Origin of the sequence: Mycobacterium sp. PSTR-4-N (assembly GCF_022348085.1) — a bacterium.
In the GTDB taxonomy this organism is placed as follows: Bacteria; Actinomycetota; Actinomycetes; order Mycobacteriales; family Mycobacteriaceae; genus Mycobacterium.
The window spans coordinates 57081-111472 of the sequence record NZ_JAKRFN010000017.1 but is presented as its reverse complement, the minus strand read 5'-3'; the positions used below and the strand labels follow the sequence as shown (position 1 = coordinate 111472).

61 protein-coding genes and 1 pseudogene (2 of these 62 cut by a window edge) are annotated in these 54392 nt (G+C 69.2%); 29 read left to right on the top strand and 33 right to left on the bottom strand.

What is annotated here, in order from left to right:
- Nucleotides 1-443, top strand: the 3' portion of a protein-coding gene (locus tag MHN84_RS21055) for a L,D-transpeptidase family protein (RefSeq protein WP_374238400.1). It extends 307 nt beyond the left edge of the window; the window shows 443 of its 750 coding nt (coding positions 308-750); its start codon lies off the left edge, out of view; it ends in the stop codon at nucleotides 441-443.
- A gap of 75 nt (nucleotides 444-518) precedes the next feature.
- A complete protein-coding gene (locus tag MHN84_RS21050) occupies nucleotides 519-683 on the top strand; it encodes a hypothetical protein (RefSeq protein WP_241206445.1) in 165 nt (54 codons plus the stop codon).
- Here the strand turns inward: MHN84_RS21050 and MHN84_RS21045 are convergent.
- The gene (locus MHN84_RS21045; protein WP_241206444.1) at nucleotides 668-1093 is read right to left on the bottom strand and encodes a lipoprotein LpqH; all 426 of its coding nucleotides are present in this window, start codon (nucleotides 1091-1093) and stop codon (nucleotides 668-670) included. The two genes, MHN84_RS21050 and MHN84_RS21045, sit on opposite strands and share 16 nt — an antisense overlap.
- A gap of 81 nt (nucleotides 1094-1174) precedes the next feature.
- Nucleotides 1175-1939 (bottom strand): helix-turn-helix transcriptional regulator, encoded by a 765-nt coding sequence (locus tag MHN84_RS21040; protein WP_241206480.1) that lies wholly within the window; start codon nucleotides 1937-1939, stop codon nucleotides 1175-1177.
- Nucleotides 1940-2039: 100 nt separating this feature from the next.
- Here MHN84_RS21040 and MHN84_RS21035 point away from each other — a divergent pair, with 100 nt between their 5' ends.
- Complete coding sequence (locus MHN84_RS21035) at nucleotides 2040-2327, top strand: hypothetical protein (protein ID WP_241206443.1); 288 nt, start codon at nucleotides 2040-2042, stop codon at nucleotides 2325-2327.
- A gap of 12 nt (nucleotides 2328-2339) precedes the next feature.
- On the opposite strand, the gene MHN84_RS21030 is transcribed toward MHN84_RS21035, so the two are convergent.
- Nucleotides 2340-3596: a cytochrome P450 gene (locus tag MHN84_RS21030; protein ID WP_241206442.1), complete on the bottom strand. Its 1257-nt coding sequence runs from the start codon at nucleotides 3594-3596 to the stop codon at nucleotides 2340-2342.
- Nucleotides 3597-3783: 187 nt separating this feature from the next.
- On the opposite strand from MHN84_RS21030, the gene MHN84_RS21025 reads away from it, so the two are divergent.
- Nucleotides 3784-4260, top strand: a complete 477-nt coding sequence (locus MHN84_RS21025; protein WP_255730726.1) for a hypothetical protein — start codon at nucleotides 3784-3786, stop codon at nucleotides 4258-4260.
- Here MHN84_RS21025 and MHN84_RS21020 read toward each other — a convergent pair.
- From MHN84_RS21020 to MHN84_RS21005, 4 genes are all read right to left on the bottom strand, one after another.
- The gene (locus tag MHN84_RS21020; protein WP_241206440.1) at nucleotides 4257-6512 is read right to left on the bottom strand and encodes a molybdopterin-dependent oxidoreductase; all 2256 of its coding nucleotides are present in this window, start codon (nucleotides 6510-6512) and stop codon (nucleotides 4257-4259) included. The two genes, MHN84_RS21025 and MHN84_RS21020, sit on opposite strands and share 4 nt — an antisense overlap.
- Complete coding sequence (locus tag MHN84_RS21015) at nucleotides 6509-7102, bottom strand: TetR/AcrR family transcriptional regulator (protein ID WP_241206439.1); 594 nt, start codon at nucleotides 7100-7102, stop codon at nucleotides 6509-6511. Before MHN84_RS21015 ends, MHN84_RS21020 begins: the two co-directional genes overlap by 4 nt.
- A gap of 89 nt (nucleotides 7103-7191) precedes the next feature.
- Nucleotides 7192-8325 carry a nitronate monooxygenase gene (locus MHN84_RS21010; protein ID WP_241206438.1) on the bottom strand — a complete coding sequence of 378 codons (1134 nt, stop codon included), beginning with the start codon at nucleotides 8323-8325 and terminating at the stop codon, nucleotides 7192-7194.
- Between the two features lie 53 nt (nucleotides 8326-8378).
- Nucleotides 8379-9134, bottom strand: a complete 756-nt coding sequence (locus tag MHN84_RS21005; protein ID WP_241206437.1) for an HAD family phosphatase — start codon at nucleotides 9132-9134, stop codon at nucleotides 8379-8381.
- Nucleotides 9135-9335: 201 nt separating this feature from the next.
- Here MHN84_RS21005 and MHN84_RS21000 point away from each other — a divergent pair, with 201 nt between their 5' ends.
- Nucleotides 9336-9722: an STAS domain-containing protein gene (locus tag MHN84_RS21000; RefSeq protein WP_241206436.1), complete on the top strand. Its 387-nt coding sequence runs from the start codon at nucleotides 9336-9338 to the stop codon at nucleotides 9720-9722.
- A gap of 45 nt (nucleotides 9723-9767) precedes the next feature.
- On the top strand, nucleotides 9768-10214 hold the full coding sequence (locus MHN84_RS20995; RefSeq protein WP_241206435.1) for an ATP-binding protein: 447 nt from the start codon (nucleotides 9768-9770) through the stop codon (nucleotides 10212-10214).
- Between the two features lie 4 nt (nucleotides 10215-10218).
- Here MHN84_RS20995 and MHN84_RS20990 read toward each other — a convergent pair whose 3' ends face one another.
- On the bottom strand, nucleotides 10219-11286 hold the full coding sequence (locus MHN84_RS20990; protein WP_241206434.1) for a diacylglycerol kinase: 1068 nt from the start codon (nucleotides 11284-11286) through the stop codon (nucleotides 10219-10221).
- Nucleotides 11287-11366: 80 nt separating this feature from the next.
- Here MHN84_RS20990 and MHN84_RS20985 point away from each other — a divergent pair, with 80 nt between their 5' ends.
- From MHN84_RS20985 to MHN84_RS20970, 4 genes are read left to right on the top strand one after another with little or no spacing between them, the layout of a single operon-like run.
- Nucleotides 11367-12113, top strand: coding sequence for a glucose 1-dehydrogenase (locus MHN84_RS20985; protein ID WP_241206433.1), 747 nt, complete (start codon nucleotides 11367-11369; stop codon nucleotides 12111-12113).
- Nucleotides 12114-12143: 30 nt separating this feature from the next.
- On the top strand, nucleotides 12144-14927 hold the full coding sequence (locus MHN84_RS20980) for a glycoside hydrolase (RefSeq protein ID WP_308192972.1): 2784 nt from the start codon (nucleotides 12144-12146) through the stop codon (nucleotides 14925-14927).
- 22 nt (nucleotides 14928-14949) lie between these two features.
- Nucleotides 14950-16218, top strand: a complete 1269-nt coding sequence (locus tag MHN84_RS20975; RefSeq protein WP_241206432.1) for a competence/damage-inducible protein A — start codon at nucleotides 14950-14952, stop codon at nucleotides 16216-16218.
- A gap of 10 nt (nucleotides 16219-16228) precedes the next feature.
- Nucleotides 16229-16453 carry a hypothetical protein gene (locus MHN84_RS20970; RefSeq protein ID WP_241206431.1) on the top strand — a complete coding sequence of 75 codons (225 nt, stop codon included), beginning with the start codon at nucleotides 16229-16231 and terminating at the stop codon, nucleotides 16451-16453.
- Here the strand turns inward: MHN84_RS20970 and MHN84_RS20965 are convergent, their stop codons facing one another.
- The 4 genes from MHN84_RS20965 to MHN84_RS20950 are packed head-to-tail and all read right to left on the bottom strand — an operon-like array spanning nucleotide 16454 to nucleotide 19477.
- Nucleotides 16454-17389 (bottom strand): alpha/beta fold hydrolase, encoded by a 936-nt coding sequence (locus tag MHN84_RS20965; protein WP_241206430.1) that lies wholly within the window; start codon nucleotides 17387-17389, stop codon nucleotides 16454-16456.
- 31 nt (nucleotides 17390-17420) lie between these two features.
- A complete protein-coding gene (locus tag MHN84_RS20960; RefSeq protein WP_241206429.1) occupies nucleotides 17421-18887 on the bottom strand; it encodes an amidase in 1467 nt (488 codons plus the stop codon).
- Between the two features lie 45 nt (nucleotides 18888-18932).
- A complete protein-coding gene (locus MHN84_RS20955) occupies nucleotides 18933-19271 on the bottom strand; it encodes a hypothetical protein (RefSeq protein ID WP_241206428.1) in 339 nt (112 codons plus the stop codon).
- Nucleotides 19268-19477, bottom strand: coding sequence for a hypothetical protein (locus MHN84_RS20950; RefSeq protein ID WP_241206427.1), 210 nt, complete (start codon nucleotides 19475-19477; stop codon nucleotides 19268-19270). Before MHN84_RS20950 ends, MHN84_RS20955 begins: the two co-directional genes overlap by 4 nt.
- Nucleotides 19478-19593: 116 nt before the next feature.
- Between MHN84_RS20950 and MHN84_RS20945 the strand changes: the two genes are divergently transcribed.
- Entirely contained in the window at nucleotides 19594-20091 is a 498-nt protein-coding gene (locus MHN84_RS20945; RefSeq protein ID WP_241206426.1) for a hypothetical protein, read from the top strand.
- Nucleotides 20092-20098: 7 nt separating this feature from the next.
- On the opposite strand, the gene yaaA is transcribed toward MHN84_RS20945, so the two are convergent.
- The 6 genes from yaaA to MHN84_RS20915 form a co-directional block, all read right to left on the bottom strand.
- Nucleotides 20099-20845, bottom strand: coding sequence for a peroxide stress protein YaaA (gene yaaA / locus MHN84_RS20940; RefSeq protein ID WP_241206425.1), 747 nt, complete (start codon nucleotides 20843-20845; stop codon nucleotides 20099-20101).
- 24 nt (nucleotides 20846-20869) lie between these two features.
- The gene (locus MHN84_RS20935; protein WP_241206424.1) at nucleotides 20870-21406 is read right to left on the bottom strand and encodes a C40 family peptidase; all 537 of its coding nucleotides are present in this window, start codon (nucleotides 21404-21406) and stop codon (nucleotides 20870-20872) included.
- A 161-nt stretch (nucleotides 21407-21567) separates the two neighbouring features.
- Nucleotides 21568-22713: an alkaline phosphatase family protein gene (locus tag MHN84_RS20930; RefSeq protein WP_241206423.1), complete on the bottom strand. Its 1146-nt coding sequence runs from the start codon at nucleotides 22711-22713 to the stop codon at nucleotides 21568-21570.
- A gap of 2 nt (nucleotides 22714-22715) precedes the next feature.
- Entirely contained in the window at nucleotides 22716-23156 is a 441-nt protein-coding gene (locus tag MHN84_RS20925) for a response regulator (RefSeq protein ID WP_046364196.1), read from the bottom strand.
- The gene (locus tag MHN84_RS20920) at nucleotides 23153-24778 is read right to left on the bottom strand and encodes a CHASE3 domain-containing protein (RefSeq protein ID WP_241206422.1); all 1626 of its coding nucleotides are present in this window, start codon (nucleotides 24776-24778) and stop codon (nucleotides 23153-23155) included. Before MHN84_RS20920 ends, MHN84_RS20925 begins: the two co-directional genes overlap by 4 nt.
- A complete protein-coding gene (locus MHN84_RS20915; protein ID WP_241206478.1) occupies nucleotides 24775-25959 on the bottom strand; it encodes a PP2C family protein-serine/threonine phosphatase in 1185 nt (394 codons plus the stop codon). Before MHN84_RS20915 ends, MHN84_RS20920 begins: the two co-directional genes overlap by 4 nt.
- 261 nt (nucleotides 25960-26220) lie before the next feature.
- Here MHN84_RS20915 and MHN84_RS20910 point away from each other — a divergent pair, with 261 nt between their 5' ends.
- The 3 genes from MHN84_RS20910 (at nucleotide 26221) to MHN84_RS20900 (ending at nucleotide 28498) form a co-directional block, all read left to right on the top strand.
- Nucleotides 26221-27435, top strand: a complete 1215-nt coding sequence (locus tag MHN84_RS20910; RefSeq protein ID WP_241206421.1) for an acyltransferase — start codon at nucleotides 26221-26223, stop codon at nucleotides 27433-27435.
- A gap of 63 nt (nucleotides 27436-27498) precedes the next feature.
- Nucleotides 27499-28188, top strand: a complete 690-nt coding sequence (locus MHN84_RS20905; protein ID WP_241206420.1) for an Rv0518 family GDSL lipase — start codon at nucleotides 27499-27501, stop codon at nucleotides 28186-28188.
- A 19-nt stretch (nucleotides 28189-28207) separates the two neighbouring features.
- Nucleotides 28208-28498, top strand: coding sequence for a Dabb family protein (locus tag MHN84_RS20900; protein ID WP_241206419.1), 291 nt, complete (start codon nucleotides 28208-28210; stop codon nucleotides 28496-28498).
- Here the strand turns inward: MHN84_RS20900 and MHN84_RS20895 are convergent.
- A pseudogene (locus tag MHN84_RS20895) lies at nucleotides 28495-29230 on the bottom strand (glutamine amidotransferase). The gene MHN84_RS20900 and the pseudogene MHN84_RS20895 sit on opposite strands and share 4 nt — an antisense overlap.
- A 35-nt stretch (nucleotides 29231-29265) precedes the next feature.
- Here MHN84_RS20895 and MHN84_RS20890 point away from each other — a divergent pair.
- Nucleotides 29266-30036, top strand: coding sequence for an O-succinylbenzoate-CoA synthase (locus MHN84_RS20890; protein ID WP_241206418.1), 771 nt, complete (start codon nucleotides 29266-29268; stop codon nucleotides 30034-30036).
- Nucleotides 30037-30046: 10 nt separating this feature from the next.
- Here the strand turns inward: MHN84_RS20890 and aceA are convergent, their stop codons facing one another.
- The 5 genes from aceA to tenA form a co-directional block, all read right to left on the bottom strand.
- On the bottom strand, nucleotides 30047-32335 hold the full coding sequence (aceA, locus tag MHN84_RS20885) for an isocitrate lyase ICL2 (protein ID WP_241206417.1): 2289 nt from the start codon (nucleotides 32333-32335) through the stop codon (nucleotides 30047-30049).
- Between the two features lie 36 nt (nucleotides 32336-32371).
- Nucleotides 32372-33010, bottom strand: a complete 639-nt coding sequence (gene upp / locus MHN84_RS20880) for a uracil phosphoribosyltransferase (RefSeq protein WP_241206477.1) — start codon at nucleotides 33008-33010, stop codon at nucleotides 32372-32374.
- A gap of 3 nt (nucleotides 33011-33013) precedes the next feature.
- Nucleotides 33014-34237 carry a DUF1688 family protein gene (locus tag MHN84_RS20875; RefSeq protein WP_241206416.1) on the bottom strand — a complete coding sequence of 408 codons (1224 nt, stop codon included), beginning with the start codon at nucleotides 34235-34237 and terminating at the stop codon, nucleotides 33014-33016.
- Nucleotides 34234-35469: a GTP cyclohydrolase II gene (locus MHN84_RS20870; RefSeq protein WP_241206415.1), complete on the bottom strand. Its 1236-nt coding sequence runs from the start codon at nucleotides 35467-35469 to the stop codon at nucleotides 34234-34236. Before MHN84_RS20870 ends, MHN84_RS20875 begins: the two co-directional genes overlap by 4 nt.
- Before the next feature lie 71 nt (nucleotides 35470-35540).
- The gene (tenA, locus tag MHN84_RS20865) at nucleotides 35541-36257 is read right to left on the bottom strand and encodes a thiaminase II (RefSeq protein WP_241206414.1); all 717 of its coding nucleotides are present in this window, start codon (nucleotides 36255-36257) and stop codon (nucleotides 35541-35543) included.
- An 86-nt stretch (nucleotides 36258-36343) separates the two neighbouring features.
- Here tenA and MHN84_RS20860 point away from each other — a divergent pair, with 86 nt between their 5' ends.
- From MHN84_RS20860 to MHN84_RS20845, 4 genes are all read left to right on the top strand, one after another.
- Nucleotides 36344-37033 carry a DUF899 family protein gene (locus MHN84_RS20860; protein WP_241206413.1) on the top strand — a complete coding sequence of 230 codons (690 nt, stop codon included), beginning with the start codon at nucleotides 36344-36346 and terminating at the stop codon, nucleotides 37031-37033.
- Nucleotides 37034-37075: 42 nt separating this feature from the next.
- Nucleotides 37076-37573, top strand: coding sequence for a thiol peroxidase (gene tpx, locus MHN84_RS20855; RefSeq protein WP_241206412.1), 498 nt, complete (start codon nucleotides 37076-37078; stop codon nucleotides 37571-37573).
- Between the two features lie 195 nt (nucleotides 37574-37768).
- Nucleotides 37769-38401, top strand: coding sequence for an NlpC/P60 family peptidoglycan-binding protein RipD (ripD, locus tag MHN84_RS20850; RefSeq protein WP_241206411.1), 633 nt, complete (start codon nucleotides 37769-37771; stop codon nucleotides 38399-38401).
- Nucleotides 38402-38456: 55 nt separating this feature from the next.
- Entirely contained in the window at nucleotides 38457-40289 is a 1833-nt protein-coding gene (locus tag MHN84_RS20845; RefSeq protein ID WP_241206410.1) for a fatty acyl-AMP ligase, read from the top strand.
- On the opposite strand, the gene MHN84_RS20840 is transcribed toward MHN84_RS20845, so the two are convergent.
- Complete coding sequence (locus MHN84_RS20840) at nucleotides 40282-40812, bottom strand: YdcF family protein (RefSeq protein WP_241206476.1); 531 nt, start codon at nucleotides 40810-40812, stop codon at nucleotides 40282-40284. The two genes, MHN84_RS20845 and MHN84_RS20840, sit on opposite strands and share 8 nt — an antisense overlap.
- Nucleotides 40813-40979: 167 nt before the next feature.
- Between MHN84_RS20840 and MHN84_RS20835 the strand changes: the two genes are divergently transcribed.
- Nucleotides 40980-41471: a hypothetical protein gene (locus tag MHN84_RS20835; protein ID WP_241206409.1), complete on the top strand. Its 492-nt coding sequence runs from the start codon at nucleotides 40980-40982 to the stop codon at nucleotides 41469-41471.
- Between the two features lie 8 nt (nucleotides 41472-41479).
- Here the strand turns inward: MHN84_RS20835 and MHN84_RS20830 are convergent, their stop codons facing one another.
- Entirely contained in the window at nucleotides 41480-41911 is a 432-nt protein-coding gene (locus MHN84_RS20830) for an MOSC domain-containing protein (RefSeq protein WP_241206408.1), read from the bottom strand.
- Nucleotides 41912-42155: 244 nt separating this feature from the next.
- Between MHN84_RS20830 and MHN84_RS20825 the strand changes: the two genes are divergently transcribed.
- Nucleotides 42156-43535 carry a hypothetical protein gene (locus tag MHN84_RS20825; RefSeq protein WP_241206407.1) on the top strand — a complete coding sequence of 460 codons (1380 nt, stop codon included), beginning with the start codon at nucleotides 42156-42158 and terminating at the stop codon, nucleotides 43533-43535.
- Between the two features lie 51 nt (nucleotides 43536-43586).
- Here MHN84_RS20825 and MHN84_RS20820 read toward each other — a convergent pair whose 3' ends face one another.
- Nucleotides 43587-44339: a S9 family peptidase gene (locus MHN84_RS20820; protein ID WP_241206406.1), complete on the bottom strand. Its 753-nt coding sequence runs from the start codon at nucleotides 44337-44339 to the stop codon at nucleotides 43587-43589.
- Nucleotides 44340-44405: 66 nt separating this feature from the next.
- On the opposite strand from MHN84_RS20820, the gene MHN84_RS20815 reads away from it, so the two are divergent.
- The 3 genes from MHN84_RS20815 to MHN84_RS20805 are packed head-to-tail and all read left to right on the top strand — an operon-like array spanning nucleotide 44406 to nucleotide 46097.
- A complete protein-coding gene (locus MHN84_RS20815) occupies nucleotides 44406-45287 on the top strand; it encodes a TIGR03854 family LLM class F420-dependent oxidoreductase (protein ID WP_241206475.1) in 882 nt (293 codons plus the stop codon).
- A 55-nt stretch (nucleotides 45288-45342) separates the two neighbouring features.
- Nucleotides 45343-45711: an STAS/SEC14 domain-containing protein gene (locus tag MHN84_RS20810; protein ID WP_241206405.1), complete on the top strand. Its 369-nt coding sequence runs from the start codon at nucleotides 45343-45345 to the stop codon at nucleotides 45709-45711.
- Nucleotides 45708-46097, top strand: a complete 390-nt coding sequence (locus MHN84_RS20805) for a DUF4267 domain-containing protein (RefSeq protein ID WP_241206404.1) — start codon at nucleotides 45708-45710, stop codon at nucleotides 46095-46097. The genes MHN84_RS20810 and MHN84_RS20805 overlap by 4 nt, the downstream gene beginning before the upstream one ends.
- A gap of 1 nt (nucleotide 46098) precedes the next feature.
- Here MHN84_RS20805 and MHN84_RS20800 read toward each other — a convergent pair whose 3' ends face one another.
- Entirely contained in the window at nucleotides 46099-46644 is a 546-nt protein-coding gene (locus MHN84_RS20800) for a methyltransferase domain-containing protein (RefSeq protein WP_241206403.1), read from the bottom strand.
- Between the two features lie 4 nt (nucleotides 46645-46648).
- Nucleotides 46649-46993 carry a DUF3253 domain-containing protein gene (locus tag MHN84_RS20795; protein WP_241206402.1) on the bottom strand — a complete coding sequence of 115 codons (345 nt, stop codon included), beginning with the start codon at nucleotides 46991-46993 and terminating at the stop codon, nucleotides 46649-46651.
- A gap of 130 nt (nucleotides 46994-47123) precedes the next feature.
- Between MHN84_RS20795 and MHN84_RS20790 the strand changes: the two genes are divergently transcribed.
- A complete protein-coding gene (locus MHN84_RS20790; protein ID WP_241206401.1) occupies nucleotides 47124-47390 on the top strand; it encodes a hypothetical protein in 267 nt (88 codons plus the stop codon).
- Nucleotides 47391-47450: 60 nt separating this feature from the next.
- Entirely contained in the window at nucleotides 47451-47744 is a 294-nt protein-coding gene (locus MHN84_RS20785; RefSeq protein ID WP_241206400.1) for a hypothetical protein, read from the top strand.
- Nucleotides 47745-47790: 46 nt separating this feature from the next.
- On the opposite strand, the gene MHN84_RS20780 is transcribed toward MHN84_RS20785, so the two are convergent.
- Entirely contained in the window at nucleotides 47791-48750 is a 960-nt protein-coding gene (locus MHN84_RS20780) for an esterase family protein (RefSeq protein WP_241206399.1), read from the bottom strand.
- A gap of 188 nt (nucleotides 48751-48938) precedes the next feature.
- Here MHN84_RS20780 and MHN84_RS20775 point away from each other — a divergent pair, with 188 nt between their 5' ends.
- Complete coding sequence (locus MHN84_RS20775) at nucleotides 48939-49190, top strand: hypothetical protein (protein WP_241206398.1); 252 nt, start codon at nucleotides 48939-48941, stop codon at nucleotides 49188-49190.
- A gap of 7 nt (nucleotides 49191-49197) precedes the next feature.
- On the opposite strand, the gene MHN84_RS20770 is transcribed toward MHN84_RS20775, so the two are convergent.
- A complete protein-coding gene (locus tag MHN84_RS20770) occupies nucleotides 49198-50757 on the bottom strand; it encodes an FAD-dependent oxidoreductase (RefSeq protein ID WP_304654335.1) in 1560 nt (519 codons plus the stop codon).
- The gene (locus MHN84_RS20765) at nucleotides 50750-51574 is read right to left on the bottom strand and encodes a carotenoid biosynthesis protein (protein ID WP_241206397.1); all 825 of its coding nucleotides are present in this window, start codon (nucleotides 51572-51574) and stop codon (nucleotides 50750-50752) included. Before MHN84_RS20765 ends, MHN84_RS20770 begins: the two co-directional genes overlap by 8 nt.
- Nucleotides 51575-51662: 88 nt before the next feature.
- Between MHN84_RS20765 and MHN84_RS20760 the strand changes: the two genes are divergently transcribed.
- Complete coding sequence (locus tag MHN84_RS20760; RefSeq protein ID WP_241206396.1) at nucleotides 51663-52796, top strand: glycosyltransferase family 2 protein; 1134 nt, start codon at nucleotides 51663-51665, stop codon at nucleotides 52794-52796.
- Complete coding sequence (locus tag MHN84_RS20755; protein WP_241206395.1) at nucleotides 52793-54292, top strand: NAD(P)/FAD-dependent oxidoreductase; 1500 nt, start codon at nucleotides 52793-52795, stop codon at nucleotides 54290-54292. The genes MHN84_RS20760 and MHN84_RS20755 overlap by 4 nt, the downstream gene beginning before the upstream one ends.
- Here MHN84_RS20755 and MHN84_RS20750 read toward each other — a convergent pair.
- Nucleotides 54243-54392: the end of a CDP-alcohol phosphatidyltransferase family protein gene (locus MHN84_RS20750; RefSeq protein WP_241206394.1), read on the bottom strand. 582 nt of this gene lie beyond the right edge of the window; 150 of the gene's 732 nt are visible here — the last part of the coding sequence; the start codon falls outside the window, past its right edge — the gene reads right to left on this strand; the stop codon is at nucleotides 54243-54245. The genes MHN84_RS20755 and MHN84_RS20750 overlap by 50 nt on opposite strands.

Below are 54392 nucleotides of genomic sequence, written 5' to 3'. Positions count from 1 at the left end.
ACGCACCCATCGATGTGTCGGTCGGCGGGTTCGCCACCAGCTTCCAGACCGGATCGTCGGTCGTCGGCGTCGCCGACCTGGACGCTCACACGTTCACCGTCAGCATCGACGGCGTCGTCGCCCGGGAGATGCCCGCATCGATGGGCAAGCCGAAGCACCCCACCCCGATCGGGAGTTTCACCGCACTGGAGAAGCAGAAGTCCGTCGTCATGGACTCGCGGACCATCGGCATCCCGCTGTCCGATCCGGAGGGCTACAAGCTCACCGTCGCCGACGCCGTGCGTGTCACCTGGGGCGGTGTCTATGTGCACTCCGCACCCTGGTCGGTGGGATCGCAGGGCTACGCCAACGTCAGCCACGGCTGCATCAACCTCAGCCCGGACAACGCGGCGTGGTATTTCGACACCGTCAGCGTGGGCGATCCGATCATCGTCCAGGCCTGACCGCGGTCAGCACACCGTCATATTTGCTGTGCGCATGCGGGGTAACCGTCTGTCACTGAAGACGGAGGTGCGATCATGCACGACCACGCAGACGAGACCGCCAGCCTTGCCGACGTGTCCCAGATCGGGGATTCGCCGCTGCTGCGGGCGATGAGCGGCGAACACATCAGCATTGAGGCGCACGACGACCTCGTCGAGATCGCCTGCTATGAGGAGCGACTGGATCAGCAGTTCGCCTGAATCCGGAATTTCGCCTGCGCGGAGTCGCTCGGCGTCGCGGTGAAGTTGCCGTCGGCGGTGCCGGTGATCGTGTAGTTGCCCTGCCGACCGGTGACCTCGGCGTCGCCCATGTTGCCTTTCCAGAAGTTGCCCGAAAAGCCGGCCACATCCCGGAATTCGACGGATTCGGCAGTCGGCGGCCCGTCCATCGCCAGCACGGCGGTGAATCCCTTGTCTTTGCCCGGAGTCTGGATGTACCAGGTGAAACCCGTCTGGCGGCACGTCACCGGGAATGCGCCGCCGGCATCGTCGCCGTCGATCGAGACGGTCGCCGTGGTGCCGCCGAGAGCAGGCTCCGGCGACGAACACGCCGTCCCTGCGAGCACAACGCCGCCGACGGCCATCGCTGCGACCAGATGTCTAGTCTCCATGGCGCTCGACTCTATGCGGTCGCGACCGTGTGCCCGGGGACTTCGGCGCGCAATGTGGGTAGGCGCGTCATTGCAGGCGCGTCATTGCAGAAAGAGGGCCGTCTCAGCATCGGCAGGCAGGAACGTCTCGATGCTGAGTTCGGCGGCGGTGAGGTCGAGTGCGGTTCCGAACGTCGTCACCATCGACAGCAATCGCAGTTCGACGCCGTCGGGCGTGATCAGGTCGAGCGGGACCGCCACCGCCCCCGGATCGTCGAACCGGTCGTCTCCACCCGGGTATCCGGCGATCTCGTCGAGCAGGGCGTTCAGCTCGCCGGTGTCATCGGCCGCCGCCGCCTCCCGTCGCAATCTCCCGATTAGATGGGCGCGCCACTGACCGAGGTTGCGGATACGTGGCGCCAACCCGTCGGGGTGCAGTGCGACGCGCAGGGCATTGGGGCGCTCCAGAAGGTGCGGCGCCACCCCGGCGAGCAGCACGTCGGAGCCTGCGTTGGCGGTGACCAGATCCCACACCCGGTTCACCACGACGCAGGGGTAGGGATCGAAGGCCTCGAGCACCCGCGCCAATCCCGCCTGCACGGCCGCCATGTCGGGAGCGTCCAGCGGCCGCTCGGGGTAGGCCGGGGCGTGGCCCGCGGCCAGCAGCATGCGGTTCTGTTCGCGCCGCGGCACGTCGAGAGCGTCGGCGAGCCGCAGCACCATCGCGCGGCTGGGCGTGGCACGGCCGGTTTCGACGAAGCTGACGTGCCGCGCCGAGACGTCGGCCTCCAGCGCGAGATCGAGTTGGCTGAGTCGGCGCCGCTCGCGCCAGCGCCGCACCATCGCACCCACCGTCGTCGGTGGCATGTCCCGCACCGCCACGGCACCAGTCTGGGGTCCAGGAGTAGCGGTCACCACTACCTTCGAGGTAATTGCGGCGCTTACCTCGCGGGGGGATCGTGAGGGCATGTCCGACAGGCCCGACATCCCGCGGTGGTTACGCACGGTTCTGGTCTGCGACCGAGCAGGCTCGGCGTGGTACGTCGGCACCGGCTTCTTCTTCGCGCCCGTGCTCGCCGTGGTGTCTCCCTGGCCCGAGTTGACGGTGGCGCTGTGGGTGCTGATCGGGCTGGCCGGGTTGTGGCTCGGCCTGCTGGGCCTCGCGATGGCGACCGGGTTGGCGATGGTGCTCCGCACCGGCGGCGAGCTCGGCGAGGACTACTGGCGCTCGATCATCGACTACCCCGCGGGGTGAGTGCCGGGCGCCTCAGTGGGCGACGGGGCAGCCGGTGCCGGTGTAGTCGACCTGCCAGTGCTTGATCCCGTTCAGCCAGCCCGAGCGCAGACGTTGCGGGGTACCGATCGACTGCAGGTCGGGCATGTGGTCGGCGATGGCATTGAACATCAACTCGATGGTCATCCGGGCCAGGTTCGCGCCGATGCAGTAGTGCGCCCCGGTACCGCCGAACCCCACGTGCGGATTCGGATCGCGCAGGATGTTGAACGAGTAGGGATCGTCGAACACCTCTTCGTCGAAGTTCGCCGACCGATAGGACATCACGACGCGCTGCCCCTTCTTGATCGGGACACCGGACAGTTCGTAGTCGCACAGCGCGGTGCGCTGGAACGAGGTCACCGGGGTCGCCCAGCGCACGATCTCGTCCACTGCCGTCGTCGGGCGCCGGGCCTTGAACAACTCCCACTGATCGGGGTGTTCGGTGAACGCGATCATGCCGTGGGTGATCGAGTTGCGGGTGGTCTCGTTGCCCGCGACGGCGAGCAGCACCATGAAGAACCCGAACTCGTCGTCGGAGAGCTTGTGTCCCTCGACGTCGGCCTCGATGAGCTTGGTGACGATGTCCTCACCGGGCTGCTCGGCACGTTGGGCCGCCAGCTGCATCGCGTACATGATCAATTCCGTTGCCGCGTTGCGGTTGTCGTGATGCGCGAACTCCGGGTCGTCGTCGCTGACCATCTGGTTGGACCAATCGAAGAGCTTCTTGCGATCTTCGATCGGCACGCCCAGCAGCCCGGCTATGGCCTGCAGCGGCAGTTCGCACGACACCTGCTCGACGAAGTCACCGGCTCCTGCGGCCGCCGCGGCCTTGGCGATGTTCTGCGCACGCGCGTCGAGATCGGCGCGAAGCCGCTCGACCGCGCGCGGGGTGAAACCGCGGGAGACGATCTTGCGCAGATGGGTGTGGTGCGGCGCATCCATGTTCAGCAGCACGAACTTGCCGGTCTCGATCTGCTCGCCGGTCGAGCCTTCGGGGTAGCGCGGCAACGCTGTCTTCTCCAGGCTGGAGAACACGTCGCTGCGTTTCGAGATCTCCTTGACATCACGGTGTTTGGTGACCACCCAGAAGCCGCCGTCCCCGAAGGGGCCGGCTCCTCCGGCCGTCTGCTCGTTCCACCAGATCGGCGCACTGCGGCGCAGCGCCGCCAGTTCTTCGACCGGGAGGCGTTCGCAGTTGAGGTCCGGATCGGTGAAGTCGAAACCAGGCGGGAAGACCGGAGTCGGCATGCTGGGGGCTCCTTGCCGTCATGGGGCTCTTATCCGATACCTACACCACCTAAGGGGTCGTTGCGTCGACTTCGCGGAGATCGTCGGGGCGGGCTGTAACGAATGTGGCGCCGGGGGAGAAGCACAGGGTGACAATGATCTCCAGGCGGCCCGCTGCGTGGCCGCCCACCCGAAGGGGGCACCGGTGATGATCGGATGGCACGTCAAGACCGCCTCTGCCGTGGGCGCCGCGGCGGTCGCGGGGCTGCTGGTGTGCGCGCCGCTCGCATCCGCCGATCCCGCTCCCGCGGTTCCCCAGCCCGCCCCGCTGCCCGCGCCCGTCGCGCCGCCGCTGGATCCGGCCGCGATCCCCGGTGCCCCGGTCCAGGCTCTGGCCGGTGGGGCGGCCGACGTGGCGGCTGCGCCACCGGCCGGCGTGCCGCACCTGTCCAGCCCCGAGAACCTGCCGCCCGGCACCACCGAGACGCCGGCCCCACAGACCCGCCTGAGCTACCTGCGTGACCTCTGGCATTCCATGCAGACCCAGGAGGTGTCCGGGTCCGACGCGCTGCTGCTGCTGACGCAGCGCCCGATGACGGCGACGCCCGGCATGCAGCCGACCCCGCCGGTACCCGCCGCTCCGGCGCCGGCACCGGAGCCGGCACCCGCGCCACTGGCCCCCTAGGGCGCGGCGGCCATGTCCGCCAACGCCTCGATGCGGGCCGGCACGTGTTTGTGCCACGGCGTGCCCGCATAGGCGTCCTGCCATCCGCTCGATGTGAGCGCATTCGGCGCGACGCCGGGAACGATCGTGCGTCCGTCGGCGTCGACGAAGTCCACCCCGAACCCGTTGGGCAGTGAGGCGTGCCCGGGCAACATTGCGTCGCTGATCTCGACGACGGCGTCGGCGGTGCCCGCTGCGGTGCTGATGCGGGCCCGGCCCCCGTCGGCCAGCCCCAGCGCTGCCGCGTCCGCGGGGCTGACCCGCAGTGCCCCCTGCGCGTCCCGGATGCGCCAACTGGGGTCGCGCAGGATGTCGTTGGCGGTGAAGGCGCGGCGCTCGCCGGCCGACAGCACGATCGGGAACTCCGGCGAGGTGAGCGCCGCGGGCTCTTCGGCCAGCTTCTGTACCTCGGCGAGCATCTCCGGTATCGCGATCGCGATCCGACGGTCGGGATGGGTGATCAACGCGAAGTCGTCCTCGTATTCGTGCACGGTGAAGGTGATGCCCGACCGTCCGTCGAGGATCGCCTCGAATAGCGCGTTGCCGTCGGCGTGACCGGCGCGCCGCACCGCCTCCGGATAGGTCATCGCGGTCTTCTGCGCCAGCCCCCACAGCGCGGCGGCACCGGCCAGACCCTCGGGCAGCGTGGCACCGAGCGTCTCGTAGAGCACGAACGGGAGCACTTTCGCCAGGCCGGGATTCGCGCCGACGGCCGTCAGGAACGCCGCCGCGAATGCGTCGAGACCTTGCTCGGCGGCGGCGCGCAGCGGAACGAGCTCGGCCTCGTCGACGACACCGAGGGCCCGGGTGAGTCGGGCCCAGATCTCCGGTTCGGGGAGTGTGCCCTCCAACGGCTCCATCAGCCGGTGACGGAGATGGAAGGTGTTGCGGGGGAACTCGAGATTGAAGAAGGTGGCCTCGGCCTTCTCGAACTGGCTCGCGGCGGGCAGCACGTAGTGCGCCAACCGGGCCGTTTCCGTCATCGCCACGTCGATGACCACGAGCAGTTCCAGGCTGTCGAACGCCGCACGCACGGCGCTGGAGTCGGCGATCGAGTGCGCCGGGTTGCTGCTCTCGACGATCAGCCCGCGGAAGCGATCGGGGTGGTCGGTGAGGATCTCGTCGGCCACCACGTTGCTGGGCATCAACCCGCCGATGATCGGGGCACCCGTCACCGGCGTGCGGCCGACACCGCCGGGCCGGAACAGCGGGGCGAACGACGAATGCAGGTGCTGTGAGCCCGGTTTGGCGAAGTTGCCGGTCAGGATCCACAGCAGCTTGTTGAGGTACGAGCACAGGGTGCTGTTGACCGACTGCTGCACGCCGAGGTCCTCGAACACGGCCACGCTGGCCGCGCGGGCGATGCGCCGCGCCGCGTCCCGCAGCAGCTGTTCGGCCACTCCGCACCGCTCCGCGTAGTCGGCGACGGGTACCTGCGCGAGCACCGCGCGCACCTCGTCGGCGCCGCCCACGTGCTCGGCGAGAAAGGTGTCGTCGCAAAGGTCCTCCTGCACCAACACCGCAGCGAGCGCTGCCAGACACCAGGCGTCGGTGCCCGGCCGCACCCGCAGGTGGAAATCCGCCATCTTCGCGGTGTCGGTGACCACGGGGTCGATCACGATCATCGACCGCGCGGGGTCCTTGGCGATCTCGTTGAGCACCACGCGGGCACGCGGGAAGCTCTGCGACATCCACGGGTTCTTGCCGACGAACACCGACACCTCGGCGTGCTCGAACTCGCCCCGGGTGTGGCCGCCGTAGAAATGGGCGTCGACCCAGTGCTCGCCCGTCTTCTCCTGAGCCAGTGCGTTGGACCGGTGATACGAGCCCAGCGCCTTGAGGAAGGCGCCGCTGTAGGCGCCCCCGAGGTGGTTGCCCTGCCCACCGCCCCCGTAGTAGAGGATCTTGTCGCCGCCGTGGGTGTCGGCGATCGCCGCGAAACCCGCGGCGATCTCCGATATCGCTGTGTCCCAGTCGATCTCCTCATAGGAGCCGTCGGGGCGGCGACGCATCGGGGAGGTCAGCCGGTTGCGCTGGTTCTGGTAGTGATCCAGTCGCAACGCCTTGTTGCAGGTGTAGCCCTGCGACGCCGGGTGGTTCTTGTCGCCGCGGATGCGGGCGAGCTTGCGGTCCTCGACCTGGACGACGATGCCGCAGTTGCATTCACACAGGATGCAGGCGGTCGGCTGCCAGTCAGGGGTCGTGTCGGTCATCGGGTGGCTCGCTTTCTCGTGCCGGCGGGCAGTGCCGCGTGGATCATCTGCGCGAGTTGGGTGTGCACCCGGCGCAGCGGTTCGTCGTCGCGCTGCGCCCGCGCGATGACGATCGCCCCCTCGAATGCCGACAGCGTGAACACGGCCAGATCCTCGGCGCGCTCTCCTGCCATGCCGTCGGCACGCAATCGGGTGGCCAGCGCCGTCCGCCACCGCGCGAACGCCGCCGCGGCGCGATCGAGCACCGGCCGCTCACCCGCACCGGGGTCGCCGGCTTCGACGGCCACCGCGACCACCGGGCAGCCTGCCCGGAAGTCGCTCTCGCGCAGCTGTTGTGTCTGCCTGGCGAACAACTCGTCGAGCGCCTCGAGGCTCGACGCCGCCGCATCGAGACGACGGATCATGTGGTCGGCGGCGTAGTCGACGGCCTCGCAGAGCAGTTGGGTGCGACCGCCGGGGAAGTAGTGGTAGGCCGAGCCGCGGGGTGCGCCGCTGTGTTCGAGCACGTCGGCGATCGCGGTGGACTGGGCGCCGCGCTCCCGGATCAGCAGTGCAGCCGAGACGACCATGCGCTCACGGGGACCAGTCATGTATGCAAACCTACATAACGCCATGCGCAAAAAGAAGCGTTTTCGGCGTGGTTGTCGTCGCTGGTCGACGACAACCACGCCGAAAACGCCTAGACGGAGGCGGCCTCGTTGAGGTCGGCGAGGCGGCCGGTCGCCTCCAGGTACTCCTGCACCCACCGCTCGATCACCGTCGCGGTCTTCTCGACCTTGGTGAACTGGCCGACGACCTGGCCGACGGGGTTGAACGCGACGTCGACGGACTCATTGGGGTACTTGTGCGTCGCGGCGACCGCCATACCCGACACCATGTATTGCAGCGGCATACCGAGCGGCTTCGGGTTCTCCGGGTTCTCCCAGGCCTCGGTCCACTCGTTCTTGAGCATGCGTGCGGGCTTGCCGGTGAAGGAGCGGCTGCGGACGGTGTCCCGACTGGTCGCCTTGGCGTAGGCGGCGTGCTGGACCGGTGTGTGCTCGGATTCTTCGACCATCACCCACTGCGATCCGGTCCATGCGCCCTGGGCACCGAGTGCCAGCGCGGCGGCGATCTGCTGACCGCTGCCGATTCCGCCCGCCGCGAGCACCGGCACCGGTGCGACCTCTTTGACGACCTGGGGCCACAGCACGATCGAACCGATGTCGCCGCAGTGGCCACCGGCCTCGCCGCCCTGGGCGATGATGATGTCGACGCCGGCATCGGCATGCTTGCGGGCCTGGTAGGGCGAACCGCACAGCGCTGCGACGACGCGGCCCTCCTGATGGATGTGGGCGATCATGTCGGCCGGCGGGGTGCCGAGCGCGTTGGCGATCATCGTCACCTTCGGGTGCCGCAGTGCCACCTCGACCTGTGGGGTGGCAGTCGCCTCGGTCCAGCCGAGCAGCTGCAGCGCGTCGTCGTCGCTGTGCTCGACGGGCACGCCGTGGTCGGCCAGGATCTTCTTGGCGAAGTCGATGTGCTCTTGGGGCACCAGGTCGTTGAGGGTCTTCTTCAACACCTCGGGATCCATGTCGGTGGCGTCGGAGCCCTCGTACTTGTTGGGAATCACGATGTCCACGCCGTAGGGGTGGTCGCCGATGTTCTCGTCGATCCAGTTCAGCTCGATCTCGAGCTGCTCGGGGGTGAAGCCGACGGCGCCGAGCACGCCGAATCCGCCGGCCTTGCTCACGGCGACGACGACGTCACGGCAGTGGGTGAAGGCGAAGATCGGGAATTCGATGCCGAGTTGGTCGCACAGGGGAGTATGCATAGTCCGCTCCTGGTGGGCTCATGGGCCGAACGCGTCGGAAATTAGAACGTGTTCTACTTTAGTACACCGCGGAGGCCGTCGTGGTTTCCCCCGCCTTCTGTCGTGACGCGCAGCACCGGCCAGCCCTCGACCGCCGCACGCGCGGCCAGCTCCCGGCGCGGGTTGACCGGGCGCGGCTGACCGACCAGGGACATCAAGGCGATGTCCTCGTTGCCGTCGGCATAGAACCAGCTGTCGGCCAACCCGATGTCACGGTTCTCACAGAACTGCCCGACTGCGTCGGCCTTGCGCCGCCCCCAGATCACCGGCCGCCGGATCCGGCCGGTGAGGCGGCCGTCGGCATCGACCTCGAAGTGGTTGCACACCACGTGCTCGATCTCGAGGAACCTCGCCACCGGCTCGGCGTGGATGGTCAGCGCCGACGAACACATCACCACGGTGTGGCCGCGGTCCTGGTGGGCGAGTACCACCTCGTGCATCGTCGGGAAGAGCCGCGACCGGACGCGCTCGCGAAACAGCCGCTCGCCGATGTCGTCGAGTTCGGCCAGCGACTCACCGTGCAGGTATCCGGCGGCGCGTTCGAGCAGCTTGGCGAAGTCGACCCGACCGAAGCGGTACCGCATGGCCGCCTCGATGACGCCGGTGACCTCGCCGAGCCGGGCCTGCCGACGACGGATGCGATCGCCGGCGTGTGCGGTGGCCGTGAAACCGTCGACGAGCGTCCCGTCCAGATCGAAGAAGGCGCCGATGTGGGGACCCTGCGGGCTCGCGCCGATCGCCGCCGAGAGATCAGTGGGCAGGGCGGTCACGATCTCCTCGCATGTGGCCGGTGTCGGCGTTGACTTGCCATGCTACGGACCACACCGACACTCCTGGTTTAATCTGTGCCGGTCGCCGCAAACGGCCACGGTAGTTTGGTAGCCGGGTTCAGGAAGCAGCCTGTGCGCCGGAGGTGGACGGGAGTCTGCTCTGGCAGTGGGCGGACAGCGGCCTGACATGGAAGGTGAACCTTGGACGAGCAAGCAGCCGACGGCACAACCGCCTCATCAGCGGCCTCGAACTGTGACGTTGTCGAACGCTGGGTCGATGGCGTGGCCATCGTGTCGGTGTCCGGCGTCGTCGACATGCTGACCTCACCGCAGCTGGAGTCAGCGATCGACGCCGCGCTGACGCAGAAGCCGTCCGCGGTCGTGATCGATTTCACCAACGTCGAGTTCCTGGCCTCGGCCGGGATGGGTGTGCTGGTCGCAGCGCACGACAAAGCGGGCGCTGACGTGCGATTCAGCGTGGTCGCCGACGGTCCGGCGACGAGCCGGCCCCTCAAGCTGGTCGGTATCGCCGAGATCGTGAGCCTCTATCCGAGCCTGGACGAGGCGCTCGCGGCGCGTGACGCGTAGGAAAGCCGCGTAGAAACGTGCGTCTTCGGGTAGCCACCGACTGCCATGATCGATTCCATGCCGCCGACTGAGGTGGCCAACGCAGAACGTTTCGAGCGATTCGGCCTCGATGCCGACGCCGCAACGGTTGCCACGGCGCGCCGGGAGTTCGCCGCCTGGCTCAATCGCCACTTCGCGCTCGACGAGGAGCGCCGCAGCGACCTGGTGCTCGCGATCAACGAGGCGCTGGCCAATTCGGCGGAATTCGCCTATCGACTCGCCGAGCAGCCCGGGACCATCGACATCTGCGCCATCTACGACGCCCAGCGCCAGACGCTGACGGTCGACATCACCGACCGCGGCAGTTGGCGCACGCCGCAGACCGACCCGGTGCCACGCACCCGCGGGCGCGGAATCCCGCTGATGGAGACCCTGTCGGACCGGGCGATCATCGAGCCGTCGGCCGAAGGCACCCACGTGCGCCTCGAATGGCACGGCGTCACGCGCCTGTAGACCTTCACCCCCGGTGGGTGCCGGCGACCAGCGGAAGGTCGAGCGTCGTGCGGATGCCCGCCTCCGCGGCCACCACATCCGGGATCGCGTTCACGATGCGGCCGGCGGCGGCGAGGATCGCCGCGTAGTTGTGGTCCCCGTTTCGGCTGGTCGGGCAGATGTCCATCACGTAGGACGGCTCGCCGGTGATCTCCACCCGGTAGGACCCGCCGTCCTGAGCCGGCTGCGCCCAGTCGGGGCGCAGATCGCTGCGCAGCCGGGTGATGTGTTCGACCACGATCACCGGCTCCGAACCGACGAGGCCCTCGATCTGGAAACGCACCGCCGCGACCGTGCCCTTCTTGATGGTGCCGACGGCGACGTCGAAATCCTCGGGTGCGGGTTCCTGCTCGACACTGTCTCGGATGTCGTCGATCTCCACGCCGAGACCCGCGGCCAGCTGGCGGATCGCCACGCCCCACGCCGCGCTCAGCACGCCCGGCTGATACAGGAACGGCAGGTCGCCGATCTCGTTCCCGAACCCCATCACGTCGAACATGACGGTCGCGCCGTCATAGGTGGCGTAGTCCGCGATCTCCATCGTGCGGATCTGGCTGACTCGCGCACAGGTGCCGGCCAGAGCCAGCGGCAGCAGATCGGTGACGAAGCCGGGGTCGACGCCGGTGACGAAGACGGAGGCATTGCCTTGGCGGGCAACCGATTCCACCCGTTCGATGGCCCGCTCGCCGATGACACCCCACGGGTAGGCGAGAAATCCCGGCGACGAGCCGACGACGTTGATGCCGGCCTCGAGCACGGCGCGGACGTCGGCCAGCGCCTCCTTGGGCCGGATGTCGCCCATCGCGCAGTAGACGACGCAGTCGGGCGCGTCGGCGATGATCGCCGAGAGATCGCCGACCGCACGGACTCCCGTGGTGCCGTCGAGGTGGGCCAATTCGGCGGCGTCCTTGCCGAGCTTGTCGGCCGAGGACACCCACACCCCGGTCAACTCGAACCGTGGGTCCTCGATCAGCTGGCGCAGCGTCAGACTGCCGCAGTTGCCGGTGCCGATCTGCGCCACTCGAATCGTCATGGCGGCCAGTATGCGTGGTCCGCCGCCGTATTGGAACAGGTTCTAATTGCGCCGCAGGCTGTGCGGTAGCCTGTCGCCCCATGGGACGCGTGGACGGAAAAGTGGCACTGATCAGTGGCGGTGCGCAGGGAATGGGCGCCGAGGACGCCCGGGCGCTGATCGCCGAGGGGGGCAAGGTCGTGATCGGCGACATCCTCGACGAGAAGGGCCAGGCACTGGCCGAGGAGATCAACGCCCAGACCCCGGACTCCATTCGCTACGTGCACCTCGACGTCACCCAGGCCGACCAGTGGGACGCCGCGGTGGCCACTGCCCTCGACGCCTTCGGCACGCTGAACGTTCTGGTCAACAACGCCGGTACCGTCGCCCTCGGCAAGATCGGCGAGTTCGACATGGCCAAGTGGCAGAAGGTCATCGACGTCAATCTGACCGGGACGTTCCTCGGCATGCAGGCCTGCGTCGAGGCGATGAAAGCAGCCGGAGGCGGGTCCATCATCAACATCTCCTCGATCGAGGGGCTGCGCGGCGCGGTGATGGTGCACCCGTACGTGGCCTCGAAGTGGGCCGTGCGCGGGCTGACGAAGTCGGCGGCACTGGAACTCGGTCCCCACAACATCCGCGTGAACTCCGTGCACCCCGGCTTCATCCGCACCCCGATGACGAAGTTCTTCCCTGACGACATGCTGCGGATTCCGTTGGGCCGCCCTGGTCAGCCCGACGAGGTCGCCACTTTCGTGGTGTTCTTGGCCAGTGACGAATCGCGGTACTCGACCGGGGCCGAGTTCGTCATGGACGGCGGTCTGGTCAACGACGTCCCGCACAAGTAGCGCCGCCGGCGCCGCCGGCGCCGGCCGTTGATGGACCGCGCCTCGCCGCAGGGACGTCACCGCGGACTGCGCACGACGCTGATCGTCGTGATGCTGGCAGCGCTGGTCGCGGTGCTCGGTGTCGCCGATGTCCCCGACTTCGCCACGCCCGCCCCCGATCCTGGCCGCGTCGAGCTGGCGCAGGGCTGGGCGCTGGTGTCGGCGCGCGTCGTCGGTGACGACGGCGCCGCGCTGTCCTCCCCGGACTATCGCCAGGCGGGGTGGCACCCGATCGCACACATGCCTGCCACCGTGCTGCAGACGCTGCAGGCCGACGGCGACTATCCCGACCTCTTTGTCGGCACCCGCCTGCGTGACGAGGTGCCGTGGGACCTGTACCGGCAGGACTGGTGGTATCGCACCACATTCCACGCGCCGGGCGGGCATGCGACGTACCTGTTGGATTTCCCTGGCATCAACTACCGGGCGGAGATCTGGCTGAACGGGCACCGCATCGCCGGCTCGGATCAGGTCGTCGGTATGTACGCCGAGCACCAGATCGACGTCACGCCGTGGATCCGTCGCGATGGCGCGAATGTCCTGGCGGTCAGGGTGACTCCCGAGCAGGCGCTGCAGGACGTCGACGGCGTCGAACTCGCCGACAGCTGGTACGACTGGATCAACTGGCGCTATCTGGGGTATCGCGAACAGCCGGATGCCGCGCCGGTCGACAACTCGTTCGTTCCTGATCGCAACGCCGGCATCTGGAAACCGGTGACACTGCAGATGTCGCAGGACGTCTCATTGGGCGAGAGCGCGGTGCGTACCGATCTGCCGCTGCCACGCACGGATTCGGCGACCGTGACGGTGTACACGACGGTCCGAAACCATTCGTCCGACACTCTGCGCGGCGTCATGCGGGTGGCCATCAGCAGGGCAGGCAAACCCGACGTTGCTCTCGACCAGCGAGTGACGTTGGCGCCGGGGGAGAGTCGGGAGGTGAGCTTCGCCGCCGACCGATATCCGGAGTTGACGCTCGATCATCCCGATCTGTGGTGGCCGTACACGATGGGGGACCCCGCGCTCTACGAACTGCGCACCGAATTCCGGCGCTTCGGACGGGTTTCCGACGTCCACACCCAGCGGTTCGGCATCCGCACCGTCACCCAGCACCGCGACGACGACACCAGCCACCCGGAGCTCGGCACCGGGGGGAACTTCTACCTCACCGTCAACGGACGCGATTTCCCGGTGCGTGGCGCCGCCTACACTCCCGATCTGCTGTTCGCGGACAACCCGCAGCGTGACACCGCGGTGTTGGGGTACGTCCGCGACCTCGGGCTGAACATGCTGCGTCTGGAGGGCAAGTTCCCCGGCGAGCGGCTGGTGCAGATGGCCGACGAACTCGGCATCCCGCTGATGATGGGCTGGATGTGCTGCAACCAGTGGGAGAAGTGGTCGCAGTGGGACGCCGAGGACAACCGGGTCGCACGCGACAGCCTGACCACGCAGATCACCATGTTGCGTTCGCACCCTTCGGCATTCGTCTGGGCCAACGGCAGTGACGGCACCCCGCCGCCGGATCTGCTGGCCGACTACCGCCGGATACTCGAGGATGCGCACTGGCCGAACGCCGTGGTCGACACGCTGTCCAGCTTCGCTCGCGATGCCGACGGCAGGGTGCTCTGGGACGGCATCCACATGGCCGGTCCGTACAGCTGGCGTCCGCCCAGCTATTGGTTCGCCGGCCGATACGGTGCTGCGCGCGGCGCGAACGCCGAGCAGGGCGACAACGAACACATCCCCCCGATGGCGAGTCTGCGCCGCTTCATCCCGCCCGACAAGCTGTGGCCGATCAACGACACCTGGTCCTTCCATGCCGGCGCGAACAGCAGCAACTCGGCCCTGACGACCATCCGCCGCGCGGTCGATCGGCGCTACGGACCGTCCGCGAGTGCCGAGATGTTCACCACCAAAGCTCAACTGGCGCACTACGAGTCGACGCGGGCCCAGTTCGAGGCGTTCGCCGCCGGTGGCTGGGACGCGCACAAGATGACCATCTACTGGATGCTGAACAACCACTGGCCGTCGTTCTTCGGCCACCTCTTCGACTACTACCTGCGCCCGGGCGGCGCCTACTTCGGCGCCAAGACGGGGTTGCGCCCGCTGTCCGCGGTGTTCGACGCCTACGCCACCGGCGACCACAGCAGGGCGGCCCTGACCGTGGTCAACCAGACCGCGGCCGACCGACGGGACCTGCGGGTTCGGGTGCGGGTCTACGACCTGTCGGGTCGCGTCCGCGAGGATCGCACGAGCCCCCCGGTCGACGTCGTTTCCGGGGGCGCCGAGACGGCGCTGTGGTTGCCGCGCGTCGCCCGGGACTCTCCGGTGTTCTTCGTTCGAGTCGAATTGCGCGACGCCACAGGTCATCTCGTCACCGACAGCACCTACTGGCAGTCTCAGCGCCGCGACGACGTCGGCGACCCGGCCAACGACCAGGCCTTCGAGCTGCAACCCGCCCGCTGGGCCGACATGACCGCGCTGAACACGATGCCGCGCGGCAGACTCGAGGTCACCGCCCGGCGGGCGGCTGACGGCGTCGTGATCCGGCTGCACAATCCGGGCCGGGCAGTCGCGTTCTTCGCCCGCGCGGAGCTCACCACCGGACCCGCCGCCGACGAGATACTGCCGATCACCTACACCGACAACTACGTGACCGTCTACGGCGGGGAGACCGTCGAGGTCCGCGCCGACCCGTTGTCGGACACGCTGCGCGCGGGCTGGGTGCGCGTCACCGGCTACAACACCTCACCGGTCGTCGTTCCGGTCCGCTGATCCATGCGTACTGTTTCATGGTGTGAGCGCACGGGCGGGCATCGTCATCACCGGAACCGAGGTACTCACCGGGCGGGTGGCCGATCGGAACGGTCCGTACCTCGCTGATCGCCTCCTCGAACTCGGGGTGGAACTCGCCCACATCACGCTGTGCGGCGACCGTCCCGATGACATCGAGGCGCAGCTGAGGTTCCTCGCCGACCAGGGCGTCGACCTGATCATCACCAGCGGCGGCCTGGGCCCGACCGCCGACGACATGACCGTCGAGGTGGTCGCCCGCTTCTGCGACCGCGAGCTGGTGCTCGACGCCGAGCTGGAGGCGACGATCCGCGGCATCGTCGACAACCTCATGGCCCGCTACCCCGGGGTGGACGCCGAGGCCGTGCACGCCGCCAATCGCAAGCAGGCGCTGGTACCCGCCGGAGCGACGATCCTCACCCCGGTGGGCACCGCGCCCGGTGTCGTGGTCCCCGGGAAGCCCACAGTCGTCGTGCTACCCGGCCCGCCGCGCGAGCTGCAACCGATGTGGCAGGCCGCGGCCGCCACCGACGCCGTCACCGAAGCGCTGGCCGGCCGCACGGACTTCCGGCAGGAGACCGTGCGGATGTTCGGGCTGCCCGAGTCCGGTCTGGCCGAGACGCTGCGGGAGGCGCAGCGCGAGGTCGACGGATTCGACCGGCTGGAGATCACCACCTGCCTGCGCCGGGGCGAGTTGGAGATCGTGACGCGATTCGAGCCGCAGGATTCACCCGTCTACGACGCGCTACTCGCCATACTGTCTGACCGGCACGCCCACGAGATCTTCTCCACCGACGGCGCGCTGATCGACGACCAGGTGGCGGAGCTGCTGAGCGGGCGCAGGATCGCGACCGCCGAGAGCTGCACCGGCGGTCTGCTCGCCGCGCGGCTCACCGAACGCCCCGGATCGTCGGCCTACGTGTGCGGCGGTGCGGTCGCCTACGCCAACAATGCCAAGGCCGAGGTGCTCGGCGTCGACCCCGGCCTGATCGAGGCGCACGGCGCGGTGTCCGAGCCGGTCGCCGACGCGATGGCCCGCGGCGCGCTGGCCCGCTTCGGCGCCGACACCGCGGTCGCGATCACCGGCGTCGCCGGCCCCGGCGGCGGCACCGAGGAGAAACCGGTCGGCACCGTGTGCTTCTCCGTCGCGCTGGCCGACGGCACCGTCGTCACGCGCACGACGACGATGCCGGGCGGACGAGCCGACGTACGGGAGCGTTCGACCACCATCGCGATGCATCTGCTGCGCAGGGCGCTGAGCGCGTCCCGCTAGGGTGAGCACCATGGTTGACACCGACGAGCGGCAGGCGTTCTCGGCGCTCGCCGAGCAGACCGGCTGGGCGCAGCGCACCTCCGAGCGCAACGACTACTTCGCCAAGGGCGAGGTCCGGGTGCACGTGGTGTGGCTCGACGAGGGCGCCATCAACGGCGGCACGCTCTATCACGACGACATCCTGACGTCCTACAGCCGCGAGCTGCCGACGGTGCAGAGCTGGCTCAAGCGCTGATCAGCGCCTCTTGTCGGTACCGGCGGCGTCCCACAGGTCGGTCATCGAGGTGAGGATCGCCTCGGCCTGCCCGAGCCCACCGAGATGGCTCTCGCCCGAGAGCGTGTAGAGCTCGGCGTCGGGCAGTCGCGACACCACGTGCTGACCGTGCGCGAACGGCACGATGTGGTCGGCGTCGCCGTGCCACCACCGCACGGGCACTGTCACGTCGGCGAGGCGGAAACCCCAGTCGCGTGCGAACACGACGACATCGGCGAACGGTGCCGCGAGTTGCTTGCGGCTGCCGTTGAGCAGGTCGTCGAGGAACATCGCTTTGAACTCCGGGCGGGCCAGCAGGCGGCGATCACCCTCGGGTGACAACGCGCCGTAGAGCCCGATGATCGGCTCGGCGACGGGCTTGACCAGCCGGATCAGCGGGGTGGCCACCATGCTCAACGTTCCGCCCACATGTTCCAGGATCGGCGCCACCGGCACGCCGACGGTGCCCATCACCCCACCGCCGATCGCGTCCGGCCCCTTCGTGGGTGCGACACCCCCGAGAACGCCGGCCGCGAGCACCCGGTCGGGCATGGCCGCGGCAACACCCAGCGTGTATGGTCCGCCGCCGGACAACCCGATCACCATCATCTTCCCGATGCCGAGCGCCTCGGCCAGCGTGCGGAGGTCGTCGGCGAAGTCGATCACCCGTCCATAGGCGTACGGCGTGGAGGAGCCGATGCCCGGCCGGTCGATGCCGATCAGCCGGATGCCGTTGCGCTCCGCGTAGAGCCGCGCCTCCAGCGGAATCTGACGGCGCGCTCCCGGGGTGCCGTGCAGCCAGAAGATGGGTTTGCCGGCCGGGTCGCCGAACTCGGCGAAACCGAGACGACGGCCTGCGCGGTCCGGGCCGACGGCGACGTTGCCTTCGAGCTTGGGACGGGTGATGTCGGTGGACATGCGCGACAGTGTCGCACGCCGGCCGATGACGTCAGCCGGCCCCGACCCAGCCCGGGGCCCGGCGATCTGCCCACCCGACCGCCGCTTCCAGCTGCGCGGCCAGCGCGAGCAGAACCTCTTCGCCGGGCGCCATCAGCTGCACGCCGATGGGCAGGCCGGTGGCGGTCACGCCGAGCGGCAGCGAGATCGCGGCCCACCCGGTCACGTTGGCCAGCGCCGTCCAGCCGGTGGTCGCGAACTCGACGTCGAAGAACGCGCGGGTGGTCCCGCGCGGCTGGTCGAGCAGTCCGTAGGGCGGCGGGGGAGTCAGCAGGGTGGGCACCAGCAGCACGTCGTGGTCGAGCATCTGCGTGGCGAAACGCCGTGTCTGGGCATGGATCGCGGCGATGGCCCCGGCGTAGGCGACGCCGGTGGTGTGCAGACCTTCCTGGATCATCACCCAGGAGCTCGGCTCGAACTCGTCCTCGCGCGGCTCCCGGCCCAGGTGCTCGCGCGCCGTCGCGAAGAGTTCGACGTTGCTGACGGTGTGCAGGACGGCGATCGCGTCGGCGACGGCCTCGGCGTCGATCGACGGCGCGCCCGGCTCGACGCGGTGACCCAGTTCGGCGAGCACAGCCGCGGTCTGTTCAACGGCAGAGACGACGGCGGGATCGGTCGCAGAGCCGGGGAACGGCGATGACGTTGCCATCATGATGCGTTGCGGCGCAGGCGAATCGGCGATGACGTCGAGGAATGGTTCGGATGGCGGCGGGGCCGAGTAGGGATCCCCGACGCCTGTCCCGGTGACGGCGTCGAGAAGCGCTGCGCTGTCGCGCACGGTGCGCGTGAGGGCATGCTCGTTGACCAGGCCCTCCAGGCCGTGCCCGGCTCCCGGGGCGAACGAGGTCCGCGCGCGACGCGGCTTGAGGCCGACCAGGCCGCAGCACGCCGCGGGGACGCGGATCGACCCGGTGCCGTCGCCGCCGGACGCGGCGGGCACGATCCCCGCGGCGACGGCCGCGGCCGAGCCCCCGCTGGAGCCACCGGGAGTGATGTCGGACGCCCACGGGTTGACGGTCGCGCCGAACAGCGACGGCTCGGTGGTGCAGTGGTTGCCCCACTCGGGGGTGTTGGTCTTGCCGAAGATCACCAGGCCGGCGTCCAGGTAGCGCTGCACGATCCACGCGGTGTCGGCCGCGACATGGGTACGCAGCGCGCGGCAACCCATCGCCTCCGGGGCGCCGGCCAGCGATGCGCCGAGGTCCTTGAGAAGAAAGGGGACACCGGCCAGCGGACCCGCTTGCCCGCTGCGCACCACACCGGACGCGTCGAGCGCGGCCGCGGCGGCGCGGCCGTGGTCGAAGAGGTCGGTGATCACCGCGTTCAATGTGCGTCCCGCGTCGAGGCGGACGATCGCTGCCTCGAGCAGGTCGACGGCGCTCACTTCGCCCGCCGCGACCAGGGCTGCCTGGCCGACGGCGTCGATGCCGGCGAGTTCGAACGCTGTCCGAGAGTCCATGCCGGAATCCTCGCGGCCGGTGGCGCGGCTCGGCAACCCGAGCGGCTAACCGACCGCGGCGCCGTAGCGCAGTACGCCGAGGAAAAGGCTCGTCGCGCACAGGCAGAACGTCGCGAGCGCGTAGGGCCATGCGCTGGCGCGCCGGATCAGCGCGACCACCGTCGCCGCCAGGCCGATGACGCCGATGAGCGCTGCGGCGGCCAGCGCGGTGAACACGGCGGTGACCGCACCGTCCACACTGCACGTCGACGGCGGGCAGTGGTCGAGGAACGCGAGCGAGAACAGACCGAGGAAGGCAGCGACAGCTCCCATCAGGACCGTCGCCACCAGCAAGGCGATCGAGATCACGACATCGGCGCGGGAGCGTGGTGCCGGATTCGTCACGGCGTGCGATCCCTGCGCAGGATGGTGTCGGTCACCTCGAGCGCCACGAGGATGTCCACGACGGTGATGGTCAACCCCCACCAGTACATCCAGCGGATCGTCTGATCGGGCTGCGCGGCGAAGTACACGAACAGGAAGATCGGGCCGACGATCCCGAACACGAACATCATCAGCTGCACCCGCACGTACACCCACAGACCGGCCATCGGCCGACAGTGTCGCGTTCGACACACCTGCACGTCAACGCCGGGTCCCGCGCACTCGGCAGACACTGAGGCCAACTAACCTTGACGGCACTGTCGATTCCCTGCGAGGTGACGTGATGTACCGAGCGACACGAGCCATGGCCGCGACCGCGGCACTGCTGATCGCTGCGCCCCTGTTCGCCGGTGTGGCGACCGCCGAGGAGACGGTGGTCAGCATGCCGTTCTCCGAGAAGCTGCGCCGCTGCGACTTCACCCAGGTCAAGTACGTCGGCGGCAGCGGGTACGGCCGACCCTCGGCCCAGCTGCGCGTCCAGGGCAACGAGGTGATCGCCGATGTCGAGTTCTTCACCGGCCTGCCCAACACGCCCTATGACCTCCGGCTGATCCAGCTGCCCCGCTCATCGGCGGCCGACTGCGGTCCGGGAGCACCCGGCGTGTCCGCGACGACGCTGTTCACCGACGGTGTCGGAACGGGCCGCGCCACTGTGCGGGGTCCGCTGATGCCCGGTGCCACGGGTGCGTGGATGAGCCTGACCCGCCCCGGCACGTTCAGCCAGAAGCCCGACGAGTTCTACACGACCGATCTGGTCGCGAACCTGTCATCGGCTGCCTGACACCGCATCACCCGGTCACCACGACGGTGAGGTGGTCGCCGCGTCGCTCGACGCGCATCCCGGCCCGCCGGGCGAGCCCCGCCACGGCGGCCGCGTCGGCGGGGTCGGATCTGCTCGTCGACAATGCGCGGGCAAGCCGTCCCTTGTGCGCCTTGTTGAAGTGGCTGACGACGGTGCGCCGCCCGTCCTCGGCTTCGGCCATCACGTCGACGGTGACGGCGCCGGGCACCTTGGCGAGATTGGCATAGGACCCGGAGCGCAGGTCGACGACCAGATCGCGGGCGGCGAGTTCCGCCAGTGCCGGTTCCAGTACGGGCCGCCAGGTGGACGCCAGGGTGGGCCGGCCCGGCAGTTTCGAGCCCGCCGAGAGCCGGTATGCCGGAATGAGGTCGTCGGCTCGCACGACGCCGAACAGCGCCGAGCCCACCATCAGGCGCGCCATGGCGCGATCTGCCGACGCTCCGCGCAGCGAGGTGACGTCGAGGGCGTCGTAGAGCACGCCGGTATAGCGGTGCAGGGCGGGCATCGTGGGCGCCGTCCACAGAGCCGCGTTGCGTTCGATCTCCTTGTCCTGGCTCGCTGACAGGCCCAGGGCCGCGCGGCTCGTCGCCGGATCCGCGGCGAGGGCGACGAGCTGGTCGACCAGTTCGGTGCGTACCTGGCTCAGTGCCGGGCACACCAGCGAGTCCAGGGTCAGGGCAGGCCCGTCACCTCCGCCGCGTTTGGTCTCCGACGGCGGCAGCAGCACGATCACGGCAGTGACGGTAGCGCCACCGGGTCACCCCGCCGGCGGCGGCGGGGGCGGCGGCAGCGGCAGGGCCGGGTCCGCCGGAGGCGGCGGGGGCGGCAGCGGTGCTTCCTGCCCCATCAGCACCACAGGGGCCGGCGGCGGGGGCATGGGCGGCGCCAGCTGCGGATCGACGGGCGGGGGGACGTCTGCGGGTGCAGGCGCCGGCAGGTACATGTGACGGGTGAACTGACTCTGGTAGGCGCCTCCGCCGCCGACCTTGACGCCGCCACCCTCGCCGGAGGAGACCGGCGTGCCGTCGGGGAGGGTCACCGCGGTGTGGCCGCGGTTCCACCCGACGACGAGAGCGCCGGGTTGCGTCCCGTACTGGAACCCGCGCGCCTTCAGCGCGCCTTCGATGTTGCCGGTGTTGAACCGGTCCCCGAAGACGGGTCGGCCTGTCGCGGCGTTGGTCACCCAGGACACCAGGCCGGAACAATCGGTTCCGGCCGGCGAGTCTCCGCCCGTGATGTACGGAGTTCCCGACACCTGGTTGACGAGCGTCAAGAGTGTGGCGAGTTCATACATGCGGCCGGACGCTAGCAGAGGGTCTCTAATACGGCCAAAATGTGTGACAGCGGGCACATTACAGCTTCATCTCGCGGAATAATCACGAAAATCGCTGCTGCAGAATCTGTTTCAGAGCCGGCGCAACGACGCGAAAGGTGCTGTTGCACAACAGGAATCGATCACCCTCGGGCGATCAACAGCGGAATCCGCTGTTCGGCCGAGGTGAAGGAGCCGTGCTGACCGATCAACGACGATTCCACCGGCTCGACTGTGCGGCGCACCACACCGGAGGTGCCCCGTGCGGCGACCACCACATCACCGATGCGAGCCGTGGCCTCCTCGGTGACCCGCTCCCCGAACCAGCCCGCCGCGACTGCCTCCTCACGACCGACCACCCAGGCCCGCTCACCGAGCACCTCTCGCCAGGCGGCCAGCACATCGTCGCGAGCGCCGCGTTCGACGTAGACATGACGTGCGCGCACCTCGCCGCCGATCGCTGCCACCCCGTCGTGCAGCACCGGTTGGGAGTCGGCGTCCACGACGTCGGCGCCCAGACCCACCATGCCGTGATCGGCCACCACAGCCAGCAGACCGCCCGCGGGCAGGGCCTCGACGATCGACTCCACCAGGCGATCCACCTGACGCAGCTGCCACCGCCACGCCGGGCTCCCCGGACCGTGCAGGTGACCGACCAGGTCGAGGTCGGCGTGGTAGGCGTAGCAGAATCCGCGGTCGGCGAGCGTCGTGCTGACCGCCGCGACCAGGTCGCCGATCGCGTGCACTCCGACATAGCTGCCGCCACGCAGCGCCGCCCGTGTCAGACCGGAATACGCGAACTCGGCACCGGAGATCACCCGCACCGACACCCCCGTCGACGCGGCGCGTTCGAACGTCGTCGCCCGCGGCTGCACGTACTCGGGCACCACCCGCTCCCGCAGATCGTCGCCCCAGGGGTGCGGCCGCCAGCGCAGCGCGTTGATGACACCCACGTCCGGCAGCCGGAAGGTCATGCCGACCACGCCGTGCTCCCCGGACCGGCAGCCCGTCCCCACCGCAGCGAGGCCGGCCGCCGTCGTCGCCGGGTATCCCGCGGTCAAGGTCGGCCCCCGCAGCGTCGCCAGAAACGGTGCGTCGTCGAGATGGGCGTCGAGAAGATCCGCACCGAGCCCGTCCACCAACAGCAGGCACGCGCCTGCCGTCTCGCCGACGCCGCCGAAACTGCCGGCGATGCGGGGGGCGAACCCTTCCACCCCCATCGCCGCCAGCAGCGACGGCGCCACGTCGGCGAGATGGGGTGCCTGTGGGTCGGGCCGGGGCAGATTCACCTCTAGGAGTGGGGGAGTCGGACCACCTGGACGAAGAACTCATCGATCTGGCGCACCGCATTCATGAACTGGTCGAGGTCCACGGGCTTGGTCACATACGCGTTGGCGTGCAGTTTGTAGCTGCGCAGGATGTCCTCCTCGGCCGAGGAGGTGGTCAGCACCACGACCGGGATGTGGTTGAGCTCGGGGTCGCTCTTGATGGTCTCCAAGAGCTGGCGCCCGTCGTACTTGGGGAGGTTCAGATCGAGCAACACCAGGTCCGGCCGCGGCGCGCCTTCGTATTTGCCCCGCCGATACAGGAAGTCGAGGCCTTCCTCGCCGTCGTGCGCGACGTGCAGATTGTTCTTGATCTTGTTGTGCTCGAACGCTTCCCGGGTGATCAACTCGTCTCCCGGATCGTCCTCGATGAGCAGCACGTCGATGGCTCGTTCAGCGGGGGTCATGACGACGATCCTTCCATCAGGGGTGGCGCGGCATCGGAGACCGCCTCGGTTACTGCGGCATCGGAACGGGCCACGTCGTCGGAATCAGTGCTGGGAAGCGTGAACCGGAAGCGGGTGCCGTCGGTGTACTCGTTGTCGATCCAGATCGTCCCGCCGTGGTGTTCGACGATCTTCTTGCACAATGCCAGACCGATGCCGGTTCCGGTGTAGGCATCGCGGCCGTGCAACCGCTGGAAGATCACGAACACCTTCTCCGAGAACTCCGCCGCGATCCCGATCCCGTTGTCGCTGACCGAGAACGACCACTGGCCCGGCTCTGCGGCAGCGCACTCGATCACGACCCGCGGCGTGACGCCCTCGCGGCGGAACTTCACGGCGTTGCCGACGAGGTTCTGCCACAGCATGGTCAGCAGGGTCGGGTCACCGCTGATCGTCGGAAGCCCCTCGGCCGGCCGCTCGATCTGCGCGCCCGTCTCCTCGATCGCGGTCGACACGTTGGCCAGCGCGGTATCGAGCACCGTGTCGAGATCCACCGCGGTCTCGGTGGCGTTGAGACGGCCCACCCGGGAGAACGTCAGCAGGTCGTTGATCAAAATCTGCATGCGTTTGGCGCCGTCGACGGCGAACCCGATGTATTCGGTGCCGCGTTCGTCGAGCTTGTCGCCGTAGCGCTTCTCCAGCAACTGGCAGAACGACGCGACCTTGCGCAGCGGCTCCTGCAGGTCGTGAGACGCCACGTACGCGAACTGCTCCAGCTCGGCGTTCGAGCGGCGCAAGTCCTCGGCCTGCTCGTCGAGCGCCTCGGTCGCAGCTCTGGACGCCTCGAGTTCCTCGACGATCCGCTGGCGCATGTTGTCGACGTCGATCGCGATCAGCCGGATGTCGCGCGGCCCCTGCGGCACGATCTTCTCACCGAAATTCCCCCCGGCGATCCGCCTGCACGCTTCCGCCAGCTGTCGCAGCGGTCGCACCAGGGCGCGCCGAAGCAGCAGCGCCAGCGCGACCATCGTCACCAGAAATGCGACGAGCACGGCGAGCAGCACGCCGTTGCGCCACGTGCTGATGGATTCGAGTTCGGCGATGCCGTCGCTGCGCGCCTGGGCGAGACGGGCGTTCTGCTCATCGAAGAGCGCGCGCAACCGATCGAACTCCGACTTGCCGACCTCGGTGAGCGCGGGGGAGATCGCATTGCGCACCCCGGGCTGCACCGCCGCGATGGCCGGTTCTGCATAGCTGTCGCGCCACGAGCCGGCCGCCTGCTCGATCGCGTCGAGATCGGCGAGCAGATCGGGTCGCTTCTGCTCGAACTGGCGCAGGTCCGCTGAAGCCCTCGATTCCGTCTCCCGCCCGGTGTCGTACGGCGCCAGGAACTGGGGGTCCGAGGAGATCACGTATCCGCGGACCGCGGTCTCCTGATCGCGCAGCGCGGCCTGCAACTGGTAGGCGGCCACCCGGGCCGGTCCCACGTTGTTGGTGAGCTGGCCGGACACCCGGTCGGTGCGGTCGAGCAGCAGTGCCGTGGTGACGGCACCGGCGAGCACGACCACCGCCATGATGGACAGCACCAGGTACTGCCACCCTTCCACGGTCAGGGCACGTACCCCGCGCTGGTCGGGGCTCATCGCGCCGCCCTCTCCGATGTCCTCTCGACCCGCACCACGGCGATGTCGTCGGCGATTCCACCGTGCGACTGCGCACGCTGCTCGACCGCGTCGATCAGCGCATCGACGAACTGCGGTCCGGGCAGGTGTGCCAGCGAACGGGCCACGTCGAGCAGGCCATCCTCACCGAGTCGCTCGTTGCCCTCGCCGATGTGACCCTCGAACAGGCCGTCGGTGATCAACACCAATCCCTTCCCCGGCGGTAGTTCCATCGGATGCGGGGTCCAGTCGCCGAGGTGCAATCCGAGCGCGGGCCCGCCGATCGGCTCCACCCACTCGACCGTGCCGCCACCGTGCAGCAGCATGCCGGGGTGGCCGGCGCGCACCGCGGTCAGCGCCGAGCCGTCCAGTGGGACGGCGAGGCTCAACACGGTGGCGAAGGTGCCCCGGCCTGCCCGTTCAGCCCGCAGGATGCGCTCGAGTTGGTGCATGCGCTCGGCGCCGCGCAACCCGGCGAAGGTGAGCGCCCGCCAGGCGATCCGCAACGCCACGCCGAGCGCCGCTTCGTCGGGACCGTGTCCGGCGACGTCCCCGATCATCACGTGCACAGTCCGGTCCGGGGTCTGGACGATGTCGAAGAAGTCCCCGCCGAGCAGCGCATTCCGCCGGCTCGGACGGTACTGGGTGACGATGCTGACCCCGGGGTCGTCGAGCAGCAGCGGCGAGGGCAGCAGCCCGCGCTCCAGCCGGGCGTTCTCTCTCTCCCGGGACCGGGTGGCGTGCAGATCGACGGCGGTCAACTCGGCGCGCTTGCGCTCGATGGCGTAGAGCACGGCCCGCCGCAGAGTCTCCGGGTCCACCCTGCCCTTGACCAGATAATCCTGTGCGCCGGAGGCGACGGCCGCCGACGCGACATGCTCGTCGTTGAGACCGGTCAGCACCACGACGGGCACCGTGGCGTCCCGGGCGGCGATGCGCGCGAGCCCGGCGACCCCCTCGGTGTCGCGCAGGTGCAGGTCCAACAGCACACAGTCCGGCCGCGCCCCGTCGATCGCCTGCTCGGCCTCGGCCATCGATTCGGCCCACACCACATGCATGTCGACGCCGGCGTCGGCGATCAGTTCTTCGACGAGGATGGCGTCGCCGCGGTCATCCTCGACGAGGAGGACCCGCAGCGGCCCCCCGTCACCCGGGACAGTCATCGGACCCGGGACATCTGCGTACGACTGGTCACGCACGCTGGCATCTTCGCTTGTCAATTTCGAAGACATTACCCGCGTGTTCGCTGGGAGCCCGAACCCGGCGTCGGCGGCGTTGCGTGAGCCCGGCACCCAGGGTGCGCTGGTAACCTCCGACCGGTCGCCGGCGTCTACGCCTCCGGGGAGGCGACCTGTCGAACAGCCCCGAGGTTCGATGCCGTCGGCACTGCTGTGAGGTTGTCGAGTTGGATCGTCGAGATCGAAATGAGTCGTGTGCGCACCGGTGAGATCAGGGCCCTGTCGGGGCTGCGCATCGTGGCCGCGCTGTGGGTGGTGCTCTTCCACTTCCGGCCGCTGCTGGCCGAGGCGTCCCCCGGGGTGCGTAGCGCGCTGGCGCCGATCCTGAACGCCGGCGCCCAGGGTGTCGACCTGTTCTTCATCCTCAGCGGATTCGTCCTGACGTGGAACTATCTCGACCGGATGGGGGAGTCCTGGTCGACGCGCGCCACGCTGCGATTTCTGTGGCTGCGGCTCGCCCGCGTGTGGCCGGTGTACCTGGTGACCATGCACCTGGCCGCGGCGTTCGCGGTGTTCACCCTCTACGTGGGACGGTTCCCCCTCCCGCCGGATGTCATCGCATCGCTGAACGCGTTGAGTTGGCTCAAACAGGTCTTCCTGGTGCAGTTGTGGTTCCAGCCGTTCTTCGACGGTTCGAGCTGGGACGGCCCGGCCTGGTCGATCAGCGCCGAGTGGCTGGCGTATCTGCTGTTCGGCGGGCTGGTCCTGGTGGTGTTTCGCGTCGCGTCGGTGACCCGCGCCCGCGGGTTGATGTGGCTGGCGGTCGCGGCCGCCCTGGCGCCCACGCTGCTGCTGCTCGCCCACGGCGTGTTCTACACCCCGTGGAGCTGGTTGCCGCGCATCATCATGCAGTTCACGGCCGGGGCGCTGGCCTGTGCGGCGGTGCGGCGGCTGCAGCTCTCCGACCGTGGCCGCCACGCCGCGGGCCTCGCGGCGCTCGGTCTCGGTGTCGCGATCATCGGCGGCCTCTACGTTCTGGACGCGTATCCGCCCCAGGACATGCTCGATGCCGGCGGGCTGATCGACGTGCTCTTCGTCCCGCTGGTGATCACCTTGTCCATCGGCGCCGGCACGCTGCCCGCGGTCCTGTCGACGTCCGTGATGGTCTACCTGGGTCACATCTCGTTCGGGCTGTACATGATCCACGAGATCGTGCACACGATGTGGAACTGGGCGGTCCAGCAGTTCGCGATCACGCTGGTCCCCAGCTGGTCGGCGAAGTTCACCGTGCTCGGTCTGGTGCTGCTGTCCGGATTGCTGGCCGCGCTGCTCTACCACGTCGTCGAGGAGCCCGCACGCCGCTGGATGCGCCGCATGCTCGACCCCCGCACGCCGCCGGCCAGACGCTCGTCCGAGCCGCCGCAGGGTCGGCTGCAACCGGTCGCCGCGCGGGCGGGATGAGGTGAGTGTGATGCTCGGCGAGTCGGCGCGCCGGCCCGCCCGGCGCGACCCTAGGCTGGTCCAGTGAGTCGTGTTCTGACGTGGATCCTCGCTGCCGCCTTGCTGTTCGGCGCCTTCACTGCGCCCGCACCGACGGTCACCCATCGCCAGGTACGCGTCCTCGATTTCGCCGTGAACAGGGTGGCGGTGGTCGGCGACTCCTACACCACGGGAAGCGATCAGGGTGGCAACGGTCCGCAGGGCTGGGCTCCGCAGGTGTGGCAGGCGCTGAGCAACCACGGCATCCCCGTCACGCCCACGGTCGCCGCGGAGGGCGGCGCCGGCTACTGCACGCGCGGCAACCACGGCAGCGTGTTCGAAGACCTCACGGTCCGCGCGGTCAAACCCAACGACACCCTGGTGGTGTTCTACGGGTCGCGCAACGACATGAAGGTCGAACCGACGCGGCTGTCGATCGCGATGTACGGCACACTCAGCCTGGCCCGCCAGATCGCGCGCTCGGCGAAGATGCTGGTCATCGGGCCGCCCTGGCCGACGGCCGATCCGCCGCCGGAGATCCTGCGGATCCGCGACATCCTGAGTTACCAGGCCCAGCTCGCCGGGGCGACGTTCGTCGACCCGATCGCCGCCCGCTGGTTCGTCGGCCGGCCCGACCTCATCGGGGCCGACGGCGTGCACCCCACCGACGCCGGCCACACCTACATGGCGGACAAGATCGCGCCACTGATCGGCACGCAGCTCGCGCCCTACTGAGAGCTGTTACGGTGCCCGGGTGATCCGCAACGTGGTGCTCGCCAAGCTCAAAGACGGCTACGACGCCGCCGAACTCGCGCAGATCCAGCAGGGGCTCCGGGATCTGAACTGCCCCGGCACCGTGGCGTACTCGGTGGGCTCGGATGCGGGTCTGCGCGAGGGCAATTGGGACTTCGTCATCGTCGCCGACTTCGCCGACGTGGAGTCCTACCGCGGATACGACGCCGACGCCGAGCACAACGCGCTGCGGGCCCGGCTGGCCCCGATGGTCGAGCAGATCGCGCGGGCCCAGATGGAACTGTCTGCCTAACGGGCGTAGCGCTGCGCGAACGCGCGCAGGATCGCCATCGGGTGGGTCACCGAGCGGCGGCGGGCGGCCGCCTTGAGCGTCTCGGCGTCCTCGGGGGCGAAGTAGCCGTGGTTCTTGTAGGCATCGATGCGCGTGCACAACCCGTCGACGTCGAGCTCCGGATGGAACTGCGTCGCATAGACGTTGGCGCCCACCCGGAATGCCTGGACAGGGCAGTCGGCGGAGCGGGCGAGCAGGGCCACGCGGTCCGGCAGCACCGAGGCCGCCTCCTTGTGCCCGCCGAACGCGTCGAAGGTGTCCGGAAGACCGGCGAAGAGGGTATCGGTGCGACCCTCGTCGGTCAGCTCGATGGTCAGCGGCCCGACCGGCTCGCTGTGTGAGCGGTCGATGCGCGCCGATCGCCGCGCCGAGCACGCCGATTCCATAGCAACAGCCGAGGAACGGGAAGTCCGCGGCGAGGACGGCGGACACCAGGTCGGCCAGTTCGGCCTCGACGCGTTGCTGTACCGGGGATTTCGTGGCGGGGTCGTCGCTGACGGTGAAGGGGCCGCCGCCGAGGATGATGCCGGACCAGTCCGCCAGATCCAAGCCGCCGAGCGAGTGATCGAGGAGGCCGATGCGGTGCAGGCGCTGCCCGTCGAGTCCGGCGAATCGCATGACCGCCGCGTACTCGTCGGCGGCCGCGTCGTCCTCGCCACGGATCGACAACAGCAGGAACGGGGCACCGGCCACCGGTCCAGCGTAAACACGGGCTAGCTTGTCGGTCAGTGAGAACTCTGATCGATCTGGACGACGCCCCCGTGTTCGCGATCCCCGCGGCCGGCGGCCCGCGCTACGGGGTGCTGGTGGAGGGCCCGCAGGGGTGGGGTGAATTCAGCCCGCCGCCGGATGCCTCCGACGAGCTGGCGGCACGCTGGCTGACCGCGGCGATGGAGCCGAGCACCGTGGGCTGGCCCGACGCCCTTCGCGGCCGGGTCCGAGTCGGTGCCGACCGCCCGCTCGTCGCTGTCGAGAGCGTCGATGCGGCCGTCGCACGGATCCGCGGCGTTGCGGGTCTCGACGTGGCGCATCTCGTGAACTGCAGTGCCGAGCAGGCGGCGCAGGTGCGACGCCACGTCGACGTCCCGGTCGCCGTCGACGCCGAGGTGCTCGGCGCAGATCCCCGGTGCGCCGACGTGGTCGTGCTGCGGTCCGGACCCCTCGGCGGGGTGCGACGCGCGATGCGGCGCGCCGAGCGGCTCGAGATGCCGGCACTGGTGGCGTTCAGTGGCACCACCAGCATCGGGCTGGCCGCCGATGTCGCACTCGCCGCCGCGCTACCCGACCTGCCCTACGCGTGCGGGCCGGCGCCGGAGTGGCTGCGCGACGGTGACGTCGTGTCGAGCGCACGGTCGCTGGTGCCGTCCGACGGGTACCTGCCCGCCGCTCCGATGCCCGCCGGCCCCGACGCGAGCCGCCTGGACCAGTTCCGCGTCACCGACGCGGCCGTGATCGCGCGGTGGCGCGACCTGCTGCGCCGCGCCGCCGCGCTGCTGTAGGGCGTGACCCTCAGTCCTGCTTGGCGATCAGCCGGGTCAGCGCCTCGCGGTCGGGGTTGAGCAGCTCGTCGATCCGCGGCTGGTTCACATCGGCGACGATGATCTCGCCGACCTCCTGGTAGACGTCGCTGAAGATGCCGTGGCTCTTCATCTTCTCGGTCTGATAGATGTTGTCCTCGGTGGGCGTCACGTAGTACACGATCTCGGCCTTGAAGCGGTGGATCAGCCACAGGTGGATCACGTCCATCAACCGCTTCTGCCGCAGCTTCTCGGCGAAGGTGTTCTGGTCGCGCACGGTCAGGATGCTGCGGCCGTGCCGGTCCTTGATCGGATCGACGACCACGTTGGCCAGCGGCTCTTCTCCGTCACCGAGGATCTGCAGATCGAGCACATCCGAGCCGGCCCGCCGCGGCCGCAGCCGCACGCGCAGCTTCTCCGGCAGCTTGTTGTGCTCGCTCCACAGCGCCAGCCAGTCCTCGAGCAGTTTCTTGGGCACTTCGGTCTGCACCAGGTGCTGATGTTGCGTGGACCCCTTGCCCATCGACTTCGTCGTCGCCGTCCGTCCTGACGACGCCGCCAGCGCGGCATCCGAGCGCGGGCCGCCGACGAGCGTTTGCGGTGTGCGATAAGGAGATTCGACGAGCCGCATCTTGCGTTGCAACCGGGCCAGCGCCAGCATGCCCTCCTGGCGCAGCGAGGTCGCGAACTCCTCGGACGCCACACCGTCGACCTGGTGGCCGCCGTAGGTGATGAAGTTGAAGACGAACCCCATCTTCCCGATCTCCTCGGGGAACGCGCGCATCTCCTCATCGGTCATGCCGGTGGTGTCCCAGTTGAACGACGGGGAGAGGTTGTAGGCGAGCATCTTGTCCGGATAGACCGCGTGGATGGCGTCGGCGAACTGTTTGGCGTCGGCCAGGTCGGCGGTCTTGGTCTCCATCCACAGGATGTCGGCGAAGGGGGCTGCGGCCAACGACTTCGCGATCGCGTACGGAATGCCGCCGCGCACCTGGTAATACCCTTCGGGCGTCTTGGCGCGCTCGCAGTCCCACGCCGCGTCGGCGCCGAGTTCTTTGGCCTTCTCCCGGGCGACGTAGAGCGGCGCACGTTCGGCGAACGAGCGCCACTGAGTGGCGCTCATCGCCGCCGACTCGCCCTCGCGCTCCCGGAACTCCAGCAGGTCGGCCACCGCGCCGGCGTAGGTGTCGAGGCCCGCGTCGTCCTGCCAGGCGTCGACGAAACGTGACTCGACCTTGTCGAACGCAGCGTCCAGGGACTGCTCGGCACCGTCCTGCCACGCCGCCGCGGTCTGGTCGATCAGCTCCAGCACGCCGTGGCGGCCCAGCCACGCCTCGGCGGTGGCGTACTCGCCGTCGGGCAGCGCGTAGAGCAGGTGGCCGTTCAGCTCGGTCACGCCCTTGTCGTAGAAGCGGCGCACCATCGCCAGGAAGCAGGACTTGTAGGACGGGATCTTGAGGTTGGTGACGCCGAGCAGGAACGGCTGGTCACGTTCGTCGGCACGGCTGTCGATCAGGTTGGCCGCCTCGGCGTCGGTGCGCGCCACGATGATGCCCGGTACCCGCATGATGTCGAGCTGGAACCGGGCGGTGTTGAGCCGCTTGATCTGCTCGTCCGAGGGCACCAGCACCTTGCCGCCCTGGTGGCCGCACTTCTTCGTGCCGGGACGCTGGTCCTCGATGTGGTAGCCGGGCACCCCGTTCTCCACGAAGCGACGAATCAGGTTGCGCACGTGGGGATCTCCGCCGTGACCCGTGTCGGCGTCGGCGATGATGAACGGCCGGTAGTCGTACTGGGGCGTGGCCGCGAGTTGTTCCGGGGTCATCTGCAGCCGCAGGTACTGCTGATTGCGGTCGGCGGTCAGCAGCGCGCGCACGATGCCGGCGGCCTCCTCGGGCACCTGGCTGAGCGGATAGCTGGCCAGGTCCGGCCCCGGATCCTCGCTGATCGACCCCTTCGCCGACGTGGCCCAGCCGCCGAGGTAGATGCCCTCGATGCCCATCCGCTTCATCACCACGGCCTGGCCGGGGGAGTAGGGCCCGAACGTCGTGATGCTCTTGCCCTGGGCGAACAGCTCGCGCAGGTGGGGGTAGAACGCGGTGGCGGCCTCGCGCGCCACCGGATAGTCAGCGGGAATCGTTCCGCGCTGCTCGGCGACCTGACGTGCGGTGTAGAGGCGGATGATGCCCTCGAAACGGGGGCTGTCGAAATAGCGCTGGGTGTCGACGACATCGCGCTCGAACGGGGTCTGCGGCGCGAGGTCAGCTTCGGTGATGGCCATGACCCACCCTAGAGCGGGGGTCGAGCGCACGGGGAGTTATTTGGTGCCGAAGATGCGGTCGCCGACGTCGCCGAGGCCCGGCAGGATGTAGCCGTTGCCGTCGAGTTCCCGATCGATGGCGGCGGTGAAGATCGGCACCTCGGGGTGCGCCTGCGTCATGGCCGCGATTCCTTCCGGGCAGGTGACCAGGCAGACGAACTTCACCGATTTGGGGTTGAGCTCGCGCACACGCTCGACCGCGGCGGCCGCCGAGTGTCCGGTGGCCAACAGGGGGTCGAGCACCACCACGTCTCGCTCGGCGAGGTCGCCGGGCACCTTGAAGTAATACTCCACGGTCACTTGGGATCTCGGCTCACGGTAGAGCCCGATGTGGCCGACCCGAGCCGACGGCACCGCGTCGAGCATGCCGTCGAGGATGCCGGTGCCCGCCCGCAGCACCGAGACGAACACCACCTTCTTGCCGTCGATGACCTTGCCGGTGGTGGTCTCCATCGGGGTGTCCACCTCGACTTCGTGCACGGCGAGGTCGCGCAGCACCTCGTAGGCCATCAAGGCCGAGACCTCGCGCACCAGACGGCGGAACGTGTTGGTCGACGCGTCGCGGCGGCGCATGAGGGTGATCTTGTGCTGGACCAGGGGGTGATCGACCAGATGCACCATCGAACCAGAAGACATCATCTAGAACACCGTCCCGTCACTGACCACGGTCAACGGCGGGAGCCCGCCGCGTAACCGCTGCGCCGATTCCCGCCCGGCCGCCCACGTGCCCCCTTCGAGGACGCACGCCAACGGCATCGCCACCTCGTCGACTCCGAGACGCGCACGAACCAACGGTGCGATCTCGTCGAGCAGGGCCACGGTCAGCCCGCGCCACTCGACCACGAGTTCGTCGCCCGGCGTCCAGGATCGGTCGGCGACCGCGGGATCTCGCAGCCGCAGCACCCCGCCGTCGAGCAGCAGCCCGCCGTTGCGGTACTCGGGCAGCCCGGTCAGCGCGTCGATTCCGGTGACCGTCACCCCGGCCCATTGCAGCGGCTCGATCAGTGAATAGGTGAGCCACTGCGAGAGTTTGTGCAGCGGCAGCCAACCCGCGGTCACCCCGGGGCCGTCCACCGCGTCGTGACGCCAGCAGTCGCCCAGCGGTTCGGTGCCGATCACGTTGTCCGACGGCCAGATTCGTGACAGCGAGGTGAGCAGCAGGACCAGTAGGTCATGGGCGTTCACAGTGCCCGAGGATGCCGACGACGCGTCGAACAGTCCGCCCGGTCTGCCGTGCGGACCGAACACCCGTGGGTGGTCGGCGAGTGCGGTACCGAGGTTGCGCATGAGCTGAACCCGGCCCGCGAGACCGACGAGTGGATTGCCGGACGAGACCTGCAGAACGGCGGCGAGGTCATCGTCGGTCAGGGCCCGTAGCGCGGCGGCGTCGACCTGCAGCGGGCGGTCCGGGTCGCTGGAGAACGCGCCCTCGACGAAGCCGTGCCAGCTGGCCACCGCCAGACCCTCCGAGCGGCGATAGCGCACGCCGTTCTCGACGAACCCCCAGTCCGCGCCGGCCCCGGCGTCGAGCAGCACGCTGACCACGGTGAGGTCGATCATCGCCCGAGCGCGGTCGCCGGGGGACACGTCGTCGAGCGCGGCGACGAGCGAGGCGGTGCGGTCGACGCCGCCGACGGTGAAGTGCCGCCACCGGCTGTGGGGCGGGATGTCCAGATCCGGGAACCGGGTGCGGGTCAGTGCCGCGACGTCGTCGGCGACCCGGTGGAGAGCGTCGTCGTCGACAGCGAACCAGGGGGAATCACCGGACCGGGCGCGGTCGAGCAGCGATGCCGACCGCGTCCGCACCGCCGCTGTGGTGCGCAGCACCTCCACGGCCTCGGCGGCGTGGTCCGTGGCCGTCACCCCTGCAGCCCCCTGCCTTTGACCTGCTTCAGTTCTTCGGCGTCGGGAACCTCACCGGGCGTGTAGTAGCCGGCGGCCATCTTGGCGTCGATCTCAACGCGCGCATCGGCGGGAATCAGCTCGTCGGGGATCGAGACACGTTCGCCCACTTCGATACCTGCGCCGGTGATCGCGTCGTACTTCATGTTGCTCATCGACACCAGCCGGTGGATCTTCCTCACGCCGAGCCAGTGCAGAACGTCGGGCATCAGCTCCTGGAAACGCATGTCCTGCACGCCCGCAACGCATTCGGTGCGGGTGAAGTACTGGTCTGCGGTGTCACCACCGGCTTGCCGTTTCCGCGCGTTGTACACCAGGAACTTGGTCACCTCGCCGAGCGCGCGACCCTCCTTGCGCGAGTACGCGACCAGTCCGACCCCGCCCCGCTGGGCGCCCATGATGCACTCCTCGATCGCGTGGGTCAGATAGGGCCGGCAGGTGCAGATGTCGGAGCCGAAGACGTCCGAACCGTTGCACTCGTCGTGCACCCGCGCGGTGAGCTCGACGGACGAGTCGGCCAGATGCGCCGGATCGCCGAAGATGTAGACCGTCTGCCCGCCGATCGGGGGCAGGAACACCTCGAGGTCCGGACGCGTCACCAGCTCGGGATACATACCGCCGGTCTCTTCGAAAAGCACACGGCGCAAATCGTTCTCGCTGCAGCCGAAGCGTGCGGCGACACCGGGCAGGTGCCACACCGGTTCGACGGCGGCCTTGGTGACCTGGGCCGCGCCCGTGTCGAGCAGGATGCGACCGTCGGGGACCAGTCGGCCTTTCGCCATCGCGTCGGCGACCTCGGGCAGGATCACCTGCGCCTTGGTCACCGCGATCGTCGGCCGGATGTCGATCCCGGCCGCGATCTGATCCGCGAACGCCTCGGTGACCATCGCGCCCCAGGGGTCGAGACTGACGATCGTGGTCGGGTCGGTCCACTGCGGGAACGGACCGATCCGGTCGGTGGGCGCCGTGTCTGTCAGATCGGCCCGGTGATCGGGGGAGAGTTGGCCCGCCGCGACGGCCAGCGCCCGGTAGACGCCATACGCGCCGCTGTGCGCGCCGATCACATTGCGGTGCGCGCGGGCGGTGGTCCCGACGATCGGACCGCGCTCGGCGGCCGTCGGCGCGCCCCAGTGGAGAGCGGGCGCGTCGGTGCCACCGCTGTGCGACGTCAGTCGGACGTGTCCGGTGGGCATCGGTGTCCTTTGCTCGGTCCGGGAGAGAATCCGCCAGCTTAGCCACTACGCGCCGGGGGCGCCCGTTCGTGTCACTGCGGCGCCGCCGCGCCCGTGGTCTCCTGCGGCCATGCCTCCCGCCGGTGCGCGGCGTCGAAGAACATCCACTCGTAGCGGGAGGTGGTCACGAAATGCGCGCGGGCAGTGGCTTCGTCGGCGTCGGTCAGGGCGGGCCCCACGCGGTCGGCGAGCGCGATCACCTCGGTGACCGTCGCGGCGAACTCGTCGCCGCCGTAGCTGTCGATCCAGCGCTGGTAGCGCGGGTCCGTCGAGCCGCGCTGGGCCAGCTCGGCCCCCACCTCGGCGTAGATCCAGTAACAGGGCAGCACGGCGGCGAGCCCGTCGGCGAACGTGCCGTCGTAGACCGTGGCGATCAGGTAGCTGTTGTAGGCCTGCGTGGTCGGTGCGACTGCCACGGCGTCTACGGCCTCAGCGGACAGACCGAGCGCCGGCAAGAGCTCCCCGTGCAGTGCGAGCTCGACGTCGAAGACCTCGGCGGCGTGCCGGGCGAACATCGCGGTGTCGGCGAGGGTGCCGGCCTTCGCGCCGACGACCGCCAGCGCGCGGGCGTAGGCGCGCAGGTAGTGCACGTCCTGGGCCACGTAGTGCGCGAAGGCCGCGGGGTCGAGGGTGCCGTCGGTCAGGCCGGTGAGGAACGGGTGGGCGATGATCGCGTCGAAGATCGGGGCGATGTCGTGCCACAGCCGCGAGCTCCAGGAATCGGTGAGCGCCGAACCGATACGGGTCATGCTGATCATCCTCGCAGCGATGATTTCCGCGTGCCCGCCCGGTCACAACCACTGACCCGTAGCCCCGCACCAGACAGGATGGTCAGATGAGCCAGTCCGCGCTTCCCCCCGTCGTCGACGGCGCCACGTGGCGCGCACAGCTCGACGAGTTGCGCGCCCGAGAGAAGGCAGCCACCCGCGAACTCGACGCGATCGCCGCGCAACGGCGGCGCCTCCCGATGGTCGAGATGGGTGACTACACGTTGATCGGAGCCGACGGCCCGGTGCGGCTCGCCGACGTCTTCGAGGGGCGCTCGCAACTCATCGTCTACAACCACATGTGGAGTGACGGCGAGACGTGGCAGTGCGGCGGGTGCACCGGGTTCACCTCCCAGTTCACCCGGCTGGAGTTCCTCGACCGCTATGACGCCAGGTTCGTCGTCGTCACGGCCGGCCCGATCTCCGAGGCACTGGCCTACAAGAAGCGGGTGGGCAACACGATGGAGTGGTACTCGTCGTCGCAGAGTCCGTTCGCCGCCGACGTCGACGCAGCGCCGGGTACGGGGTTCGCGGTCAACGTGTTCCTGCGCGACGGCGACCGCGTGTACCGCACCTGGCACACCAACGGCCGGGGCACCGAGCAGCTGAGTCACTCGTTCGCATTGCTCGACATCCTGCCGTGGGGTCGCCAGGAGGTCTGGCAGGATTCGCCGGCCGGCTGGCCGCAGCGGCCGACGTATTCGGGGTGGCTCGATTCGCCCGACATCGCCCGCGCCTACGGCGATCCGGGGGCCTGACCCGGGCGCGACGAAATCGGCGCCGCTTGGCACACTGTGCGCATGGCACAGATAACTTTGCGCGGAAACCCGATCAACACCGTTGGAGAACTTCCCGCTGTCGGATCGCCGGCACCCGGGTTCACGCTCGTCGGAACGGATCTCGGCACTGTCGGTGACGATCAGTTCCGCGGTAAGCCGCTGCTGCTGAACATCTTTCCCTCGGTCGACACCCCGGTGTGCGCGGCGAGCGTGCGCACGTTCAACGAGCGCGCGGCCGCGGCCGGCGGTGCGGTGCTCTGCGTATCGAACGATCTTCCGTTCGCCCAGAAGCGGTTCTGCGGCGCCGAGGACATCGAGAACGTGACCCCGGCTTCGGCGTTCCGGGACAGCTTCGGCAACGACTACGGCATCACGATCGCCGACGGGCCGATGGCCGGTCTGCTGGCACGCGCGGTCGTGGTGGTCGGCGCCGACGGCACCGTCTCCTACACCGAACTGGTCCCCGAGATCGGCCAGGAGCCTGATTACGACGCCGCGCTGGCAGCCCTGGGCGCGTGACGCGCGACACACCCTAGGCGTCCCGGCGCCGGCATAGGTCACCGTTCGGTTCCGGTCGGGCATCTGATTGATTCGCAGTCCTGCGACGACGCAAATGCGCCCCGTGAGGTGGTGTAGAAGTGGTCATAGTGACTGTTGTTAACGATGAGATCAGTGCCCGACGGTGCTGACAGCTCAGAAAGCGGTGGAAGTGCCATGCGAGCGGTTCGTGGGTTTGTCGTCCTGGTTCTCGGCGTCATTCTCGGCCCAGCGCTGAGTCTGGCGCTGACGGTCGCGACGCCTGGCCTGGCATCGGCTCAGCCGACGCGCTCGGCCACGAACCAGAAAGCCGTGGAAGTCGTCATCGCCCGCGCGCTGTCCCAGCGCGGGGTGCCCTTCGCCTACGGCGGCGGCGGCGCGTCCGGGCCCAGCAAGGGCACCGTCGCCGCACCTGCCGACCCCGCAGCGCCCGATCAGGCCGCGCTGGACGCCTCCGCCCTCGACCTCACCACGCCTGGCTTGAACCTGCCCGCCGCGGCCCCCACACCGGCGCCCGCTCCGCGGGTGGAGGTGGTGGGCTTCGACGCTTCGGGATTGATGGTGTACTCCTACGCCGGGGTCGGCGTGAAGTTGCCGCGCTCCTCCGGCGAGATGTACAAGGTGGGCCAGAAAGTGATGCCGTCGCTGGCGCTGCCGGGCGACCTCCTGTTCTACGGACCCGACGGCACCCAGAGCGTCGCACTCTTCATCGGCAACGGGAAAATGGTCGAGACCACGGACTCCGGCGTCGCGGTCTCGGAGGTGCGGACCAAGGACATGGCTCCCTACCTGGTCCGCATCATCGCCTGACCGATTGCGCCACAGAGGGATTCGTGCCCGCATCCAGGCCGCCTAGGATGCGGGCATGAGCCTTCGAACCGGACGGTCCGTCCCGATCGAGGCCGGGCTGCTGCAGATCGAGGATTGCCTCGCCGCCGACGGCAGCATCGACCTTCCCGACGGCATCACGTTCATCTCGCTGATCGACCGCAACATCGCCCACGTCGGTCACGAGGTCGCCTACCGGTTCCTCGACCACTCCGGCGCCACGATGGTGACCCACGAGATCACCTGGAGCCGGCTGGGTGTGCGGATGGCCGCGGTCGCGGCTGCGGTGCAGCGCGTGGCCTCCGTGGGAGAGCGGGTCGCCGTGCTGGCACCGCAGGGACTCGACTACATCACCGGATTCTTCGGTGCGATCAAGGCCGGCGCGGTCGCTGTTCCGCTGTTCGCGCCCGAATTGCCCGGTCACGCCGAGCGCCTCAACGTCGCCTTGCGCGATTCACGACCAGCCGCCGTCCTGACGACCCGCGCCGCACGAGATTCCGTGGTGGCGTTCCTCGACCAGATGACGGGTCTGACTCGGCCCACCATCCTCACGATCGACGACGTGTTGGACAGCACGGCAACCGAGTTCGCCGCGACGAGCGTCGGTGTCGACGACGTCTCGCACCTCCAGTACACCGGCGGAGCCACTCGCGCGCCGGTCGGTGTCGAGATCACCCACCGGGCGGTCGGCACCAACCTGGTCCAGATGATCCTGTCGATCGATCTACTGGACCGCAACACCCATGGCGTGAGCTGGTTGCCGCTCTACCACGACATGGGTCTGTCGATGATCGGATTCCCCGCCGTCTACGGCGGTCATTCGACACTGCTGTCGCCGACGGCGTTCCTGCGCAGGCCCGTTCGCTGGGTGGAGGCGCTGTCGGCCGGGTCCGTGGTGGGCCGTGTGGTCACCGCCGCCCCCAACTTCGCCTACGAGTGGACCGCCGCGCGGGGGGTGCCGGCCGCGGGGTCAGCCGTCGACCTGGCCAACGTCGTGCTGATCATCGGCTCCGAACCGGTCAGCCTCGCCGCCATCGACGCCTTCACGACGGCGTTCTCTCCGTTCGGTCTGCCTCGGACCGCGTTCAAGCCCTCCTACGGAATCGCCGAGGCGACACTGCTCGTCGCGACGACGTCACCCAGCGCTGCCGCCCGTGTCCTCCATGTCGATCGCGAGGAACTGGCTCGCGGCGCCGCGATCCCGGTCCCGCCCGACCACGAGCGGGCAGTGGCCCACGTGTCCTGTGGACAGGTCGCTCGCAGTCAGTGGTGCGTGATCGTGGATCCGGACACCGGAGGCGAGGTCGGCGACGGATGCGTGGGCGAGCCGTGGCTGCAGGGTGACAACGTCGGGCGCGGTTACTGGGACCGCGCCGAGGAGACCCGCCGCACATTCGGCGCGCACCTGGTGTCGACCTCGGCCGACGGCAGTCACGCCGCGGGCGCCGACCTCGGCCGGCCCTGGCTGCGCACCGGCGATCTCGGGTTCTATCTCGACGGTGAGCTCTACATCATCGGACGGATCGCCGATGTCGTGGCACTCGGCCAGAAGCGGTACTCGCCGCTGGATCTGGAGACCACCGCCGTCGACGCCTCACCGATGGTGCGCCGCGGATACGTGGCGGCGTTCTCCGACGGCGATCGCCTGATCATCGTCGCCGAGCGCGCATCCGGCAGCGGCCGCAGCGATCCCGCGGTCGCCGCGAGAGCAGTCATCGACGCCGTCCGTCACCGTCATCACGTGACGGTGAGTGACGTCCGGATCGTCCCGGCCGGCACGATCCCGCGTACCACCAGCGGCAAGCTGGCCCGGCGAGCGTGTCGCGATGCCTACCGCACCGGCGCCTTCGACCAAAGCCCGATCAGGTGACCGCGACGAACGGACTCAGGACGTCCCTGACGAACTGAGTGGCGTTGGTCTTGGGATTGCTGTCCGGAAAGCTCACTGTGGCAAGCACATTGCCGCCCGCATCGACGAAATTGCCGTCGGCGCGGTCCTGGTGTGACGACGAGGTCACCAGGATGATCCCCGACGTGCCGGCGTCGCGGGCCAACGGAACTGAGAACTGCGCGTTCTGCACGGTGCTGTTGGCTCGATCCTCGACGATGATCCTGTCGTCCGGCAGCCCGAGCACCCGCAACGTCTTGCGCATCTCGCCCGCCTCGGTCCGCCCGTTCCGGGGGTTGCCGCCCGTCACGATCACCGGCGACTGCGGGAACATCTGCGCCACGGCGAGGCCGGTGAGCACACGGGTGTAGAGGATCGGCCGCATCGTGCCGTTGTCCCTGAGCCCGTATCCCAGGATGACGATCGCCGGCTTCGAGAAGTCCTTTGCCGCAACGGGGGGAGCTGCTTGCGCGGTGGGCACCACGCCCACGAGCACCGCGAGCATCGCCGAGAGCGCGAATGCCAGCCGCGCCGCGGCGCCGGAAAGGGTCACGACTGTTCATCGCCGCACAGCCGCCGCGTATTACGTTCCGGTCTCGATGGTCCAACGATGCGGCCGACACCGCAGTCGTCGTTGGCGCGATCTGCGTCGGCGTGGTCTCGTGGACGATGATGCCTTCTTCGCCAAGCACTCCGGCCCGCGTGGTCGTGGCCGTCAGCGCTTCCGTCGTGGCCCTGCTCGTCGCGGCCCCGACGGCCGCCTCGGCGCCTCCGTCGGACAGCCAGGGGTACATCGACTCCACCGCACGGTGTGAAGCGCCCGCGACTGCCGTGGTGTTCGGCAGCACCTCGGGCTCACGCGTGGCCATCTGCAAGACCACCGATGGGGACCTCGAGTACCGAGGGGTCCGGGTGCGCGACGGGGCCAGGCTGATCACCTCCGCGTCGCAGTCCGCTGATGGCGCGTTCACCGCCGTCCGGGACGGAATCGAGTACATGGTGACCTCCGACGCGCTGGTCATCAGCTCCGGCGAGAAGGTCATCCGGGACGAGGAGATGCTCGACTTCCACCGGCCGGGCAGCACCTCGGCGCAGACGCCGAAGACCTCGAGCACACCTCTGCCACCGCCGTTGCCCGCCGAGGTCGGCGGCGACGGCAGCTGACGGTCCGCTCAGGACAGCACGGTCACCTCGTCGCCGACGCGCAGAGTTCCCGAACTCAGAAGTCGACACACCGATCCGCCGCGCCGTGACATGGCAGCCGCGGCACCGGGGCCGATCCAGTCGTCGAGCAGCCGGCACGGAGCGCTGAGCCGCACCACCTCGAGGTCGACGTCACCGATGCGGATCCGGGTGCCGGGCTTGGTGGGGATGTCGCCGGTGTCGACGGTGATGTTGCGGCGGGTGGCCCCGGAATCGACTGGCCGGCCGAGCTCAGCGGCGGCGGCGTCGAGCGCTGCGCGGGACTGGAGCGTCACGTGCCGGTGGCGGGTCCCGTGATACCGGTCGCCGACGAGTCCCTTGCCCTCCTCAGCGGTCACCGATTCCACGGATCGCGTAGGGATGCGCCGGCCGGGCGCCACGTGGATCTCGACGATGTGCACGACTGGCGAGCCTACTGACCGCGCGCCGCGGTCACATCACGTCATGATTTGCTCACAAATAGGACCGCAATTAACTGACGCGCCCGTCAGCAAACCTACTCGTGACAACAATTCCTCGCGTTTCGGTGGACAATTCATCACATTCTGGATACGTTTCTCGCGGTCGGGGCCACACACAGCAACATGGAGGGGTCGCGTCATGCGCACTACCGCACGTTCTTATGTCACTGCCGGCGTAGCCCTCATGGGGGCGGGAGTCATCTCCGCGACACCGGTCACCCCGAACCTCGACCTGCAGATCAAGAATTATGACGTGGGGCTGGTAGCCGCCACGCAGAGCTGTGCGGAGGGCAGCGCGAGCGCGCTGTGCTCGACCCCGACCGGGGTTCCGTCGGCGGCACCGTTCGCAACCACCACCGACAGCACGAACATCCTCAACATCCCCGCGAACCTCTTTATCGCACTTGCCAATGCGCCGTACAACTTCTTCAACGCGCTGGGCGAGGGCGATGTCGCACTCGGTTCCGACCCCAACGGTGACTTCAGCTTCCAGCCCACCTACGAAGGCGTGACGCTGACCCAGCCGGAGGGCAGCGTCGTCGGCCTCGGCCGCAACCTGCGCTACACCGGCAACTGGTGGGTGTACAGCCAGACCAACATCCTGGGCACGGACCCGGCGGATCCGTCGCGGTATCAAGCGCTGACCAATGTGCTCGTGCCCTTCCCGGCGCTGTCGGTCCCCCTGGGAAACATGGTCGCGGCGATCGCCGCCTCGCAGCTACCCATGGACGTCGGATGCACGGGAACGGGTCCGGGCGCGTGCGATCATCCCGAGGCCATTCTCAGCAAAATGTTTGATTTTCGTCACGTGGCCGCACTGTTTTCGCCCGATGGCTACACCTATCCCGAAACCCGGGCCGGCATCACGTGCAGCGCCGACGGCCAGTGCTACGTCAAGGACGAGAACGGGCCCGAGGTGCCCTGGTCGGGCGAGACCGTGAAGCTCGATGCGACCGCACCGTTCACCAGCTTCTACAACAGCCTGACCAAGACGCCCGACTTCTCCGAGATCAAGCCCCTGACACCACAATTCGTCGCAGGGAGCCTGACGAGCCTGGCGAACGGCATCAACACCGACTTCAATCCGTTCGTCCTAGGGACGCAGTGCACCGTGTGCGCGCCGTTCGTGCCCAACCCGGAGAACAAGCCGATTCCGGGTCCGGTGTTCACCGACCCCGGCACGTCGTCGGCCACCACGACGCTGGCGGCCGACCAGAAGACCGCGACGCCCGAGACCACGACCGACGAGAAAGCCGACACGAAGGCCGAGACCACGACCGACGAGAAGGCCGACGAGAAAGCAGACGCCCCGGCCGAGGCGAAAACCCCCGCGACCGACGAGGCCACCTCGGATGGCGCCGACAGCCCGAGCACCACGTCGGGACCGAAGCACCGTAAGCCCACCGCGACGAGCACGGCGATCAAGCAGGTGCGCGACTCGATCAACGCCAGCGTCTCGAAGGTGAGCGACAGCTTCTCGAAGAAGTCGAAGACCACCGACTCGAGCAGCAGCAAGAGCACCAGCAAGAGCAGCGGTTCGGGTGAGGGCGGTTCGCAGGACTGAACGTGACGCGGATGGGCGGCCCGGTCACGCGCCGCCCATCCGCGCCGACGCTCACAGGTAGGGGTCGGCCCAGGCGCTGATGATCCGGGCCGCGCGGGCCGCCTGGTTCTTTTCGGTCAGCAGATGGTCGGCCCCCTCCAGGGACACGAAACTGCGGGGATGCCGTGCGGCACGGAAGATGTCGCTGGCGTTGGCGATGCCGACCGTGTTGTCAGTGGGCGAATGCATCACCAGCAGCGCGCGCCGCAGCGTCTTGATGCGCTCGCGCAGGTCGGCGGCACGGACGTCTTCGATGAAATGCCGTCGCAGCGTCAGCGCCTTACCGCCGATGAGAAGCGGTGCCTCCCCGTCGGATTCGATGCGTTCGACCAACGCGTCATAGATGTGCTCCACATGCGCGGGCTGAAACGGCGCGCCGACACTGGCCACTGCCGTCACCGTCGGGCACTCGTGGGCGGCCGCGATCGCCGCGGCGCCACCGAAGGAATGGCCCACCAGCAGCCGCACCTCGCGGTCGGAGTCGTTCATGAACTCGACCGCGCGCACGGTGTCGGCGACCTTGTGGGAGAACGATCCGTCGCCCCAGTCGCCCTCCGAGTGGCCGAGGCCCAGGTTGTCGAAGCGCAGCATGCCGATACCCTCGCTGGCCAACTGTTTGCACATGCGGCTGGCCGCCGGCGAATCCTTCCCGAGGGTGAAACCGTGCGCGAAGACCCCCCAGCCCCGGACCTCGCCGTCGGGTACGTCGATCAGGCCGGCCAGTGCCGGACCACTGCTGCTCGGGAACTTCACGCGCTCTGCCACGCCGACATCCTCTCAGTTCTCGCCGGTGGCGCATCCTGGTGAGGGACGACCGGAGGAGATCTGATGATGAAGGTTCGGTTCGGAGTGAGCCTAGGCACGGATGTGGGTCCGGAGGCGCTGGCGGATGTCGTCGACCGCCTCGAGGCCGAGGGAGTCGATTCCCTGTGGTTCTCCGAACTCGTGTATTCGCCGGCGATCGATCCCACCGTCGGAATGGCGTTCGCGCTGGCGCGTACCCGCCATCTCAAGGTGGGGACGTCGGTTGCCGTGCTGCCCGGCCGTCATCCGGTGCTGGTCGCCAAGCAGCTGCTGTCGATGGCCGCGCTCGCACCCAAAAGGGTGCTGCCCGTGTTCGGCCTGCGCCCGGCGCTACCGGTCGAGCGTGACCTGTTCGTCGTGCCCGAGGGCAAGCGCGCCGCGGTGTTCGACGAGTCACTGACACTGCTGCGCCGCGTGCTACGCGACGACGCAGTCACGTTCGCCGGTGAGTTCTTCTCGGTTCGCGACGCCTCGATCACACCGAAACCGGCTGCGCCGCTTGATGTGTGGCTCGGTGGCTCCTCGCCGGCGGGGTATCAGCGGGTAGGGACCTACGCCGACGGGTGGTTGGGCAGCTTCCTCACCCCGGACGAGACGCGCACCGCGCTGGCGGACATTCGCGCGGCCGCCGAGAAGGCCGGACGACACGTCCCCGACGACCACTTCGGCATCAACGTGGCGGTCGGTACCGGCGATTTACCTGCGCCGGTGCGGGCAGCCGTCCACGCTCGCCGGCCCGACCTCGATCCTGCGGAACTGGTCGCTTCCGACTGGCCTGCGCTGCACGCGATGCTCGACGGGTACATCGCTGCGGGCCTGACGAAGTTCGTCATCCGACCGCTGGGCTCGACGGACACGGGGGAGTTCTTGAACACTTTCGTCAAAGAGATTCTGCCGCGGCAGAATTGAGCTGCAACCGGCGAACGGTACTCGCGCGAACGCCGCACGTGCCAGACTTCCGAGCATGATCGAGATGCTGACGGACCTGCCACCGGGCGTGGCGGGGTTCCGGGTGTCCGGCCGTCTCGACGGCGCAGATCTGCGGGAATTCGCGCCGGTGATCGAACAGATGATGACGACGGGGGAGATCCGGCTCGTCGAGGTCGTCGCCGACGACTACGAGGGGTTCGGACGGGGCGGTCTGGCCGAAGACCTGCGGTTGGGGCTCGACGTGCTGATGCACCACCACAGCGCCTTCCGCCGCGTCGCCGTGGTCACCGACAAGGACTGGGTGGTTCACGCGCTGCACGCCTTCGCCTGGCTGGTGCCCGGTGAGGTCGCGCTGTTCTCGGTCGCGGATCTGGACGCGGCAGTCAGCTGGGCCGCCGCGTGACGCGGCCGGCAATCGACCGCGCCGCCCTGGTCGCAGGTGGCATACGCCTCACCTCGGGCGTCTGGTTTCTCGTGGACCCGCTACGGGCGAACCGTTTCTGGGGTGATCCGGCAGATCCGCCGCACACCGCGCTGCTGCTGTTGCGCTCGATGGGCTACCGCGATGCGTTGATAGGCGCGCTGCTGATCTCCGCGGCGGCATCGGGGCGCGACACTCGCGGCTGGTTCCTCGCCTCGGGAGGCGCCGACGCAGCCGATCTGCTCGGCGGACTGAGTGTGCACGAGCACCTCAGTCGCTCGCAGCGGCTCATCGGCCTCGGCGGCGCGGTGGCCGGTATCGGCGTCGGGGTGTGGGGAGCGCTGCGGCCCCGCCGTTCCCGCGGGTGACTCAGCGCCGGGCCAGCAGCCAGGCTCGGCCTCCGTCCTCACCGGCGGTGACGATCTCCAGCGCACCGAACGCCCGGGTGAGTTCCCCGGCCGGTGCGCGATAGCGGCCAGGTGACGCACCGACCTCGCTGAGCACGCTGACGGCCAGCAGCCCGCCGCGCACCACGCGGTCGATCATCGCCCCGTACAGCGCGGGCGCGCGAAACATACTGCACAGCAACACATCGACCTCGTCACCGTGGGGGAGTCCGTCGTCGAGATCAGCCACGGCGATGTGACAACGCGTCGCAACCCCGTTCGAGCGGGCCAGTGCTCGCGCCGCGTCCACCGCGGTCGGGGATACGTCGTAAGCGTGAACCGCCATTCCCCGCTTCGCCAGCCACACGGCGGCGGTACCACGCCCACACGCGAGGTCGAGCGCGGTACCGCAGCGGGGCACCGCTTCGACATGCCGGCGGAACGGTGCCGGCAGCCCGACGTCGTCAGCCTGCACGGGGGGTAGCGATCGGTAGCGCTCCTCCCAGCGGAGACGATCGTCGTCGGACACGCCGTCATGGTAGGTCCGCGGCCCGGACACGGATCGGGCCTCGCCACTGGCCGTCTGGGTCGAGGATCTCACCGCGCTGGGTGATGTGCACCATGCCGCGACGCGCGAGGTCGCGGGAGATCTCCCGGGCGGTGTCCATCGCGGCCCGCCAGTCCGCGCCGCCGACCGCGCGGGCCGCATCCGACGGGCAGGTGCTGCTGCGCGAACCGCGGTGTCCGGCCAGTGCGCGGATCGCCGCGTCGAGTCGGCGCTCGAGCGGACCCTCGCCCAGCGCCACCCGGGCAGCATCGGCGTGCGGCCCCGGCCCGGCCGCGATCGTCTCCAGTTCCCTGCGCAGCTGGTCGGACATGGAACCAGTGAAGCAGCCGGCAGCTGTGAAATGGGCCACACCAGGCGTTTATCCGGACAGCGGATCGGTTAGTTCTCTAGCCGTACTCAACGATCGTGGGCCGGTCAGGCCCGAAAGGGGAGTTTCACCGATGAAGTTGACTCAGGTTCTTGCCAGCGCCGCCGTGTTCGGTGGCCTCACCGCAGGCGCTCTGGGTGTCGCCGGCTCCGCCGTTGCGCAGCCCGGCTACACGCCTCCGCCCGCTCCGCCCGCCGGCCCGAACGTCGGCACCCCCCCGGCGTGGGCCCCGCCCAAGCCGGTCGATCCGTCGTGGGCCGCCGGAAACCCGCAGGTGTGGGACGAAGGCTGGCAGCACTGGGGCGTCTGGCTGAACGGCGTCTTCGTTCCGACCTACTGATCACCTGAAACACATGAACCGACCGCCGCGGACCCATCGGGTCCGCGGCGGTCGCATGTCATGACCGAAGACGGGCACTACATCGTCATCAAGGGCAGACGGTGGCGAGCCACCGATCCCGCCATCCCCGAACAGCGCCGCGAGGAACTGACACACATCCTGATGGCGTGGCGACGCGAGGTGCGGCGCACCCGGGGAACTCCGCAGGAGGCGACCGCCAGAGCGGGCGTGCAGGACGCCAAAGTGGCGCTGGGCGAACGTGGTTCACCACCATGGTGGGAACAGTCCGACGATGAGCGCCGCGCGCGCTGGGAGCGGCCCGTGGCCCGCCCCGGTCAGGTCACCGACGACTAGACCGAACCGGCCGCAGCACACCGGTGCTGCAGCCGGTTCGGCCGTCTCAGGCGCCCAGTGTGCGCTGAATGTCGGGCTTCATCGCGTTCAGCTGTGCGCCCCAGTACCCCCAGCCATGCGTCCCGTTCGGCGGGAAGTTGAAGGTCGCGTTGCGTCCTCCGTCACCGAGGTAGGCCTTCTGGAACGCGCGGTTGCTGTCTCCGGTGATGCTCTCCAACACCTGACCGGGGATGTCACCGCCGCCGCCGAGGTCACCCGGGCGGCCGTTGCCGGTGTAGATCCACAGCCGCGTGCCGTTGGCCACGAGTCGTCCGGCCTGCAGGGTCGGGTCGTTGCGCTGCCACGCGGGACCGCCCCCGGGACCCCACATCGCGGTGGCGTCGAACCCACCCGCGTCACGCATCGCGAAGCCGACCAGGGTCGGCCAGATGCCCTGCGACAGGTTCAGGAACCCCGACAGCGATGCGGCGTAACTGAATTGGCCGGGATGGTAGGCGGCGAGGATCAGCGCCGCGCTGCCCGACATCGACAGGCCGACAACGGCGTTACCGCTGGGTGAGATCCCCTTGTTGGCCGCCAGATAGGCGGGCAGCTCGGAGGTCAGGAAGGTCTCCCACTGGTAGTTGTACGTGGTGCCGTTGCCGACGGCCGGACGCTGCCAGTTCGTGTAGAAGCTGGACATGCCGCCGACCGGCATCACCACCGAGAGACCGGATTCGAAGTAGTTCTCGAATGCCGCGGTTTCGATGTCCCAGCCACTGTTGTCGTCACGGGCGCGCAGGCCGTCGAGCAGGTAGACCGCCTTCGGGCCGCCGCCCTGGAACTTGACCGGAATGTCGCGGCCCATCGCCGCAGAAGGAACCATCAGCGTCTCGACGGGCAGTCCGGGCCGCGAGTACGCGGCGGCCGTGGCGGATCCGCCGACGACCGCGACGAGACCCGGCAGCAGCAGCGCCACCAGTGCGCCGGCGATCAGCCGACGTCTGAATGCGAGGAAATACTTCATGATCGTGTGTGCCGTCCTCTCCACCGCGCGCCTCGCGGCGCGCGTCTTGGGAACTGTCCGCGGGCGGCATGCAAGCCGAGGCGATGCTGTTGCTTCACATCGCACCCGCGTGGACTAGTTCGTCACGTGACGTATCGCCGTTACCGGTGTGAAGGTTTCGTCACACTTCGTCCGGGCATCCGGGCGCCATGACGGTGACGAGCGAACACGTGCGCGAGCTCTTGGCGGCTGACTCCGATGCGGTACTGGTGCTGATCGGGGGCCACGCCGAGGTGGTATCGGGCACGGAGGTCGGCGACGACGCCCACCGTGGCGCGCTCGAGGTGATCTCCCGCGCGGACCTCCTCGAACGCACCGGTGGGACAACCCGACTGGATGACAGCGAGCTCGCGGCTCAGGCGGCCGCGTTGGACACGGCGGTCACAGAACTCGGGGGCTGATCGACGGTCAGCTCGACGCGCGTGCCCTCGCACCGATCTGTGGCACGCCGGCGAGCAGGCCCCGCTGGGGCACGCCGAGGATCGGTTCGGCCGCCGCACCGAGTTCGGCGAGCACGTCGTTGGCAGCCAGCACGCCCGACATGGCCGAGCGTTCCATGAGCCCGGACAGGTAGGGGGTGTCGACGTAGTCGCCGGCGACGCGCAGCCCGCGCGCGTCGGTGCGCACGGTGGGCCGGGTGCCGGCCGAACCGGGCGGAAAGGCGGGCGCGGTGGCTTCGAGCCGGTCGTGGGTGTGCAGGATCTGCGCCGCCGCGGTCTCGGGCCACAGGATCGCCAGTTCCTTGCGCAGTGCGGTCGCAGCGCTCACGGCGTCGGGAAGACGGCATGAGTAGGAGTGCAGTTCCACGATCGACCCACCCGTGGCGCGCGCCCACTCGATGCTCGGGTCTTCGAGGCGTGAGTACACGGCGATCGAGTCCAGTGTCGGTTGTCCGCTCACCGCGCAGAACGGTGCCCGATCCGCGGCGACGTCACGGTCGTACCAGATCCGGCTGACTGCGAAAGGCGGTGCCACCGTGAGTTTTTCGCACGCCTGCGCCAACAGTGGGGCGACCTGCGCGGTGCTCGGTGAGCGGCTCACGACGTCGGTGAGTGCCCCGGGGTCGAGTGCCATGATCACGTGCCGGGTGTCGATGGTCCCCGCCGTCGTCGTGACCCGCCAACCGTGGCCGTTCGGCTCGACGGATACGCACCCGGTGTTCATCTGGACCTCGGCGCCATGGCGCTGCAGATGGCTCTGCAGGGGGTCCCAGATCGCGGTCGCATAGTCGGTGGAAGGGACGTCGAAGCCGATTCCCTCGGGGTTGCCGAGGAAGTAGTAGTGGAACATCGCGATCAGTTCGGCGGCCGAGAGTTGCCCCTGGTTGCAGAAGAACGACCGGGCGAAGGCCTCGAACAGCATGCTTCGGCTGCGTGCGGTCATCCCGAAGCCGTCGAGGAACGTCGCGGCGTCCACATCGTCGAACTCGGCGTAGGTGGTTGCTCGGTCGTAGGCCAGCAGCGCCCGCCCGGTGTCGGCGTCGGCGCGCAGGAGTTCGCGGCGCGTCAGGCTCTTGGACCGCAACGCCAGCGCCAGCAGATTCAACGGGGGAGCGGCGGGCAGTCCGGAGAGGTCTTCGGCGGGCCACTCGGCGGAGATCACCGGGTAGCTCTTCACCGGCGCGAGAAACGAGAGCATCGGATCGGCCCGTCGCAGGATCGCCCGCCAGGTGTAGTAGTGCCGGAAGAAGGCGTGGAAGCCGTGCTCGATGATCTGCTCGGCACCGTCGGGCAGACGTTCCGGCCATGCTCCCAGCCTGCCGCCCAGGTGGCCGGCCGCCTCGAGCAGCGTCACGGCGACACCGCGTTCGGCGAGCACCACCGCAGCCGAGACACCGGCGATGCCGCCGCCGACGACGACGGCCTCGCTGCCCGCGGGTACCTGCTGGGGCAGCAACGGATCCGGCACCACCAGGCGCCGCGGCCGCATGCGCAGCGGCGCGGCACGACTGGTCATGACATCACTCATCGGGGCGACTCCTTGTCGTCGATCGGTCGGCGCGGGCTTGGGCGAACACGCGGGCGGCGAACGGCAGCGCGACCACCCCCATCAGCACCCCGCCGGTGATCGCCGAGCCGGGCAGGCCGAAGAACACGGCGTGGGCCAGCACCGAGGAGAAGTAGACCCACAGATACAGCGCCGCTGCGGGTTTCGAGAACGACAACGTGCCGCGCGAGGGCAGCAGCAGGTGCAGCGCCACCATCATCGCGGTCGACACGAGCAGCCAGCCGCCGTAGTTCGTCAGCGGGATCCCGGGGATCAGAGGCAGGGTGTGGGTGGCGTCGAACCACCGCCAGTGCCCGGCTGCGACCATCTGTGGGTCGAGGAACACGTCCCAGGCCGTCAACGCGTACGCGGACACGGCGACGACGGCCGGCCCGCGCCGGGCGAGGCTGCGTCCGACCACCAGCGCCGGCCAGGCCATCATCACCCAGGCCATCGGCACGATCACCGGAACGCCGAGCACCTCGGGGCCCAGCGTGCCGGTGTAGGCGTAGCGCCCGAACGGAATCCCCGTCGCGACGCCGACCGCCTCGGCGAGCAGACCGCCGCCGCCGGCGACGGCTGCCAGGATCAGCGCCCCGCGCACCCCGTGCACCCGCCCGACGTCGGCCAGCGAGGCGAGGAAGAAGATCGCGACGCTGCACACCGTCACCGGGGTGCGCCACACCTCGGGCATCAACGGGTAGACGATCTGCACGACGACTGCCGAGACGACCAGGGCCCAGACCGCGGGCCGCCAGCGCAGGGGCGCAGTGTGGGCGCTGGGCACCGCAACCGCCACCCGCCGAACCTCCGCCTCGAGAGTCTTTCTGGCCGTGCGGCGCCTGCCGCCGGCGCGGCGCCATCGCCGAACTGCGTAGAGTTTGCAGGTGCCCGATGCGCGCCTTGCCGAAATCCTACGCGCCGCGACGGCGGTCGGATCGGCGCTCGCCGTCCTCGGCACGATGCTCGAGCTGGTCAATCTGCGCGTGCTGCGTCGGCCGGAGGAGCACCCGAATCCCGCGGTGGCGGCGGTGTCGGTGCTGATCCCGGCCCGCGACGAGGCGCATCGGATCGCTCCGACGATTCGTTCGGTGCTCGCGCAGAAGGCGCTGCCGGACGCCGAAATCCTGGTGCTCGACGACGGATCCACCGACGGTACCGCCGACGTCGTTCGGTGCGCCGCCGGTGATGATCCCCGGCTCGAGGTCCTGACGGGATCGCCGCCGCCGCCCGGGTGGCTGGGCAAGCCGCATGCGTGCGCGCAGCTGGCGGCGGCGGCGCGCGGTGAGATCCTGGTCTTCGTCGACGCCGATGTGGTGCTCGCGCCGACCGCCGTCGCGGGTGCGGCGATGATGCTCGAGAAAGCGGATGCCCCCCACCTGGTGAGCGTGTGGCCGCGGCAGGTGACCGCGGGGGCGCTGGGGCGCCTGGTGCAGCCGCTGCTGGCGTGGTCGTGGCTGACGACGGTGCCGCTGCGGATCGCCGAGAGGTCGCGACGACCGTCTCTGGCCGTGGCCAACGGGCAGTTCCTCGCGGTACGCGCCGACGCGCTGGCCCGCGCGGGCGGTTGGGCTGCGGTGGCCGACGCCGTGCTCGACGACATAGGGCTGGCGCGGGCGGTGCGGATCAGCGGGGGCCGCACCGGCGTCGCCGACGGTTCCGGCGTCGCCACCTGCCGGATGTACGCCACGGGCCGCGAACTCAGCGCGGGCTACCGCAAGTCGCTGTGGGCGGCGTTCGGATCCGCCGCCGGCGCAGCGGCCGTGGGAGCCGTCTTGTGCCTGGTGTACGTCGTGCCGCCTGCCGCGGCGCTCGCCGGCTCCCGGGTCGGAGCGCTGGGCTACGCCGCCGCCGTCATCGGGCGGCTGCCGGCACGCCGATGGTCCGGCCGCGGCGGCGCGGGGGACCTGTTCGACGCCGCCGGCCACCCGGTCTCCGTGCTGGCGTTGCTGGGATTGCTGGCCTCGTCGTGGGTGGGTCGTCGGCGCGGGACCCTGCAGTGGAAGGGCCGGGCCCTGTGAGCCGCGTCGTGGTGATCGGTGCCGGCTTGGGCGGATTGGCCGCTGCTGCGCGGCTGGCCGCACTCGGCCATCAGGTGACGGTGTGCGAGGCCGCGCCGACGGTCGGCGGCAAGCTGGGGGTCGTTCACCGCGACGGTTTCACCTTCGACACCGGGCCGTCTCTGCTGACGATGCCGGATCTGCTCACCGAGCTGTTCGCCGCCACCGGTGGTCCGTCGGACCTGCGCATCGAGCGCGTCGACCCGGCGTGCGCCTACCGATTCGCTGACGGCACCGAGCTGACGCTGCCTCACGACCGGAATGCGGTGGGAGCCGCGATCGACGACGTGTTGGGCCGGGAAGCGGGGCAGTCCTGGCGGCGTCTGCACGAACGAGCTCGACGGCTGTGGGATCTGGTGGGCGAACCTGTTCTCCGACAACCGATTTCACTACCGGCCCTGGCGCGGATGAGCGCGCGCCCGGCCGATCTGAGGGCGGTCGCGCCCTGGCGCACCATCGACGGCCTGGGTCGCGCCACGTTCGCCGACCCTCGGCTGCGGATGTGGCTGAACCGCTATGCGACCTACTCCGGCTCCGATCCCCGGCGCACCCCGTCGGTGCTGGCGGTCACCTCGTTCGTGGAGCAGGAGTTCGGCGCCTGGTACGTCGCCGGCGGTCTGCGGCGGATCGTCGACACGGTGGCCCGGCGCTGCGCCGAGCTCGGCGTCGAGATCCGGACCGACTCTCGGGTGGACGAGGTGGTCACCGGGGGTGGGCGGGTGTACGGAGTGCGCTGCGCCGGTACCACGGTGCCCGCCGACGTGGTGGTCAGCGACGCCGACGCGAGCGAGCTGTACGGCCGACTCGCACCCGCGCCGGCCCGGCTCGCCCGACGGTTGCGCCGGACGCCCCGCTCGATGGCCGGTTTCGTGATGATGCTCGGTTTGTCCGGCCGGGAGCCGGGCGCAGCGCACCGCATCCTTTTTCCCAGCGACTACGACGCCGAGTTCGACGCGATCTTCGGCCGTCGCCCGCGCCCGGTCGCGGATCCGACGGTCTATCTGCACGCCCCTGACGACCCGACGCTGCGCCCGAACGACGCCACCGAGGGCTGGTTCGTTCTGGTCAATGCGCCGGCGCACGATCCGGCGGGCGGCGGCATGGACTGGGACGCCGAGGGACTCGCGGACACCTATTCCGCGCACATCCTGGACGTCCTGGCCGAGCGCGGTGTCGATGTCCGGCCGCGGTTGCAGTTCACCGAGGTCATCACGCCGGCCGAGCTGGAACGCCGCACGGGCGCTCCCGGCGGCGCGATCTACGGCACCGCATCACACGGTCCGCGGGCCGCGCTGCGTCGACCCGCCAACCGCAGCCCGATCCCTGGTTTGTTCCTGGTCGGGGGGTCGGCTCACCCGGGCGGCGGCATCCCGCTGGTGCTGATGTCGGCCGAGATCGTCGCGGGTCTCATCGGTCCGGCGGGAACGACGCGGGCATCGACCGGCGGATTCCGTTGAGCAGCTGCAGCATTCCGACCACGCCGACTGCGGTCCACACGATGGTGAACAGATCGGCCCACTGCCACCCCAGGCCTGGCGCCCCGCCGGGGAGCACCGC

Coding starts and splice junctions, on each gene's coding strand:
- tenA (WP_241206414.1), bottom strand. CDS start 36,257: ATGACCCGTATCGGTTCGGCGCTCACCGATTCCTGGAGCTCGCGGCTG.
- upp (WP_241206477.1), bottom strand. CDS start 33,010: ATGTCTTCTGGTTCGATGGTGCATCTGGTCGATCACCCCCTGGTCCAG.
- ripD (WP_241206411.1), top strand. CDS start 37,769: ATGCGAGCGGTTCGTGGGTTTGTCGTCCTGGTTCTCGGCGTCATTCTC.
- MHN84_RS20790 (WP_241206401.1), top strand. CDS start 47,124: ATGAAGTTGACTCAGGTTCTTGCCAGCGCCGCCGTGTTCGGTGGCCTC.
- aceA (WP_241206417.1), bottom strand. CDS start 32,335: ATGGCCATCACCGAAGCTGACCTCGCGCCGCAGACCCCGTTCGAGCGC.
- MHN84_RS21010 (WP_241206438.1), bottom strand. CDS start 8,325: ATGCATACTCCCCTGTGCGACCAACTCGGCATCGAATTCCCGATCTTC.
- MHN84_RS20770 (WP_304654335.1), bottom strand. CDS start 50,757: ATGAGTGATGTCATGACCAGTCGTGCCGCGCCGCTGCGCATGCGGCCG.
- MHN84_RS20990 (WP_241206434.1), bottom strand. CDS start 11,286: ATGACGATTCGAGTGGCGCAGATCGGCACCGGCAACTGCGGCAGTCTG.
- MHN84_RS21015 (WP_241206439.1), bottom strand. CDS start 7,102: ATGACTGGTCCCCGTGAGCGCATGGTCGTCTCGGCTGCACTGCTGATC.
- MHN84_RS20945 (WP_241206426.1), top strand. CDS start 19,594: ATGTACCGAGCGACACGAGCCATGGCCGCGACCGCGGCACTGCTGATC.
- MHN84_RS20925 (WP_046364196.1), bottom strand. CDS start 23,156: ATGACCCCCGCTGAACGAGCCATCGACGTGCTGCTCATCGAGGACGAT.
- MHN84_RS21035 (WP_241206443.1), top strand. CDS start 2,040: ATGTCCGACAGGCCCGACATCCCGCGGTGGTTACGCACGGTTCTGGTC.
- MHN84_RS20860 (WP_241206413.1), top strand. CDS start 36,344: ATGAGCCAGTCCGCGCTTCCCCCCGTCGTCGACGGCGCCACGTGGCGC.
- MHN84_RS21020 (WP_241206440.1), bottom strand. CDS start 6,512: ATGACCGACACGACCCCTGACTGGCAGCCGACCGCCTGCATCCTGTGT.
- MHN84_RS21050 (WP_241206445.1), top strand. CDS start 519: ATGCACGACCACGCAGACGAGACCGCCAGCCTTGCCGACGTGTCCCAG.
- MHN84_RS21045 (WP_241206444.1), bottom strand. CDS start 1,093: ATGGAGACTAGACATCTGGTCGCAGCGATGGCCGTCGGCGGCGTTGTG.
- MHN84_RS20935 (WP_241206424.1), bottom strand. CDS start 21,406: ATGTATGAACTCGCCACACTCTTGACGCTCGTCAACCAGGTGTCGGGA.
- MHN84_RS21030 (WP_241206442.1), bottom strand. CDS start 3,596: ATGCCGACTCCGGTCTTCCCGCCTGGTTTCGACTTCACCGATCCGGAC.
- MHN84_RS20825 (WP_241206407.1), top strand. CDS start 42,156: ATGGGGGCGGGAGTCATCTCCGCGACACCGGTCACCCCGAACCTCGAC.
- MHN84_RS20845 (WP_241206410.1), top strand. CDS start 38,457: ATGAGCCTTCGAACCGGACGGTCCGTCCCGATCGAGGCCGGGCTGCTG.
- MHN84_RS20775 (WP_241206398.1), top strand. CDS start 48,939: ATGACGGTGACGAGCGAACACGTGCGCGAGCTCTTGGCGGCTGACTCC.
- MHN84_RS20960 (WP_241206429.1), bottom strand. CDS start 18,887: ATGGACTCTCGGACAGCGTTCGAACTCGCCGGCATCGACGCCGTCGGC.
- MHN84_RS20835 (WP_241206409.1), top strand. CDS start 40,980: ATGCCTTCTTCGCCAAGCACTCCGGCCCGCGTGGTCGTGGCCGTCAGC.
- MHN84_RS20920 (WP_241206422.1), bottom strand. CDS start 24,778: ATGAGCCCCGACCAGCGCGGGGTACGTGCCCTGACCGTGGAAGGGTGG.
- MHN84_RS20780 (WP_241206399.1), bottom strand. CDS start 48,750: ATGAAGTATTTCCTCGCATTCAGACGTCGGCTGATCGCCGGCGCACTG.
- MHN84_RS21040 (WP_241206480.1), bottom strand. CDS start 1,939: ATGCCACCGACGACGGTGGGTGCGATGGTGCGGCGCTGGCGCGAGCGG.
- MHN84_RS20840 (WP_241206476.1), bottom strand. CDS start 40,812: ATGCTCGCGGTGCTCGTGGGCGTGGTGCCCACCGCGCAAGCAGCTCCC.
- MHN84_RS20810 (WP_241206405.1), top strand. CDS start 45,343: ATGATCGAGATGCTGACGGACCTGCCACCGGGCGTGGCGGGGTTCCGG.
- MHN84_RS20870 (WP_241206415.1), bottom strand. CDS start 35,469: ATGCCCACCGGACACGTCCGACTGACGTCGCACAGCGGTGGCACCGAC.
- MHN84_RS20915 (WP_241206478.1), bottom strand. CDS start 25,959: ATGACTGTCCCGGGTGACGGGGGGCCGCTGCGGGTCCTCCTCGTCGAG.
- MHN84_RS20970 (WP_241206431.1), top strand. CDS start 16,229: ATGGTTGACACCGACGAGCGGCAGGCGTTCTCGGCGCTCGCCGAGCAG.
- MHN84_RS20965 (WP_241206430.1), bottom strand. CDS start 17,389: ATGTCCACCGACATCACCCGTCCCAAGCTCGAAGGCAACGTCGCCGTC.
- MHN84_RS21025 (WP_255730726.1), top strand. CDS start 3,784: ATGATCGGATGGCACGTCAAGACCGCCTCTGCCGTGGGCGCCGCGGCG.
- MHN84_RS20785 (WP_241206400.1), top strand. CDS start 47,451: ATGACCGAAGACGGGCACTACATCGTCATCAAGGGCAGACGGTGGCGA.
- MHN84_RS20950 (WP_241206427.1), bottom strand. CDS start 19,477: ATGGCCGGTCTGTGGGTGTACGTGCGGGTGCAGCTGATGATGTTCGTG.
- MHN84_RS20980 (WP_308192972.1), top strand. CDS start 12,144: ATGGACCGCGCCTCGCCGCAGGGACGTCACCGCGGACTGCGCACGACG.
- MHN84_RS20795 (WP_241206402.1), bottom strand. CDS start 46,993: ATGTCCGACCAGCTGCGCAGGGAACTGGAGACGATCGCGGCCGGGCCG.
- MHN84_RS20815 (WP_241206475.1), top strand. CDS start 44,406: ATGAAGGTTCGGTTCGGAGTGAGCCTAGGCACGGATGTGGGTCCGGAG.
- tpx (WP_241206412.1), top strand. CDS start 37,076: ATGGCACAGATAACTTTGCGCGGAAACCCGATCAACACCGTTGGAGAA.
- MHN84_RS20985 (WP_241206433.1), top strand. CDS start 11,367: ATGGGACGCGTGGACGGAAAAGTGGCACTGATCAGTGGCGGTGCGCAG.
- MHN84_RS20995 (WP_241206435.1), top strand. CDS start 9,768: ATGATCGATTCCATGCCGCCGACTGAGGTGGCCAACGCAGAACGTTTC.
- MHN84_RS20910 (WP_241206421.1), top strand. CDS start 26,221: ATGAGTCGTGTGCGCACCGGTGAGATCAGGGCCCTGTCGGGGCTGCGC.